This window comes from Marinoscillum sp., assembly GCF_965229915.1.
Taxonomy (GTDB): Bacteria; Bacteroidota; Bacteroidia; order Cytophagales; family Cyclobacteriaceae; genus Marinoscillum.
In genome coordinates, this window is record NZ_CBDDJZ010000002.1 from 287951 (window position 1) to 344574 (window position 56624).

The window sequence follows — 56624 nt, forward strand, 5'->3', positions numbered from 1 at the left end:
TTTTGTTGCATGGCTGATTGGTACCAGCGAGAATTAACACCATTGTAAGCCCGCACAAATAGACGTCCGTCCACTGTTACTGACCAGATCCAGGTAGGCGTCCCAAAGGTCTCACCATCCGCACGATATGGTGCGATGTGAAAGTCGTCCTTGCTCGCTATCTCCTCTATTTCTTCCCTGCTAAGTGTATTGGATAATTCTGCCATTACTTTTTGTATTGTTCGTCAGTTACTTGTTCCATCCAGGTTACTGCACTTCCATCCACCGATTCTTGAATAGCAATATGACTCATCGCTTTTTCGGCTGAAGCTCCATGCCAGTGTTTCTCATCCGGCTCAAACCAAACAACATCACCCGGGTGTATCTCCTCAATTGGGCCACCTTCACGCTGTACCCAGCCAAGCCCGGTAGTTACGATCAATGTCTGTCCAGCTGGATGTGTATGCCAGGCTGTTCTCGCGCCGGGCTCAAAAGTGACCAGAGCACCTGAGGCACGAGTTGACTCAGTGTTTTGGAATAACCCATCTAGTCTGACTGATCCGGTGAACCAGTCTTCTGGTCCCTTCATAGAAGGAACTTGTCCGTTTTTAATGATTTTCATATTGATTTATTTTAAAAAAGAAAGCTCTAGCAGGAATTACCCCACTAAAGCTCCTCAGCATGTTCTATCTGTGCTTATTGGTAAACAGGGAACATACTTGCCTCTCCATAATCTTTTATTTGCTCCATGTTCTTCAAGGTCTCTAGATCTTCATTAGAGATCTCAAAATCCAAGTCAGCATTGTTATGCATGTGGTCCAGGTTGGCTGTTTTTGGCAATGGTAACAGACCAAGTTCCAGACAGTATCTGATAGACAGCTGAGGAACAGAAACCTCGTATTTCTCTGCCATACTCGCTATTTGCTCGTTTTTGAATAGCTCTCCGTGACCTATCGGTGAGTAAGCCTCCACCAGAATATCATTCTTCTCGCAGAACTCAATCAAGTCAAAAGGGGTGTTACTAATGTGAGCCAACACCTGGTTGATCATTGGTTTTACTGTACATGATTCCAGGATGTTTTCCAGATCTTCTTTTTCAAAGTTGGATACACCAATCGCTTTTAGTTTACCAGCTTTGTAAGCATCTTCCAGCGCTCTCCACGCCTCTTTGTTACCTTCAAAGTAACGGTCTTCGTCCTGCCATTCTTGCCAAGGTTTCGGGCTGTGGATGATCATCAGGTCCAGGTAATCCAATCCCATAGTTGCTAAAGACTGATCAATAGATGCTACCGCTTCGTCGTAAGACTTTACTTCTGCAGCCAGCTTGGTGGTGATGAAAAGGCCTTCTCGGTTAACACCAGATGCTTTGATTCCTTCACCTACACCAGCTTCGTTTTGGTAAGCCTGGGCCGTATCTATGTGTTTGTAACCAAGTTTTATGGCTTCTTGGACAGCACCTACTGAATCTTCATTGCTAATGAACCAGGTACCTAGTCCTAGTTTTGGAATTTCTACTCCGTTGTTCAGTGTATACGTTTCTTGTAAAATCATTTGTTTGTTTTTTCCTTCTTTAAAATCGGTTTTGATTGCCTCCTACTTTCCCCAGGTAGACACACTTTATTAATCGATTTTAATTGAGTGAAGTTCTAATGAAATCAAATCTATGATTAAGAATTTCAAACCTTTCTTCAATCTCCCTGAAGCTCCAGTATCACTTCCGTACTTCCCACAGTCATTAATTGCTCAATGCCGTTATTATCAATCACGCCAAGACTGATAAGTCCCTTAGCATAGCCAAAGTCTTTGTAAAAAATGGCCACATCACCCCAGGGAGCATAGTAAGTAATATCCCCTTTTGATGGTGTATATCCATCAGGTGCACTTTCCCTGGTCAGCTTCTGCTTCGGATAAAAAATCTTCTCAGTGCCGGCGTAATCTTCCAGCTTGGTGGTAATAGGCAGTTGCTTAATCAAATCCAGGGTGGTCGGATTGTCATATAGAGTGGCGGTTAGTTCTGTATCGCCAAAGGTGATTTTTAGCTTCATATTATTGAGTATTAAAGGCTCAGTGGATAGTTGCTCCTGTGCACTACACATCAAGTGAAGCATGCTCAGTAGACAAATTGCAAAACCGTATTTCATCGCATCAGGTGTTTAAACCAGGGATTTGATCAACTTTGCTGGAACTCCACCAACAAGCACATTATCTGGTACATCTTTGGTTACAACTGCCCCAGCCGCTATTACAGAGTTCTCTCCTATGGTTACACCGGGTAAAATGGTTGCCCCGGCACCAATCCAGGCATTTCGTTTGATGAGCACCTTGGCCGGAACCATGGTTTTTCTAGTAGCGATCTCTGTGGGGTGATTTTCAGAACTGATATTGACTCGCGGGCCTACCATCACCTCATCTTCTATGGTGATCCCTCCAATATCCAAAAAGCTGCATTCATGATTGATGAAGACGTTTTTACCCAGACGGATATTGATGCCTACATTGGTATGAAAAGGAATAAATACTACTGTACTCTTATCGATCTGTTGGCCGGTGATTGCGCTCAGATGCCTTCTTACCTCATCGACATCTTCAGAGCAATTAAGCTTTTGAGATAGCTTCATCGTACGATTGACTACTTCCCGGATAGCACCATAATCCGGATCATCCATAGGTATGGACTCACCGGATCTAAGTCTTTCGAAAATGTCGTTTTTAGGAGGTTGTTGATTAGAAATAGAGACCATATTGGACAATTAGTTTATTCTGCAAAAATTGTTATTCTGCTCTAGCTACCTATTATACTTATCAATCCAACTAGTAAGGATTTCAAACTGCTGTAGCTCTTATAGCTTTGGGTGTACTGCCCGTCTGCTTTTTAAAGAAATTGTTGAAGTATGTGGAATAATCAAACCCAAGTGAGTGAGCGATCTCACTGACATTCCAATCAGTGTGCTGTAGCAGTGCCTTTGCTTCTGTTACAATTCGTTCGCTAATATGACTGGTCGTGGATTTACCAGTAATCTCCTTGACCGATCTGTTCAGGTAATTCACGTGAACGGCCAAGTTATCGGCATAATCCTGAGCAGTTCGCAATCGCAAAGGTTTGTCCGCTGTTTCTATGGGAAACTGTCGCTCCAATAATTCTAAAAACACCGAAGTGAGCCTGGAGGCAGCATTTTTCTGCTGCTTGTTTCTCTCTGCTGGCTGAAGCTTCATGGACTCATGAAGAATCAAATGAATGTAATTACGAATCAGATCGTCTTTGTGAGCATAGTCAGATTGTTGCTCCTCGATCATCTTGTTGAAAATGCGCTCTAGAAACAGTCGCTTCTCTTCATCAATCTCCAACACCGGAGTCCCTCCAATTTTGAACAATGGAGACTGCTGCAGGCTATCCGCTCGTTCAGAAGTTTGCCAAAACTCTTCGGAAAACAAAATGGTATAGCCTTGATAGACGCTTGAAATGGTCTCCCATGAATACGGAATGTGTGGATTGCCAAAAAACAAGATCGTTCCTTCATGATCAAAACTGCGGTCAGAATAGTGGATCTTACTTCGACCTGTAGTCATGCAGATCTTGTAGAAATCCTTGCGACTATAGGTTTTAGTAGCAGCGCCATCTTTTTCTATCTGAAATACATTGAAGCCCCTAAGCTTTAATTCACTGTTGAACTCTGATACCTGACGTTTTTCCATTGCTACTATGGTCTAATACTATATAATCAAATCAATAAAAACATGCATTTGCCATTCCTCCCCGATTCGAATCAGTTATCTCTTACACCAAATACAATTGGATCCAGATCAATTAGTTCAAGTGAGTTAACCATCTCTCTGGTTCCGTTTTTGTACTTCAGAAAGTGTGGCGTATTCAAATGTGCCTGATAAGCAGAGTCATTCGCATATATCTCCATGATAGTCACATGATGTGGTTTGGTTTGATCCTGAACGGCATACATCGTCAATACTCCGGGTTCTTTGGCCACAGCCTCTTTAATCTCTTCAGTAAGGAATGATTCGTATTCAGTAAGTCTCGTGGAGTCTATCTCCAGTTTGGCCAACCGAACAACCAGGTCTTCATGATCCTGGAATTCTCGCAAGATTTCAAGCGGACTCATAGAATGCTGAGACTCGCAAGCCATCCATGCCAAGGGTAATAACACCCAAATAAGATAAGGTAACCTGGACACAGGTCACTCCTTTTTAGAATATACCTGATCCGTCACCGCTTCCATCCAGTTGACCACCCCATTTTCTGTGTTTGGCACAATATAGATCTGCTGCAACCCTACATCTTCACTGGCTCCGTGCCAGTGCTTGGTGTTTGGTGGGCACTTGACTACATCTCCTTTTTTGATCACTCGCTTAGGCTGACCTTCTATCTGGTGATAGCCTACACCATCGGTAATGATTAGAATCTGACCAGCTGGATGCGTATGCCAGTTGCTTCTAGCACCTGGCTCAAAGTAAACATTACCAACCAGTGTAGTGTAAGTAGAATCGATTCCAACAAGGCTATAATTAAAGGCATTGCCGGTAAACAAATTCTCAGGTCCTCTATTTCCTTTTGGAAAGATGAAGTCCACTTTGGCAGATTGTTCTTCCTGACCTATAGCGGACAAAAGTCCGAATGTGCTGATGAACACAAATACAATCAATGATTTCATAAAACTTAGTTTAAGGAATTCAATCTATAAAAGATACAAAACTTAAAATTGAATTGCTCAGAGCACTTCCAATTAATGGATTCAAACCAATGCTTATGAAAATCAAACAACTAGCTAACCTTCCAAAATCTCGCAGAAGTAACCTGCCTCCATAAGTATGGACTCCGTTAAAGCCGAATTGATTTGCACATCTTCTATTCGTAGGATATGATCGCAATCCTGCAAGTCAAAATTAATCCGGGCACTGGGAAACTGCTGTCGAAGCAGCCCTACAAGATAGTCTCCATCGCTCGCATGGGTTACTGATGTTTTAAATACCTCCACCATCTTAATAGGCGATTACAGGCTTCTGATGCACCATTTCATCACTAGATAATTGCTTGACAATAAAATCCGCTAAATCGGCTCTACTAATCTTACGACCACCTTCCGGGCAGTGCTTTAATTTCACCCGGTAATGTCCAGTAAAAGGCTTGTTGGTGAGTAAAGTAGGCCGCACACATACCCAGTCAATGTCAGCTGTTTCGTCCAGGATGGTTTCCCAGCGGGTTTGATCGTAATATACTTTATTGTAATTGGGACGAATGATACGGTTCAAGAAGAAATTGTCTGTGGCTGGATCACTCAAGTCAATGAGGCCCGCAGTAATGGTGACCAATTTCTTGACCTGATGGTGTCTCATGGCAGCCAAAATGTATCTACCACCCTGTGAATAGATTTCGGTGTAGTGATTTTTGGTACCGGTACCCAATGCCGAAATCACGGCATCACAATCCGCCATTGCCTGATTTAAAACTTTTGGATCCAAGGAATTGCCCTCTGTGATGTGTATTAACTGCCGTTCAGAATCGGTAAACTCTTCCAGGCTCAACCGTTCGAGGTTTCGGACCAACCCATTCACACGAAAGCCATCTTTTATTAATCGTTTTAACACTTCGTACCCTGTGCTTCCCGTTGCACCCAGTAAGAATATCGTCTTGCTCATAATGCTTTTGTTTTTACTAATCCAGTAGCAAAAATCGACACCCGGCAGCAAAAAAACTGTCAATATTCAAACGATAGCTAAGACAAACCGTGCATCAAGGACTCTCTGAACTGTGTAGGTGTCTGATCAGTGACCTTCTTAAAAACCCTGGAGAAATAGGAAGGACTTTCAAAACCCATGAGATAAGAAATCTCGCTGATATCTTTTCGGGATTCAAACATCAAAACCTGGCTTTGTAAGATGGCTGTCTCTTGTATCACTTGTTTGCAGCTCCTGTCGTACGTGGCCTTGACGCAGCGATTAAGATAGTTTTCTGACACATGAAGCTTCTTTGCATAAAATGCAACAACCTTCTCCTGTCGGACATATTCATTGAGCAGCTGTTTGAATTGACTTGCTACCTGATAGCTCCTGGACAAAGTCTCCCTGGTGTCCTCGCTCAAGGTAATGAGTCGATGTAACAATGCTTGAAATAGCCCATTACCCACCCCTCTACTGGGAGAACTGGATGCCAACTCCTGATGCAGCAATTCGAGAAGACGATGAACCCAGTTGGCATGGCCTTCTGTCAATCTGGTGATGTGCTGTACTTTGAGCAGTTTGTCAAGGTCAATACTATTTAATGCTCCCTGAACCACACGCTTGTCCATAAGCACTACAAATCCCTTAACCTGCTCTAATACCTGCTTTAAAGCGAAGGGTTCTCCTTCCGCAATAAACATCATTGCCGGAGCTTTTATAGTGTATTGCTCGATACCAATCTGTTGTAAAAAACTCCCTTTATTTAAATAAACTAAGTGATAGTAATCAGCTTTAAGTAAAGGCGTAGGAAGAACCAGATGCTCACTCATTCGCTCCAATACATAAACCTGCAATGGTGTTGTTTGCCAGTTAACATCCGAAGGTATATATCGAATGTATCGCTGTATGAACTGATGGTATGTGGTATTCTCTGCCAAAGTGATTTTTAGTTACCTCTCTGGTATAGATACTAATTTCCATTGAAAAAGATATTAATTCTTATGCAGCAGTTCTGAATACGACTATTCTGACTAAGTCCAATCTAAAGGTCTCTAGTGGATTTGGTTTAAGGGTATTGTAAGTTCATGACCCATTCCGAAATTAGCTCTTCAAAATTACAGCACTTCAAAACAATCTGCTGATTTTCAAAAGTGGTGACATAGGGTTGACACTCATACGGATTTCTTTGCTAAAAAAAGAACAATACTATGAAAGACACTATGACTATTGCCAATGAACTAGTGGCCCTTTGCCGTGAGGGTAAATTTGATCAGGTCTATAATGAGTTATACGATGCTGAGAAGATCGAGAGTCTGGAGCCAAAAGGTGCCACATTTGAAACTGTGACAGGAATGGAGGCGTTGATGAAGAAGGGAGAAGCCTGGAATGCTTCTGTGGAGGCGGTGCTTTCTTCAGAAGTATCCGATCCTATAGTAGCGGAGAACTTCTTTGCCATTACCATGAAAATGAAAGCCAAACTAAAGGATGTACCCGAACCCATTCAAATGGATGAGGTCTGTGTCTATCATGTTGACAATGGGAAGATTGTATTGGAGCAATTTTTTTACACTCCAGAAGCTGATGAGGTCAAGGTTTAGTCATCGAGCCTCAAAACCTGGTTACAAGTGTCTAAGTCTAGGCACTTGTAGTCAGTCTATCAGTGCATGATGCCTTTGTCTTTGAGGTACTTGTACTTATCGGCACAAGACATGTTGGCCAACCCGTTGATGGGTCCGGAATTACCCTGACTTCTATCCAGATCTGCTGCATTGGCAGCCACAAACATCTCAAAGTAAGCATTTGCTTCCTCACGAAAGATACTGATCACTCGTCCATCTACCTCCTGATCATGTGCATCATTATCCGGGTATTTTGAAATAAGCGCAGTAAGTTCCGTTTGCATTTGCTGATGATTATCCACGTCCAGCTCACCATGATTGAACCGAGGAACCCCAAGAGTATATTTGATAACATATTGGGCCGTGTAGATGTCGCTGGGTGGCAGATCGATGCCTAAGTGCTGTAATTCATGCAGCATTGGTTGCGCAAAGCTCTCTGCTATGAAGGAACGCTCGGTTCCATCGGTCTGTTCTGCTTCTTCCAAGTCTTCCCGAAGGCTTTCAGTCCTTTTATTCGGATCCTTGCGTTTCTGCTTGTTTTTCAAAATTTTATCACTCAGCTCTTCCTGGATGGGTTTAGCCAGATCTGCAGAAGGATTCCATGTTCGCAAAAACTCGTAGGCTCGCTGCTTGATCAAACTGCGCTCCTGGTAGTCAAGTGTTTCTGCTTTTTCGGTGAGGGAAATCTCCGCTTCTGCCGACAGGGTGGTTTGAGCCTGACTGGCAAAGGTGAACAGACCTGCAGTCAGCAAGGTGTTGACAATACGTTTCATTGTGATCAAGGTTTGGTACAGGTAAGTTATAAAACCTGTAGAAAAGCCTCAAATGAGTTTCGATCAGCAGCAATCAGCAATCGATGATTTAAGTAATTCTACATTAACTTCATGTTTGAGGATATGAAAGCTATTTCACCCGCAAATAGAATATGCTCTCCACACTGAGGAATTGCGGCCTACTTTATGGTTTTTTTGATAAGCTTCAGCGCCCAATCATAATGGCTAGAAGTAGCTGAAATCAGGTAAGCTCCAAGAGACGTGGTGCCAGTCCACTTATATCTTTTCTTCTCAAAAAGCTCATGGTCGGTATGTTTTTCTATCAGTCCTCTTACTTCCTGATGGCTAATATCTAAACTCTCTCTGGCTTCTTGCAGTGGTGTATTGGAGTACTTTTCCCAAATCCATCGATTGAGCTCAGGGGAAGTTTTCCAGGTATATCCCTTTGCCAGAATTTCAGGCTTTTCACCCCGCATACCTACTTCATACCATTCCAGCATCATCAAGTGTCAATGATGCAGGTGCATAAGTACATCTCGGATATTTCGATTCATCGTACCTTTTGGAAACTGTGCTTCCTGATCCGCAGGAGACAGTTCATCGATGAAATTCATTAGAGATTCGTAATTCTTCTGACTGAAATCCAACAGCTCTGTTTTATTCTTTGGACGTGCCATGGTGTAACCTATTTTAGTTATATGTTGCTGTTGGTTCTAATTAACTGAATTACAGCTAATTTAGCACAGCTTGCTAAGGTTTGCAATACACGCCCATGGTCTCAATTCCACTCAAGAATTACTGTAATGAAAGAAAGCTATGATTTATGTGTTGACTAAAATAGTCATCGATGATGTGCATCACAAACCATCACGAGCTTCAACCGGAGAGACATCTTACAATGTCTCTACGAGTTGGATATTGTTGCCACACGTGTCATTAAACACGGCCACTTTCACCGTGCCCATAGCCGTAGGCTTCATACTGAATTCTACACCCAATCCAATCAATCGGTCGTATTCTTCCTGCACATTGTCTACATCAAATTGTGTATAGGGAATACCTGCTTCCATCAAAGCATTCTGGTAGGTTTTAGATGGCTCAAAATGATTGGGAGCAGGTTCAAGCAATAGCTCTGGTCCATCTTGCCATTCTGGAGAAACCTCCGTCAGCCATCTGTTGCCACCCTCCAATGGAGAGTCGAGCTTTTTGATGAATCCGAGCTTTTCAGTGTAAAAACTAAGTGCTTTTTCCTGATCCCTGACCGGGATGCTTATCAATGTTACTTTCATCTTAGATTCGTAGTTAAGTTAAAGGCCCAAAGGTGACGCATCAGTCATTAATTAACTTCTCGAAAATTGCTCTTTTTGATATGCTGCCGGACTTTTTCCTATCTTGGTTTTGAATAGTACACTGAATGATCCTAAACTATTAAATCCGACAGCATAACATGTTTCTGTCACGGACATACCCTCTTTCAGGTGCCGTTTGGATTGTTCGATTCGCTTATTGATTAAATACTGTCGTGGTGTAATCCCATAATACCTCCTGAACAGTCGGATTAAGTGATACTTGGAGATCAGCTGAATCTTGCACAGTAAGTCCATGTTCAGATCACTTTCATAGTTGGAATCTACATAGTTTTTAACAGATATCTACATAGTTTTTAACAGATATCTACATAGTTTTTAACAGATACTATTGCGTTGATCTGATGTTGATTTTTGTAAATGGTCTGCCGAAGACCCTTCAACTTTTGTTCGTAAAATGTCATTCACAATAGGTATTTATCCCAGTGCTTCCCAAGCACCGGACTAATCCACGGATCGTAAATTTTGGGAGTTGGTGTCTGCATCGAAGGCAACTATTCTTCATTTTATAGTCTTGTAACAAATTGCGAGCGAGCATTGCCATCTATTGGCAACCCCTTTTGAAAGCAAAACCTGATAAGTTCGTCCAGATCCACTTCATACTCCTGAACGATCAAACCACTTTGAGAAAGCCGTCTCTTCACACTCAGAAATTCCTGATGCCATTCGTGCCAGCTATTATGCATTTTTTCCCTATCACTTACAATTGACAGCAATCGACTGTAATCTTGTTCCCGATAATAAGCCATGTTAACGTGCTTTTTCATAGCAAATGCTCTTGAGTTGAAAAAAATGGTATCGATCAACTCGTTTACCGAAATCTAAAATAGTAAAATCAAAAACAGCTATCAAGAGAATCTAAGAAGTAGTATTCTACATTACAGCTGATGTAATTGCTTATTGGTTTTGAGGTCAAAAATCAGAATTTGGTTTTCATCCTTTGGGTCCTGCCTATTATTGTTGTTACTATCCAAATATCCAGTGATGACCAGCGTACCTGTGTGCTCATTGATTGCCCATTCCCGGGTGAAAAATCCATTTTCAGTTAGCTGTTTTTTGTCCTTTCCGTCGGTTGATAGGATGAATACTTGCTCTGGATCTTCCCAACTAATGTCTGATTTACCGGCTAGACTTAGTGTTCTTGCTGAGAGAATTAGTTTATTAATATTGAGTGCAGGTAGGTGTACTTGTTCGATTTTCCCAATTCGGGCTTGTGCAGGTAAATCTACCTGAGCAGTCTCACCAGTCTGGGTATTGATGAATAGAAGGTATTTGCTATTAACCTCCATTTTGCCTCGATCGTCTATACTAGCCATGACAAACGATGTTCCAGTGATTGGTGTCAGCTTATTGAAGTGAATATGGCTATACTTATTCTGTCCATAGGAACTGAATGCGGCCAGAACCAAGAGTAAAAGAATGAACTGTTTCATAAGTCAAATATTCGAGTCAACGTTTAAAGCTAGTTGGCACTTACCAGTTAGCTACGAATACGCTAATTGATCTGAATTAGTTGTGGTTAAAAGCTACTATGATCCAGTTGGTTACCAAATTGTTTTGTTAAGCTCAAAGAGGTAAGATACTTCGCTGCTGTCTGGGGCGATTAGCTCTCTATCGGTCTGCAAGAGCTATTTCTCTTTTGATCTGTGTGACATTTCGATCCATAAGTGCCGGAGGTGGTAGCTGTGGATTATGCCTAAGATTAACATAATGACCGGTCATGATACCTTGATCATGATGCACTGCTCGGTATGGGGAAATGGCAATTCGTTTTTCACTAGTCATGTGTATGATTTGAAAGTATCAATAAAATTATTTGGTGCATCTAATAATGATTTTTCCGCGCACATGACCCTCTTCCAGATACTGCATGGCTTCTGCTGTTTCTTCCAGAGGATACATTCGATCAATAACGGGTTTGACCTTCCGTTGCTCAACCAAATCTGTGACGTACTTAAGATCTTCTTTGGAGCTTTTCGCAATCAGTGGACTCATTTGTTGGCCGTTTTTAGAGGTGTACATCCACCCAAAAAACAATACTTCAAAGATCTGTCTATTGCTTCCACCACACATCACATAGCGACCCTTTGGGGTTAATACCTTCTTATAATCAGTCAGTGACCGAGAGCCATTCACTGCAAAAACGAAATCATATTTTTCCGGTAACAAAGTGAAGTCATGTTGTTTGTAGTCGATCACCTCATCAGCACCAAGCGACCTCACTAGGTCCACCTTGGCTGTACTACACACAGCTGTGACATGCGCTCCTATGGCTTTGGCTAGTTGAACCGCATAGGTCCCTACTCCTCCTGATGCGCCTACAATCAGTATTCGTTCACCGGGTTTGAGCTGACCTTTTCGCAAACCTTGCAGAGCGGATACAGCAGCAAGTGGAACTGCAGCAGCCTCTTCAAAAGTCATACTCTCTGGTTTCCGAACCAGCGCATTTTGGTTGACACACAGATATTCACTGCATGCTCCAAACCCCTGAAAACCACCAGTTACATCCGCCAGTACAGCATCACCCACTTCAAAATCAGTCACCTTCTTCCCCACAGCCTCTATTTCTCCAGCCAGATCACAGCCGAAGCGATTGTATTTGGGTTTAAACAGTCCAAAAGTGAGACGCATGAAATATGGCTTACCGCGCATGATGTGCCAGTCAGCTGCATTGAGTGAAGCAGCATGGATCTTCACCAGTACTTCATCCGATTTGGGTGCCGGCTTGGTTAGATCGGTGTACTCCAGTACTTCTGGCCCTCCGTAGTTTTTAAATAGGATTGCTTTCATGAGTATAGGTTTATAGGTTTTATGTTTTAGGTTCTGGGTTTTGGGTTTCAGGTTCTAGGTTTTAAGTTCCGAGGTTTTTAAGTCTCTCCTTCGATCAACTTTCCATTCGTTAGGCAGACTCAGGATGATACTTTTTAACTCTTACTGAGACATTATTACACCACTACTTACATCTAGCATTTCACATCTGACATCTAACTCTTTAAGTCTTCACAGTGAAAACCAATCGGTAAGATCAACCGCTGCACGTCTCGCTCAGTAAGCTTGCGTGCCAGCTCGATACGAAGCACTTTGTCACAGTCATCAAGATCCACAGTCCAGCGGGTTATTCCTGGATGTGGGTCGAGTACTCTAGAGAGCTTCCGAACTCCTTTTGGCGTGTTGACATCCGACTTCAAGATGAGTAAGTCCATCATAGTTCTTTGTTTAAATCCAAAAGATGACTGTCGCCATAAAAATGCCCATACCCATCGCAATAGTCAGCAGTATGAGACCAGTGCTCATTGATTGTTTTATTCTCTGTCTAGAGGACTCCTGGGCCCTGAAATACAGTTCTAAAATCAATAGCGGGATGGTAGTATGCCCAATGGCCAGGGAAATGTCAAACGCTCCGTCGAAGGCATCTGTATGTCCAGGAGCACCCTGGTTAATGAAAATCCAAAATCCAAACGCAATCCGAAAGAACCAGACTCCACTAGCTAGTACAAACAGTCTCAAGGCCCATTTTCGATGACTTGTCATACGTCTATTCACCGCAAAGTACCAAGCCATGGTTGCCGACAGAATAATGCCAGTGGCGTTGATGAGATTTCCAGCACCAATATATACTCCGCCAACCACCCCTTTAAATAAAATGATGTAGGTGCCTGCCAGACTAATCAGAATCGCCGTAACCATGTATACTTTTCCGTTCCATCGATGAAAAGTCTTCAAACGATTTTGCGTATAGGGCAATAGTTGTAGCGGACCACCTATGGTAATCAAACCAGCGAGCAATATATGAGCGGCAATGACCACATTACCCATGGGATCACCATTGGTTATACCGTGCTCAAGAACCTCTGCCCATTTGGCATAATCTCCATCAATGGCGGAGCCCCAATAGAAGTTGATAATATGAAAGGCAAAGAGTCCCTGCCCAATGATCATCACCAAAAACCAGAACCGAGCCGATAAGTCCAGCATTCTAGTGCCACGATCGTTGATCGCTGAATCTGACGATAAGACAATCATACTCCTAAGCTTTTGAATGCCTCGAAAACAAGAAAAGCCGGCCAGACCAGAGCTTTCAGAAAGCCGAGTACTCCTGCCCAAAAACCTGTAGCATTGGAGATGAAATAGATCGAAGCGCCGATCATTCCCAAGAGATAAACACAGCTAGCTGAGCTTCCGCTTGATTTGTGTGTAGTTGAATTGGTGGTATTCATGATTAAAAAGATTTAGTTTGATTTTGATACTTAATGAAGTGAAGCCATGAGTATTTCCATGGAATAAGTAGCAAGTTGAGTAGTACTCCTGCCAGGCAAATCCAGAAAAACTCTTCCTGGTCTGGGGTTAACTCACCAGACAAATTGGCCGGTCGATAGTTACCAATCAGCCAGGCGGATTTATACAATAGCTGCAGCATTAAAATTGGAATAAACCGCAGTGGATTCCATACTCCTACCAGGTTGAGCAACGAAAACGCCGCCCAAAAGCTAACTGCCACAGAAGGGTAAATATCCACTTCCAGTGTTCCTGCCAATACATCAGACCAACTGTTAACAAACAGGCTGATGAAGTTGAGCAGGTACAAACCGCGCAAAGTGTGTTGACGCCACTGAGGTACTGTTGATGTGCTCATAGCTTTACCTGGTAAATTCAATGACATTGGCACTCACAGTGATCGTTCGTTTGTAAAAAAATGGTGGTACTCCACCCAAATGCTCCTCGGTCACGATGTTGGTAAGCGCTTTTGCCCCAGAGTTTAGGTTTGCATTCTTAACCATTTCTGCATAGGCATTTTCATACAAGCGCGTCTTACTAGCCCCACCAAAGATGAGTACATAAGACACCTCCGCTTCACCAACAGTTTTGCCAATGACCTGGTAATTATTTTGGCTTAGCTGAACTTGTGTGCTGTTCAGGTTATGATTGAGAACAAAGGCATTACTTACTCCACATGAGGAAATAGCCAAACCTGAAATAATGATTCCGACAATAATTACTAACTGTTTCATTTTGTGCTGTTTATGTTTTATTGATTGAAGTATTTAGTTTTTACCTCATGGGCAATTTCCTCCGTCAGTTTACGACCCGAAGCACTCACTGCAGACATGCTGAAGAAGCCTGCTACATTGATGGAGGATGTCGGATTCATATTTCGAATATTGGTAGAAACATTACTCAATGGTGAAGAAAAAATTTCCCCAAAACCTCCTGGCCGGTTAATCTGAAAATAGAGTGCATATAGGAAATCAAATGCAGCCCGATCAATCGAATGAATCTCCACGTAAAGTGAATCTCCCACTTCGTAAGGAGGGACCATATCAGTAGACTCGGGATCGTCATCATTTCCGTAAGGATTGATGAATCCAGCTCGCACGGGAAACACGAATAGCTGACCATCAATAGGCTGCCCTGGACTGACACTGGCATCATAGGCCATATTGAGCTCCTCGGGTTTGTTGAAATAAATACCATTCTTCCAGCCTTTGATCCAGTAGCAATCGCCAACACCTTTAGGGTCCACTGCATAAAACTGGGCGGTGAAGTGGTTTTGATCGACCAGGAAGTTTGGCTCATTGTATTCAAAGCCTATGGAATCGATCGGAGGTACTCGCTTCATGGTAGCAAAAGCCTCAAAAGATGCTTCATCACCTTCCACCTCCAGTCGATACGTATGCCCAACAATGGCTATGGGTGATGTCACCTCCAGATAGTAGTGCTCCTCACCTTCCAAAAAGGTATAGGCATTTCCCGAAGTAAGGTCCTCCAACCGTACAGTTAGACCTGTAACTTTCTCTGGCCTGGTCGTTTCGAAATAAGGCTGTGATCTGGTGATATTGATCGTCTGAGTTTCTTGCTTATCAGTCAGAAAAGCATCGATCACCAGAACTTCCTCAGGTGCCGCTAGTTCGGGGTGAATTTCAAACTCGCAGGCACTGAATAACATGATGAGGATGAGATATATAAAGTATTTCATGGGTGTTTGGATTTAGAATTTGAAATTGTAGGAGATAGCAGGTACCACCGTACCTATAATCGATACCTGATTGGCGTTGGTGGTCACTGGAGTAGCGGGTGACGGACGCCCTTTCTCTTGTGAGAAATAGATGCTAAATGGATTTTGTCTTGCGTAGGCATTGTAGACTGAGATGGCAATGTTGTCCTCTCCGCTCCTACCTTTTTTGCCACGCCAAACGTTGTTGATCGTCATACCCAAATCCAATCTGTGATAGTCGGGTATGCGGTAGTTGTTTCGTCCGTTGTTGTTGACGTATGGGATCACATAGCCTCCTACTGTGATTCTATCCGTTGGGAAGGTAGTAGGCGTCCCAGAGATATAGGCAAAGTTGGCCGAGAAGGTGATCCGTTCGTTGAGTTCGTAAAAAGCGGTCAGCTTTACATTGTGACGCTGATCATAACGAGTTGGATACCAACGGCCCTTACGAGTTTCCAAATCTGAACCATAGTTGATTCCATCTACCTTCATTTCTGTCCAGCCGAGCGTGTAACTGATCCATCCGTTGAGTTTTCCTGTATTTCGCTTGGCATAGAGCTCTAACCCGTAGGCTCTGCCCCGTCCACTAAGGAGCTGGGACTCCAGGTATTTGTTAACAAACACGTCAGCACCATCGATATAATCCACCTGGTTGTACATCCATTTGTGATATGCTTCAGCCGATAACTCGTATTGGTTGTTAGCCAGGTTTTGAAAGTATCCTAATGCCACTTGATCGGCACTTTGAGGGGCCACATTATTCGTAGATGGCTGCCACACGTCTATTGGTGTGGTGGCTGTGGTGTTGCTGATCAAGTGAATGTATTGATTCATTCGATTGTAGCTTCCCTTGATTGAGGCAGCAGGCGTCAGTTGATAGACGAAGGATAGACGAGGTGCTGGATTCCAGAAGTCAGCAATGGCTCCCCACTTTCGATATTTGTATTCGTTCAGTATTGGTTTGGTTGCTCCTGGTATGGTATCACCATATTGGTAGACCGTGCCGCCCAGGTAGCCGAAGTAGCTCAAGCGGAGGCCATACTGAAGTCTCAATCGCTCAGTGACTTTCTGATCATTGCTTACATAAATGCCAGACTCTAGTGCTCTGCGTTTTTCCAGGCTGGAATTGGTCTCATCGCCAGCACTTACATCGATGAGTGTCCCTGGTTTGAAGAGGTATAAAATGGCTTCCCCACCAAAGGTGATTTCATTGTTCGTATTGACAAACCAATTAAACTCCGGCTTGATGTTGACCGTGCTTACTTCTGATCCTACCTGAAACAAATCGTCCTTATCACCAAATTTGAAGCCATAGTCATAATTGCTGTAAAACATGGTCAGGTTAGAAAAGAGCTTTTCGCTGAAGAGGTGGTTCCATCTAAAGGAAGCTGTTCGGTTGCCCCAGTCAAAACCTTGATTCTCAGCAAACCCCAACACATCTCTCCCCCAATAGCCTGAAAGGTAAATGCGGTTGTTTTCGTTGATGTTGAAATTGGTTTTAGCTGTGAGGTCATAGAAGTAAAGCGAAGTATTGTCATCCAGCGCATCAGTGAACAACTTGGCAATGACATCTGCATAGGACCTTCGGCCTGCTACTATAAATGAGGCCTTGTCTTTCTTAATAGGTCCCTCTACCGCAAATCGACTAAATACGGTACCGATTCCGCCAGATATGTCGTATTCTTTGCTGTTACCCTCCTTCATGCGGATATCCAGAATGGAAGACAAGCGACCGCCATATTTGGCAGGAATTCCTCCCTTGTAAAGCTTCACATCCTTCACAGCATCCGGATTGAATACAGAGAAAAATCCCATTAGATGCGAAGACTGATACACTGGAGCCTCGTCCAGCAACACCAGATTCTGCCCAACACTTCCACCACGGACATTAAAGCCAGCAGCTCCTTCACCCACAGTGGATACCCCGGGCAGTAACTGAATACTGCGAATCACATCTACCTCACCTGCAAATGCAGGCATCTTCTGAATTGATTTAATTTCCAGCTCCTCTGTGCTCATCTCTATATTGGATACGTGATCATTGGCCGCTTTGCCAGATATTACCACCTCCTGAAGTTGCTGCTCTGAAGTCTTTAGCTCCACATTAAAACGTACATTTTCAGTGAGGGTCACCTGTCTGGTCGTTGGTTGATAACCAACATACCGGTAGTCAATTTCATAGTTACCTTTAGGCAGTGTTATAGAGTAGAATCCATAGACATTGGAGACATTTCCAGTATTCAGATCCTTTACCTTGATGGTAGCACCTATGAGCGCTTCCCCGTTGGTGGCGTCTTTTAGGTACCCACTTAGGGTAAATTGATCCTGTCCTTTAAGAGGAATGGTGTGCAATAGACAGACCATTCCTATGATCGATAAGAGTCGATTTATTTTCATCTTGAGTGTAAGTGATTGATCTCAGGAACTGAACTAACCTACAGGTGTCGGTTAAAAATTGGACATACTTTACCCATTCGGTTCGTTCAGTCCGTTGATCTGGTGGTTATTAGTTTATGTTTGATTATGTGTGGTTTGGTTTACATACCATCTTCCTTTTGAGTTGATACAATGGTGAGTCCTTCTGCTGTTTCCAGCTTCATATGAGATATTTTATTACTGTTCAACTCGAGTAACTTCATATCCTTCAACTTAACGCTCAGTGAGTCCGTTTCCACATCTGCAATTTGCAACGCAGTATTACCCACTGATGTAATGCTTTTAATGTCTTGTACCCGCACGGTTAACCCTACCAGATCGTCCATTATGGTAGTATCTGTCACATTAAAGTGCAGTATGCCATCCACATTGGTCATTGTTGGTTTGGCTGGATGGTTGGTTTCCATAGATACAGATCGCTCCAGCCATCCCACCACCAGCACATCAAAACCAGGCCCTACCACCATCGAATGGAACTCCCCAGTTTCCAACCGCTCATAGTCGGAATTGGCCGCATAGCGTGCCACTACTTCTTTTGCTTCTTGCTTGAGCAGTACGATAGCTACTAGAAACAGCACCACTAATGTGCCTCCCGTAATGATCAATAATTTCTTGCTCTGTTTCATCAGGTTCCACCGTTTCGGTATTTCTTATAATATTTTTCAAGATCCTCTATAGAGAGATTGAGTAGGTCCATCGTTTTGAAAAACTCAGGCAACTCATGATCTATAAAATCCTCTTTCTTCAGGTTCTTAGTCTTTTCAAATCCATCATCTGCCACGAAGTAGCCAATACCGCGCTTGTTATAAATAATGCCTTGCTCCTGTAAGTAGGAAAAGGTACGCATCACCGTATTGGGGTTTACCTCCACCGTCACAGCCATCTCTCTGACTGATGGTATGCGATCTCCTGGCCGCCACTTATCTGTCAGAATGTTCTCACAGAACAAGTCAGCAATCTGGAGATATATCGCCTGGTTGTCCTTAAACTCCATTAGGCCCCCTGATCTTTTAGTCCCCAATAAGCCAGCACCCACGTCAATGGTGCAAGCACATACCAAAACAACCCTTTAGCTACCAACCAAACCGGATGTACAGCAAAAGCATCTACCAGCTCACACTCACCGTCAGTTGTACAGTAATGATCGGCCAGAAACTGTGCTTTCAAAGAGAAGAACACAACCACTCCCACTACGATAAGGATGGAGAAAATGACCACTGCTGTTTTGGGAAAAACATAACCTCTAAAGTAGGCTGCTCCCAATAAAAATATCCCTTGCAAAACCATGTACACACGCATAGTGGTCCATGCAATGCCTCCAAAAGGACTAAATGATTTGAAAGAAGTCTCTGGAAACACCATCTGTCCAATTGGGTTAGCGATCATCACGTAGATAGTGAAACTGATGGTAAAAACGATCAACCAGCCAATGCCTGTCAGCAACCACATGCAAATGAAGCGCTCTAATGTGGATACAGGCATCATCAGGTAATGAATGCGTTTGAGCTGACGGTCTATATCGGCAAATGCCAGGCTACTGACGATGAATCCACCGATCAAAAGAGCCGAGACGTAACTGTCTATATGGTCATAAACGGCTGGTCCTTCTATGTATAAGCTCAGTAAAAACCCAACGAAGAATAACATGCCAAAAAGGATCACCATGATCATCAAAACACCCTTACGGCTTTTGAAGAGCTCCAGCTTCAGCAAGTTCCAAAAACGAGATATGTCAAAATGATTACTCATCTGCTTTGAATAGTTCGTGGATTTGTTCTTTACTATGAATGACGGTGTTGAACAGCGTCTCCAGTGGCATGTTCGTTTCCGAATGGTCATCATTTACTGACACGATGGTATAATTTCCAAACCCACCTTCGCTATAGATCAATGATGTTTCGTCTTCAATTGAGTTTCTTCTAGACACCTTTAGTTTGGTAGCTACGGTCTCAGCTGACTCGTTGAACACCACCTCTCCTTCATCCAATATAATAACGGGATCAATCAACCCCTCCATGTCTCTTACCTGGTGGGTGGAAATGACGAACGTACGCTCCTCCGTCAGGGCATTAGCTACTAGTTTTCTAAACTGGCTTTTGGAAGGTATATCCAGTCCATTTGTAGGCTCATCCAGCAACAGTAGCTTACAGTCAGTAGCCAGGCCGAAGGACAACAGGAACTTCTTCTTTTGTCCATAAGACAGACTTTGGATTTTTGTAGCTGTAACCAACTTAAACTCATCCATATAGGCCTGGAACAACCCTACACTAAATCGAGGATAAAAACAGGAGTAGAATTGGACGTACTGTTGGATGCTCATGCTAGGCAGATCAAACTCTTCATTCAGTAAAAAAACCTCCTGAAGGAAGGAAGGATGACGCTGAGATGGCCGGTATCCCATCACATCGATAGATCCTGAACGAGGAAATAAAAGTCCGGCAATGATTTTCATTAAACTGGATTTCCCGGCTCCATTCTTACCTAATAGGCCATAGATGTTGCCTGGCTCCAGGGAGAGATGCAAACGGTCAAAAAGAGGCTTCTGATTACCGTAGGCGTATAATAGGTCGTTAATTTCGATGACTTTCATTAATGTTTACCAGTGTACTATGTTACTAATACACCACAACACTACAAAAAGTTGCACTATTTTCAAAAATAATTTGCTTAATGATTGCGAGCATCCAACCCAAATGACTAACAGATTTAGATATGATTAGGGTTAATCGGAGGATACTAACTGAGATTCATTTGATTTCCTACAAAGTACAGACTTGCCTTGCATTAGAAAGTAGGGTTCTTTCTAACATATTAAGGCAAGCTGCTTAATATCCGGTGAATTACCCACCCATAACCGCTGCATACAGTGCGAGAGCGATTCTGATGCCGATAGCAATGGAAGCACTGGTAAATGCAATGATGAATCCAGTGATCACCCAATCCATCAATGTGATTTTATTGGTCAACATGATTACCTCCTTTTCTTTAAGAAAAGATACTCATTCCAGCCTGGCTTAATGGAGCAAATGTCAGGCTTCTGACTGATTCTAATCAACTATTCAGAGAACCAAAAAGGGATGTAAGCATACTGCTCCAAGCTTGTCTCCCCGACCTGATTGATGATGAGTTTGTTTTCACCTGGTTGAAAGGTGTCAGTAGGGATCATGGTGTAAAGTCCTTTCTGATTTTTACTAGGGTGTCTGTAGAAATGAAAATTGAGATCGCCATAAACCTGACCGTTAATAGCAACCTGGTACACCTGACTTAAGCATCGGAGCAGCTGCTCGCTGTTTTCGTTGGCAAAATCGGGTCGGGTGATCAAGAAATTTCCTTCCCCGGTAACAACGCGCAAGTTCCAATTCAACCCATCATCCATCAGGGGCTCAAAGTCCGGACAGTGTGTCCGAGCTAAGGCATTATCCGCTGGGTTATACCGAATATACAAGGGCATAAATGGTCCCTTAATTATGTTAGAAGGGATACTTGCTGCAATCACATAATCATCCTCTCTTTGGTCATCATAGGCATTGGCACTCATCTGATAAGCACTCAGTTTCTGCGGGAAGTACTGGTATTGATCGTACTGAAACATGAATGATGCCATGACAATCGCGCCGATGATTAGGTAGAGTACACGAATTCTTCGTTTCGAAAACTTACCAATCATGTAGTAATAGATGCTTTTACTCAAAGCAGCTAAAGTCACATAATGATACAGCTTATACATCGGATAATAGATTTTAGAAATACGCCTGTACTTCTTAAAGAATCCAAGAGTGAAGTAATCAATCATATAGATCAATCCACTCAAAATAAGAACAGCAATTAGAAGCGCTACAGCTATGTTATGTGCCAAGTGCAGAGAGTCCGGTAAAACGGTCTTGACGGAACCGAGAAGCACACCAGTAAGCGCTATAAAGCAAAAGAAAAGTCCAAAGGAAATCAGAATGGATATAACCAAAAACGCGAAGGAAAAAATGACTGAACATATCTCATCCAGGCGGATGACCATTTGGTCCAGGCTGATCATTTTGTCCTCCAGTTTCTTAGTGAAGAACTCGCTGTAATTAAACTTCTTTAAATCAATAGAAGACTGAACCGATCGCAACCCAATGGTCCCTATCCAGAATCCACGCATCATTAAGTGCACAATGAGAAAAATAGTCAGTGCTTTGAGAGAGTTTTGGATGATCAAAAGCATGATATAACCCACAGCCATGAATGGTGCGTTGAGATTGTAGCGCACCTGTACATCGGTGATGAACTCATCGTATGCAATAGCACCCTGTATCAGCAAGAATATCGTAAAGGCCGAAACCAGGAGTTCTAGTTGCCAACTCTCCCGCTCGAGTTTCTTGAGCCAATCCTGGATTTGATTGTCCGTTTCTTTCATAGAGCAAAAAATAGGTGATTAACTAAATTAATTCATTTCTCACCGGTTTTTAAGGATCACCTCATAATTGAAAAGGCCGCTGAACGGCTGTCCATCTTCTGTGAGACCTTTGACCTGAATAACAACCGGACCCAGATCATCAGAATTCTTATACTCAATAGAAGCTTGACCATTTCGTACCGCTACATTAGCCTGGTAGTGAACACATGCCCTAAAATCAGGACGAATTGGGTTACCCATCTCTTCTTCTTGCTGGGAAGGAACAATGGGACGGTTTAGTCCGGTTAACAATTTGTTTTGGTCAATAGGTGGCTTTTCCTCACCATACCGAGTTTTCACGATGACAATGCCATTTTTACCCAATAGTCCAAACCGAACAAGTTTGCGGTAATCCATCACAACATTTAACTCTTCAATGTCATCCTGATCCAGGCTTAAAAAATACTCAGTATCAAGGGTTACAACCCCGTTTATTACGTATAGAGGACTGGCTGTGGCAGGATATGGTTTCAAAAAACGCACTCTCATGACACCTCCTTCTTCAGTCTCCTTGAAATACAAAGGGTCGACTATGTTTTGTATGAATTTGCCCAGATTATCAAACAGCACATAGTCTCTAGGTTTGACGCGATAATCTGGTTCTATTACATCCAGTCGGGAACCTGTTGACGTTTTGATCAGAAACGAATCCCGTTTGATATAAAATCCATAGGATTCATCGATCAGTCGCTTTTTCTGGATGAAATCAGCGTATTTAAAATCATTAGCACCAATTGTTTGCGGCTTAGAAGATGGAGTTGGCAATCCATTTTCCCATACTACCTCCAGATCAGAAACGATGCTGCCGTCAGGGGTTTCAGCGATTAGAAATAACTCATCTTCTCCATAGTAATCCAGAATTTCAGACCTGAAATAGCCATTTGTCCGAACACTGGTTAAGTATCTTAGCCTGGATTTCTGGAAATACAGCATCATTTGGGTACTATCCGGCAGTGGTCTTTGTGATCTCCTGTCAATCAACTGACCCTCCAGGATCATGCGATTAGGAATGCTTACCTCCTTCTGAACATTCACACTTAGCAGCTCTCCTTGGAGCACTGAGGCATTCATTACACTGATGGTCAACTCGCCGTTCAAGGGTTTTCCATTATCATCTACCAAGGAAAAATCAACCTTTGAGGAAGAACGAGTGGTCTGTAGCTTCTCTGTGTTAATCTCGATTTGGAGTTGGCTCTGGTCTTCGTTTTGCAGAGGTCCTCCTACCGCAAACCCTGTTTGAAGCAGTGTGGTGGTCTGGCCCTGATTAAAAATAAGGATCTGATACCCTCCAGATTTCAAATTTTTCGGAACTACAAACTGATTTTGACCAATGCCATTATTCACCTTGAACCGAATGCTTAATAGATGATTGGTCACATCATATAAACTCATGCTTAAGACGCCATTACTACTAGCCGGGTTATCATTCTGAGTTCTTAGGCTGAAATATGCAGTATCCCCCGGAGCATAATAGGGCTGATTAAATACCAGTTGATAGGTTTGTTGGGAGACTGCCACAATGCTTACTAGCATCAGCCAAGCAATGATATTCGCTCTTTTCATCATTCCCATAGCTCTGGCAGTTCATAAGTGGCACGATCAAAGACTTCTGCACACGGCAGGGTGATAAAGGTCGGTTCTGGAATTGGGTATGGAACATCGGTACTATCCACAAACCGTACAGCAGTCTGAATAGAAGTGGCGTAGAAGATACCAATGACCCGATCATTGGACAGTTCAGATACTAGATTGCCCGTTAGTTCACCATTGGCTGGCTGAAAGATGCTCTGTGCATTTTCCTTCTGCGACTTGATGAGGTTAAAAAAGTCAAAGGTGGCTCTCGAAATACTCATTTGCTCCACTTTTAGCATTACCTTGTCGTAAAACACAAATGGTTTTATCGGCACCTCTCCCACTCTGATATTGCGAAACTGGCCATCCTTGACTAGCTCAGTGTCTGAGAGCGTGGGTGAAGCTTCTGGAATGTACCCCCAGCATTCACAGCACTCACATGGTCCGACCTGCAGGAGTAAACCACCACTACCTAAAGGTCCCTCTGTAACAATGTATCCAGAGCAAGGAAATGGGTCTTTGTATGGAGAATACGGCACTACTTCGGTCATATGTAGCATCGGAAAGGTTTCTGCCCGATAGATGCCTGTATATCTCCATCGAATGAGTGGACTGTCGACTGGTCCTGCCTTCGCATCCACAAACACGTTCAGCACATTGGCATCTACTTCACCAAAAGGTGTTAGTTGTGTTCTTGCTTCATATTCAATCTTGATGGAATCTATACTACCTACTTCCTGAAGTTGATCAGGTAGTGACCGGTAACGACCTCCAGCAGCAGTTCTGATTTCCACATGATAAGAAGAGCCTGGCTGACCAGAAATGAATCCGATAGGAATCTCATAATTGCCATCTCCCACCTCCACAAAGTCAGCTACTTTGACCCGGTCCTCAAACAACTCGATGGCTGCTCCTTCTTCAGGAATCACAATCGTGGTATCAGACTGAATGCTCGCAGCTCGTGTAAGCTTGATTTGATGGGGACCTTCTGAGTTGGATACGTAGCCTTCAACTACCAGCAGTGACTCAGCATTGGGCACTTCAAAGACGATTGGCTCAACACAGCCAACCAGTACTGCTAGCACCAATAGGATGATGATATGTAATTGGCCCTTCATTTGATTTTTAGATTATAGCTGATTGACGGAAGTACCGTACCAATGATAGCCAGCTGATAAGGCTGCAAAACCCCGTCAGAGTTCTGGCTAAAGAAAATTGAATATGGGTTTTTCCTCGCATACACATTGTACAACGAGAAAACCCAGGTGCCTTGCCACTTTTGATCGCGTTTGTAATTTCCCTCGATGACCAAAGCTAAATCCAGTCGGTGATAATCGGGAATCCGATACTGATTTCTCCCTGAGAAGTAAGCTAATGGTTGTCCCTCTACTTGGATAGCAGCCAGGGGAATAGTCACCGGACGACCAGTGTGGTAAGTAAAGTTGCCAGAAACAGATACCCTACGAGAAATGATCCATTGTAGATCCACGTTGGCAATATGCGGCTGGTCAAAGTTTGAAGGATACCGCTCACCGCTATTGATCGTCTCTGATCTGAAATCGCCATCAATTTTTCGAAAAGATCTGGAAAAGGTGTAGTTCACTCCACCGGAGAGAATTCCAGTGTTTTTACTTATGCTTACCTCTGCTCCATAGGCGTATCCTTTTCCTTGTAGCAAGTCCGTTTCCAGTGTTTCATTTAGCACCAGTTTTGCTCCATCTTTAAAGTCTAGCAAATTGGCGATATTCTTATAAAACACTTCGGAGGATAGACTGTACATTCCAGAAGGCTGATCCCAACCCATTCCCAATGATAGTTGATCGGCACGCTGTGGTTTGAAATGCCGCCCACTAGGCTGCCAGATATCCACAGGCGTCACGGCAGTACTGTTGCTCACCAGATGCAGGTATTGGAAGATGGTGTTATAGCCTAACTTCAAAGAAGTATTGGCATTGAGCTGATAGATCAATGAAGCTCTGGGTTCAAGCCCAATGTAGGTCTTGCTTGGCTGCCATGATCCATAGCTTAGCGTATCTGAAATGGAGTTCGTTTCCTTTGGCTGTCCACTTGTATATTTATAGATGGTAGATTTCCCAAAACTGGTAAATACCGGCAATCGAACACCGTATTCCAAACGTGTCTTTGCATTGAGCTTCCATAGATCACTTGCATAAAAAGCATTTTCTAACGCTACCTGCCTATCTAATGCAAACGGGTCTACATTGCTTTGGGCACTGTTGGGGCTTACGGCTCCTGGCTGAATGTGATAAAGTTGCCAGTTCCAGCCAAAACTGTAGGTATGCGCACCGTTGTTCAATAGGAATCCAGCTTTAAGCGTATTGGTAAGAATTCGAAAGGAAAGTTTGGATGCTGTTTCCGAATCGTCATTGAACACATCATATCCATAAGAACTGGTACCTGCCACAAACTCCCCACTAAACTGAGGGGAAAACTGACGATTGTATTTGGCTGAGAGTTGATAGTTGTTCCACTGATAGGTGGTATCACCTACCAACCTAAAAGCATCGTTGCTCGCATAGGCTGTCACCGAAAGCTTGGCATCAGTGTTAAATAGATGGGACACTTTTGCACTAGCATCATAAAATTGAACTGTGCTATTGGTAAGATCAGCATAGTCCGTTCTGATGGAATGCACCAACCAATCCGAATACGTAGACCGTACAGACGTACTCAAGGAGGTTTTACTTTTTACCAGTGGTCCATTAACGTGGAGGTTACTAGTGATCAAGCCTATTCCTCCTTTGAAGTGCCAGTCCTCAAAATCACCGTCTTTGCTTCTTATATTGAGCACAGACGAAGATCGGCCTCCATATTCAGCAGGAATACCTCCCCTGTAAAAATTGACATCAGATATCCCATCAGGGTTGAATGCTGAGAAAAAACCGAATACATGGGCACTGTTGAATACCGGGATTCCATCATAAAGAATCAGGTTTTGATCCACACTGCCACCACGCACATTAAAACCCGAGGCGGCCTCTCCCACAGTGGTCACACCCGGCAACCGCTGGATGGACTTGACCAGGTCTGGCTCTCCCAGGAATGACGGGGTTTTCTTAATGTTAGATACTGAAATGGTGGAAACACCTATTCTGGTTTTGGATTGTTCTGAACTACTTTTATCCTGAATGACCACTTCGTTGAGCATAATGGACTCTTTTTCCATCCCCACGGTAATCGTGGCATCTTCATACACTTCCACATCTACTATGCTGTTTTCATATTCTAGAAACCGGAAGGTAAGTACATTGGGACCAGGCGCCAGAGCAATACTGAATTGGCCATTTTCATCTGTGTTGAAGGTTTTGGAGTCATTTCCCGGCTGTATGGAGACATATGGGATGGGGTCTTCGGTTTTCAAATCGACCACTGTTCCACTCAGTGTTACCTGCTTCACGTCTAGATTGCCTTGACTACCAAATTGATAGGTCTCCACTTTTTGATTCCGGTCCAGGGCTTCTTCTACCAGCTTTTCGCGAGCTATTGCTCGAGTAGGATCTTTCACCAGCACCAACGACAAACTGTCCATGGCAAAGAAATTGTATTCACTCCCCTCAAAAGTGCGCTCCAACAACTGCTGAATACTCATAGACTTTTCGACTGTCACTGAAATCGGGTCTGTCCACTCGGCCAGATAATAGACTCGAAAAGAACGATCTTTCAATTGCTCCAACACATGAGTTAGCGATGTGGGACCGTCTGTTGTTTGGACCTTTTCCAGCAATATGGTTTGAGCTCCAAGATTCAGGGAACAAAAGAAAATGAGCATGGCGGTCAACCTGATCAATCGCATACTTGTAAACTAGTCAAAAAATGACATTCGCGGTTACCGCTTACATAAAACCTAATTGCGTCGCAATCTGCTGGTAGCATCAAGGATGGCTTTCTCTATCTCTACCGCATCAAATGGCTTGGTAAAGTAATCTTCAATGATTCGTGATTCCAAAGCCGCCTCTATTTCTTCATTGTGACCATAACCGGTCAGGATGTAATAACAAATGTTGTTGTACTTGGCTTTGGCTTTTTTGATAAACTCCACTCCGTTCATGACAGGCATACGCATATCGCTGATCACTACGATGATCTCATCATGATGAAGCTCTAATTGCTCCAAGGCATCCAGAGGTGACAAGGTGGTGATCACTTCAAACTTTCGATTGAAGTTTGCCTTGAAGACAAAAAGGTTATCTTTCTCGTCATCAACGTAAAGCACGGTGATATCTGGATGCTGAGTCATTTAAACTTAAAACTACGAATTTGGCAATTCAATCCTAATTTTTGTCCCTTTTTTTAACTCTGAGAAGACCTGTACTTTACCTTCATGCTCGTCGATAATGGAGTAAGTGATGAACAGGCCAAGGCCTGTACCCACGCCTGGCGGTTTAGTGGTAAAAAAAGGATCACTGATTTTGGACAAGTGCTCTGGAGGTATGCCAGCGCCATCATCTTCTATTTCTACCACCGCCAGCGTTCCCGACTTAAACAAATGAATGGAGATGGTGCCTTCCTGATCAATCGCTTGTTCAGCATTGGAAAGTATGTTCAGAATAGCCTGATGAAGCTTGCCCTCATTTCCAATTACAATTAGATCTTCATTCAGGTTTTTATCTACGTGAATTCGGTCTTTTAGTTTGTTTTGAAGGATAACAAGGCAGTTTTCAATGATCTCAGAAAGATTGCAGTTTTCCTCCATAGACTTCACCTGCCGACTAAAATGGCTAAGACTTCTAATGATATTGGCCACACGCTCCACACCCTCGCTGATCAACTCGAAGTATGGCTCAAAAAGCTCCTTGTTATAACCCTGCATGGATCTGATGTGGTCAAAAAGGGCCACCGATCCATTCTTGACAAAATTGAGCGGGTTGTTGATTTCATGAGCTATACCCGAAGACAATACACCTAATGATGCCATTTTCTCCGCATGGATTAACTGATTTTGTGCAGACTGCAACTCATTCAGTGCGGCTTCTAGTTGCTCATTACCTTTTATGAGTTCTTCGTTTTTCGTTTCCAGTTCCACGGTGCGTTCCTTTACCAGGAGTTCTAGTTTTTCGGCATAGCTTTCCAGCTGCTTCTGAGATTCGGTAAGCTCTGTAATGTCCTGTATGAATACGGATACTCCAGTAATTCGCTTGTTGGTGTAGATTGGGTTGTAATTGACAAGGAAAAACAATTCTGCATAAGGGGTAATGTAATTAGTCGTAACGGAGAACTTCTCTCCTTTCAATGCCCGATCCTGGTAAGCTTTGAATTCTTTTGCCTTTTCCTGATCAATATTATCCCAGAAACTCGGCCCTGGTAATAATTCAAAATTCTCACCAGCAGATACATACTCTCTAAAAGAACTATTGAATTCGACCAGGTTCTTAACTTCATCGAAGAGTGCAATTATTGACGTGGTAGATTCAAAGATGGATTTAAGATTGGCCTCACTTTGCTCGAGGCGTTTTTGATCTTCTATCTTTTGGGTGATATTTAGTAATACACCTTCTATTGTAACTAGTTGATCCTCCTCAAAAATGCCGTGTCCGTATTCCTCTACCCACACATACCCTTCTTTCTGAATGTTTTTTAAGCGATAAGTAATTCTAAAATGTTTTCGACCTTCTAACGCCTGATCGACTCGCTTAAAAATTCGTTCCTTATCATCAGGATGATACAAGTCCACAAAGCTGACATCCCCGTTCAAAAACGCCTCTTTGGGATATCCTGTGAGCTCTTCCACGGCATCATTCAAATAGATCATGCTGTAGTTGGCATCATTATGACAGAGATAAATGACGCCTGGCAGGTTATCAGCTATACCTCTAAATCGTTCCTCACTCTTTCTGAGTTCTATCTCGATTTTTTTGATAGCAGTAATTTCCCGAGAAGCGGTAGTTAGGGACACAATATGGCCCTGCTGATCTCTTACTATGTCAGTATATGAGTCCATCCAGATGTATTTACCGTCTTTCTTTCTAGCTCGGTACTGAATGTTTTCTGGATGCTCCCCACGCATTAGTCGAACCCAGGCCCCTTCCCTTAAGATGTCTTTGTCTTTAGGGTGAGTAAAATCATATGGATGCTTACCGATCATCTCCTGAGGATCGTAGCCTAAGATTCGCGTCACCGAAGGAGAAACCATCTTGTAGTTACCACGCATATCATGGGTACAAACCACTTCCTGCGAGTTGTTCAGAAAGTATCTGTTGCGTTCTTCACTTTCCATTAAGGCGGTCTCCACTTCATGCTTATCAGTAACATCCTGAGATCGAAGTAAAAAATACCTGGTTTCTGAATCAACCAACATACAGATACTGGTAAGATAGTACCTGTCACTAAATTCTGATTCATATTCGATGATTCCTCCCTTCCGTGCTTTTTCAGCTGCGTCAAGAAACTTGACATAAATATCTTCTAATAAAATTTCGCGGATATTGATTCCGGACATAGTTTTCGGGTCCATATCATACTCAGAATACCCAGTGCCAGAGGTGTAAAGAATGGTATAGTCTTCGGCCAATAAGGTAATGGAACCTTGTGGATAGTTTCGTAGGATAATGTCCGCTAATTCGTCAGACGATTTCCCTGAAGCAATGACAATGGATCTGCCATCATAAGTAAACGTTTCATTTTGATGAATTAGCGTAATGCTATTAGGAAGTATTTCACCAGATGTTCTTCGAATCTGAATTTCTGGTTGATCATTGGAATGAACAATTTTCGATAGTACCTCGTCACTCAATCCATAAACAATTAGACTACTTTCGGTGCCTGGATTAAAGTCCAAATCTAAAGTGTCTTCTGACCAATCAGAGCCGTCAACTAAAGTAGTATTCATTAAACCGGTGATGAGTTCGCTTAGGAAAAGATAATCGAATCAACGAACATTCAATGAAATAACACCTAAGACTATTGAACATTAAGAGATTTACCTATATGGTAGATTCATTCCACAATGGTTCTGAAAGTAAGGTTTACCCTGGGTGAATGAACTTTCTTGGTAGGTGGTAAACGATGCAGCCAATGTGTTTGTGTAGTACCTCGCATAACGAGAAGACTGCCGTGTTCGAGAAATACATTGACCGTTTCTTTTGTTTGGCGATGTTTGAATGCAAATTTTCGTTCAGCACCAAATGAAATGGATGCAATCGCCCCGTCTTTCTTTAGATCCTCCTCTTCATCTCGGTGCCAGGCCATTCCCTCTGATCCGTCATGGTATAGGTTCAGCAAACATGAATTATAGGATTCACCTGTAAGCTCTTCAGTCTTAAGCTTAAGATTGTTCAGTTCTTGTGTCCATGGTAATGCAGTTTTTGTGTTGTTAGAATAAGTATACTCAAAAGCCTTGTCACCATACCATGCTACTTTTCTTTTGGTTTCAATTCGTTTGCCAAATATGATGGCCACATCCCTTTCCCATTGTACGGTATCAAGGAGTAATTCATAATACTCGTCAGCCGCTTGGGAGCCGAACACCTTGCCATAGTAGTTAACGATTCCTTCGTAGGGCAATAGGTTAGATGTTTTATTTACTGGTCGATCGAAGAGTTCCATAGTTCATAGGCGGTTTTCATGCAGTGTCCGCAAGGTCTATAACCCTGGTCTACTGCTTCTGTTTCATTCGTGAAAAATACGCGGTTTGCTTTATACATACGGCGTCCACTTTTGCATGCTAGCATACCGTAGATTTTCAAGTTAGAGTTTCCAGCCAAGGTAATTGCCCTATTTTTTAGCAATACCAATAGCTCCTGGGAATCCAGGTTTTCATGCATCCACATGATCTCGGTATTTTGCAGCTTCCCAACCCAGCAGTATTTGCTTCCGCTCTGGCCCCCACATGTATCCTCCAAACTGACCTGTCGCCTGGATCACTCGATGACAGGGAATTAAAAAAGCAACAGGGTTAGCACCAATGGCTGTTCCTACTGCTCGTGATGCCGATGGTTTATCCACTGCCGTAGCAATGGTCTTGTAGGTAGCCAGATTGCCGGCTGGAATTCTCAACAAGGCCTCCCATACCTTCAACTGAAAAGGAGTTCCTGACAGGTGCAGGTGTATGGGTTGATGTAACTTTAGGCCCTCTTGAAAGAACTTACTTACTGACTGCTGATGTGCAGTGTTTGTTTGAATCAACTGAGCACGAGGAAACCTATCCATGAGTCCACGAACTCCTTCCTCTTCATTCTGGATGAATGCCACATAACATATTCCTTTGGACGTACTGGCTATGATCACTTCACCAAACTGACTGGTCGCAAAATCATACGAAATTTCTAACCCCACACCTTCCCGCTTGAACTCCCCTGGAGTCATGGCTTCTATACTTAGAAACAAATCATGAAGGCGTCCGGTGCCAGAGAGACCCATTTCGTGTGCGGTCTGAAATAGTGTTGCCTCAGAAGACCTTAACACTTTCCTGGCATGGCTAATACTTATGAACTGCATGAACTTCTTAGGGCTTACACCTACCCACTCTGTAAAAAGCCTCTGGTAATGGTAAGGACTAAGATGAGACAGCTCGGCTATTTCCCCGAGTTTAGGTTGTTGGGTGTGATTAGCTGCAATGTACCTAATAGCCTCAGCGATTCGCTGGTAGTTAATGTGATGTTCATCTGTAGGAGTCATGAGATCAAAAGTAGCTTATCTAAACCTGGTGTAAAACCCGAATCTTGCGGTTATTCCATGCAGCAACGCTTGTATTTTAGGCCACTTCCGCATGGACAGGCAGCATTTCTTGGTATTCTTGTTGGTACACCGTAGGTATCCTTACTCACGATTCTCGACGGATCTTGTTTAAAGACTTCACACAAAGTATCATACAATTCTGGCTCTTTCTTTTTTAGCAAATGCGGCCTTTCGAAAAAGTACTCACTTGCAACAGCCAGAAATTCCTGCTGATTGTATCCTGCGTAGGAATCGATGGTACTTTTGCTTTTCATGATTTGATTGGTCTCTTTCCTGATCAATTCCAACCAAGGACCGGTATGCGCCTGGTCCACAAAAGATGGAGGAATGCCATCAATCAGTCCGTCTTCCTTGTCAAAAAGATGTACAAACTCATGTATCCCCACATTTCGTTTATCGTTGTTGATGTCAAATCCTCTATGCAGAGCTGGTTTGGAGAATATCACTTTGCCCTCCATGGGTCCATTTCCCACCATTCCGGATATTCTTGCATTGGGTCCACCAATGTTATATCTCTCATCAAACGAATCGGGATAGAGAAGCACCTCATCCAAATGACTGTATGTCCATGCTGGAAATCCAAACAATGGAATGACCGCACTACTTGCTATCAACAACCTGTCAAGCAGGGTTACTTCTGTCTGTACGCCTGATATAGTAACTTCAGTGAGAAAGTGTTGCACATCTGATTCAAACTGAGTCTTTTGAGTGGTGTCCAGGTTTTGATAAAAGTGGACGTGATCTTCAAGAATAACTTTCCATTTATAAGGAACAGTCAAAACCTCCGCTTGCCGTGGATTTAACACGCGCCAGATGTACAAGCCCAGGCCTGTCATCACCATCAAGAGGAGGAATAGATGCATCATGAGGTTAAGGCATATGGATCACAATCTTTCCCACACTCTTTCGAGACTCCATGAAGGCATGAGCTTGTGGTAGCTCCTCAAAGCTGAAGGTTTGACCTACGACTGGTTTGATCTCGTGTTTCTGAACAAAGAGAAGAAGCTCCTGGTAAACAGATTGTGCTATTTCTGGCTTCTCTGTCAGATAGCCAACGTGAGTTGCGGCCATCGCATAGGATCCTTTTGCCATTTCCATTACATTGACTTTAGGTGCATCACGCCAGGCTGGCCACCAGGTCCATGGTTTCCATTTATGCAAAGGTATACTGGCATAACCCGCCACCACCAATCGTCCAAATGGGGCCATCAACGCTTTACTCTTCTTGAAGACACCACCACCCACTACTTCCAGACATACATCTACCCCTTTCCACTCCTTTTGAATCACTTCTTGTAAGTCTTCAGTAGTGTAGTTAATTGCCAAATCTGCTCCGAGTTTTTTGATGAGTTCTAACTTCTCAGGTTTACTGGCAGTACCGGCCACCTGAGCTCCGGCCTTTGATGCTAGCTGCACCGCTGCAGTACCAACTCCACCAGCTGCAGCTTGAATCAGCACCCTTTCTCCACCTGAAAGTTTTCCAAGCTTGAACAGTGCCACCCAGGCAGTGATGAAGTTCACCAGAAAAGCCGCTGAATCTTGCCAACTCCATCCGTCAGGTACTTTGTAGACCAGGTGTGCCTTGCTCTTCATGCACTCGGCATAGGCTCCGTATTGAGCTCCCATGATGACCCTATCTCCTATTGCAATACCTGACACCTCCGTTCCGACCTGCATTACTTCACCAGCGGCCTCCATTCCCGGAATATACGGTCTTGGTGGGGCCCAACTGTATTGACCTTTTCTAGATAGTACCTCAGCATAGTTGATGCCAATGGCCCTCACACGGATAAGTACTTCATTACTGGCGATATCAGCTTCAGATACTTCAGATAATTGAAGGCGATCAATTCCTCCGGGAGACTTAAAAAGGTAGGCTTTCATTCTCTGTTGGTAACCCAGTAAGATTCTGACTCCTCCACAGACTGAGCACCTTCTGCATTCACAAACCAACGAAGAATATCCTGGTAGTCCGTATCATGCTTCAAGTGACGAAATTGGGTTTGAAAAAACTTGAGGTTACCCCTGTTTCCCAAAAATGGTAGCTCCGATATTAGCTTTGATGGAAATTCAGGAACCTGGATGGAAGTGTTTGCAGGATTAAAAATCATCCAGGAAAGCTGGGAGCCGTCTCCCGTGTTATACCGAAATAAACTCCATTGATACGTATATTCCTGGTCTATGGTCGCAGTAAAACCTCCAATGGATGGATCAATAATCTCCACAATAACCGACGGAGCAACTATCTGCTCGGGAACAGACGGTGAACTGAAGTTGAATACATTCCAATAGTTATATGATTCATCAAATTCGGCATATGACACGGAATACTCATAATAATCATAACCCTCCAGATAGCCAAATTGATTGAACTCCCCAGACCTGGAAGACAATGAATTATTCCACAAATCATAATTCGATTGAATTTCATGTAGTTGGTCGTCCGAGCCGTATACACCTCGCATATAACCAAACGTCTGCTCATGCTCAGTTTGTATGTGAGCGGTTCGCATGGGTGAGAAATCAGCAAAGTCTATAACAATCTCATCGTCCACACTTACTTCCCCGATCCTGTAATACATGGGGTTGTTTTCATAATAGGTAGTTACAAGTAAACCACTGACTCCCTCCCTCAGATGAACTTTAGCATGATAACTGTTCCCTTCGTAGTAAACATCATCCAAATAAGAATATAGAAAATTATATCCGTCACTGATCGCAAATGACAGGAATGGGGTGTCCCCATCATTATAGTTGTTAATCGTTAAATCAAATGTACCGACGCTCTCCGGGGTGCCAACAATGGGTGGAAATGAGGTTCTGTCCAGCCAAGATGTTCCTACTTGCACGTGCTGATAAGTGGTCAAACTGCCCGCACTCTCCTGTCTGGCATCAATCACCGTAACCGAAATGGTGCTTGATTTGGTACTGCCATAAAATTCGAGGATCTCCTCAGGATCAGTAACCTGATGGTAATCGAGTACCTTTCCATCATCATTGGAAACCATCACCCAGAAACCCTCATGAAAGACACTAGCAGAAAATAGTAACTCATCCTCAGTATCTGTATTACAACTTTGGAATAATAGGATTGTAAGCACCAAAACGACTAACTTCTTCATACTTCGTCATATTTTACCAAAAGCCAATTGAATCGTAACAGCTACTTCTTCTTTTTACTTTTGAAAGCTCCCGCAATCAGATCCTGATCAAAATCAGCAGCAACGATTTTCTCATTAGCATAAACAAACAACGCCGTGGTAAATACTGTGCCCGCTACTTTGAATAGTAAGCCAGTAAACAGCAACAAACACCCTCCTATCACAAGACCTGCGATCATCCCTGCAGCATCAAACTGCTGAGCGAGTAAGATGGTCAGTCCCACACCACCAGCTATTACAAGCACATAGGCGAAAAAAGTCATCAAGCCCAAACCAATGCTTTTGACAATGTTTTCTCCCCAGGTTTCTCTAACGGCTTTGAGTGACTTCTTAACTGCGTCTATAGGACCCAATCCATCATAAACCAGGATTGGCACTACAAAAATCGTAGCAATACTCCACGCAGCTCCCATAAGCCCGATGACTATCCGACCGATAATCTCCCCAACCTTACCAAAGCTAGACACGAGACGTTCCAGTAAATGAGCAGCAGACCAACGGTAGCAGAGAGTAAGCTCCACTGAACAATAAGACCCATTCGGGAGGTAGCAAATCGAATACTCTCCCCAAAAGTGGCATTACCACCTTCAAAGCGAATTTTGGCCGTATAGGTCACGCACACATTGAAAAACGTAGCAATAAAAGCCAATCCAAAGTAGGTAGTAAAAATGAGGACATACTGGTAGACTTCTAATTCCTTCACTGACCGGCCTCCGTCAATAATGTCAGGTAACACGGAGGGCACAATCATCGCCACGGAAAATAAAGCACTAAAGACGAATGATAACAAGGCAAAAGCAAGCAACTCCCTGTCCTTGTTGATGACACTGAAGGATAGTTTAGTGATCTGCCAACTGCGTGAGAATACGTTCATGAGATTGAGGTTAGGATATTCAGATGATCAATAATAGACAAAATCACGCCTAAGCCCAAAAACACCTTCCACCGTATGTTTAGTCATAACTGTAGTCCAACACTCTGTGATATCCTAAAAGATTGACGCTCACTCGAGAAGATTCTGGGTGCTGGAGAGCTAATAGGTTGAATTTTACCTTTTCAATGATCATGGCTCTTCTTAAATCCAGATCCTTAAAGGAGATGGCGACATCCACGGTTAGGCCATGCTCACCATAGTAGTACTCTCCATTCCAAATCAGGCCCATTTCAATCAATTGATCTTCACCTGCTCCTCCACCATAGCCAATTCTGCACTTCAAATATCCATTTTCAATAAACACGGCTTCAAGCAAAGAATTGGGAGATCTACGTAGCAGCTTGCCAGATTGGAGCGTTCCATATCCATAAATGGAATATTCGGACTGAAATGATTGCTTCATTAACTCTGGTTGGATTCTTAAAGGATGCTCGGCCATCTCAATAATTGACCTTTCCTGATACTCCGGTTTCAAAACTTGTTCAAACATGGACGGGTTGACCATCAATGGCTTATTGTACCAGACGTCCTCGTATTGCTGCTGTGCATACTGCTGATCTAAAGGAACACAAGAGGCAATCGTCATTGCACTCAAGACCAGGTACAGCATTCTTCTCATTTTCCTTGCAGTCCTTTTCCTTCAAAAACAAGTGGCATGCATTTTTCAATTCTTGAAGATCGAGTTTCAGACTTTTTCGGTTGGGTGAAATGGAGAATAAATCCGCGCTGACGACCAGGAGTTAATGCCTCGAATGCCTCTTCAAAATCTGGTCTTTCCTTAAAGAAAGCCAACAACTCCTCTGGATAAACCAATTCTTCCCTGGCTTTAAAATCTACCTTCAGTCCCTGATTTTCCACCTCAATAGCTTCAAACAAATACGCTCGCAAATCTTCTTCCATTTCCAATACCTGAGTGGATGAGGTGACCTTGATGATCCTTGCAGACTGAGAGTTTTCACCTGGCTTGTCTAATATTTTTTGAGTGTCTGCCAAAAGTGACCCTTTAAAAAAACTGAGACAAGCATAATCTTTGAACGCACTTACTGTACAAACATTGGCTCCATTGTGGGTATAAACGGGTACACCCCATTTGACTTCTTCATTCAGACCACATGCTAAAACGATCCGACGCAATTCTCTAAGCTCCCCGGGCCACTTATGTACTTTGCACTCTGGGGTTCCTCCAAATTTGCATCGGCCACACCCCTCTAGCAAATAAGTATCTACACTGTCTCTGGTCATTTCCATCATCTAAAATAGTTACAATGCATCAATTCTATATTCATACGCCTAGAGTCTGAAGTCTAATCATTTATTCCCTTACCCTCCAGCATCCGATCCCAGTGCTTCTCTATCCTAGCCATTCGGGTTTTGGACTGTTTGGCTTGGGCGAAATGTAGTAAGTATCCACGTTGCCTGCCTGGTGTAAGTCGCTCAAAAGCCGCTTTCAACTCAGGATTGTCATCCAATGTCTGCTTGAATTCATCCACCAACTCAAATTCAGCAGTCTCTTTCATATCCACTTTCAGGCCTTTCTTTTCAACCTCAATGGCACAGTTGACACAATGCTCAATATACCTCTGGCGTGACAAAACATCTTCTACATTTACAAAACGTAATTGCCTGGCAGCTTGAACATTGGCTGTTTGTTGCACCAATTGATTTTTCGGATCGTCGATCAAAGCTCCTTTGTGAAAAAGCAACGCACAATACTCCTTAAATCCATGTATGAGCACTACATTCTGACCGTTGAGCGTGTAGCATGGCTTGCCCCACTTCACTTCTTCGCTTAACTCGAATGGAAGGATGATCCTTCTTAGCTCTAAATAAGCTTCTTGCCATTTCGTATTCTTCTCGAAAAAGATCTCTGGACTACTAGGATTGAACATCATCAAGAGGATTTAGCAAAAACCAATCGTCTACTAGCCGGTCGGTAGTACCAAGATAGACATGTTAGCATCAGCAGCAATACAGAAGGAAATATTTCACTAAAAGGATCCTGGACGATAAGATGTGAAGCCAGTGCGCCAGTCATTGCAAAGAAAAACCCTGCATACGCCCACTCCTTTAGCAGGGGTAGTCCAGGCACTAATGCAACAATGACTCCCAGTATCTTCCAAACTCCCAAAATGGATAACAAATAAACTGGGTAGCCTAGATGAGCTACCGTACGTTCTACTTCTTCTTCTAACCGAATGAGCTGAACGATTCCGGTGGATACCATACCTAGCGACATCCATAATGTCACAATCCAATAAATGATCTTGTTACGCTTTGACATAAGTTTAAGAGTTCTTTTTCATAATTTCTTCTATCCTATTGTGGGCCATATTGATGCCCTGAACAAATGGTAATTGCAATATCTGATCCCTTACGGCCACTGATCGATAGATGACATGCATGGTCAGTTTACTGCTTTCATTTCCGACTGATTCAAACTCCAGAAACTCCAACTGTGGAGGAAACGGAGCATTGGCCATTTCGAAGGTTCTTGTAATCCTCTGGTTGTCCTGAAAGGAATGTATCGTGCCATGAAAACCAAATTTGTTTCCTTTAGGATCTGTAGTCTCAAACTGGTAACTCCCATGTTGTTTGTTTTCCAGTTTCACCACCTTGGTCCCCATCCATTGCTCCACCATCTCGGGAATCACATACGCTTTGAATAGCAACGCTACTGGCAAATCGAATGAACGTGTGATCGTTAGCTGCTGCTCACCATCTACGGCATGCACTTGGGTTTTAAGTTCCTTATTCATTTGGATTGGTAGTTTTTCATGACTGCCTCCAGCTTATTGAACCGATCATCCCAGAGTTGACGGAAGGGCTCTACGAAATCAGCAATCTCCTTTACTTTAATTGGATTGAGTTGATAGAGTACTTCCCTTCCATTCTGTTCTTGATGGAGCAGTTCACACTCTGTGAGTATGGAAAGGTGCTTTGACACTGTAGGTCTGGCTGAATCAAAATTCGCAGCAATGGCTCCTGCAGTCATAGACTGAGTAGCTACAAGCAGCAAAATGGCTCTCCTGGTGGGATCGGCAATTGCCTGGAATACATCTCTTCTTAGTTTCATTATGTAGTTATTTGACTACAAATATACGTGTAGCTAATTAGCTACACAAATAAACTTTTTATGTGTCCTTTAGACACTTTGATAAAATCGTATATTTGACATCTAAACCCCACATGTATGAAGAAGTATATTAAAATCGTTTTAATTACCCTGTTGAGCTTGGTAGCTCTCTTGGTCATCGTAGGTTTTGGTGGATGGATGTACCTCAAAAATAGTTTCCTGGAATTTGAAGAGGATTATAGCCAGAGTATACAAGTCCAGCAGAAAACGACAGATGGATACACCTATACAGATCGCAATGGTAATGGCACTCTGGACCCGTATGAAGATGCACGAAAATCTATCGACGAACGCTCCTCGGATTTGTTAGCGCAAATGACTATTGATGAAAAGATCCATCTACTCAAAGGGTCTGGAATTGCATCCGCTATGGGACGCGTCGAACCAGGTACTGGTATTCCGGGAGCTGTGGGGACCATTGTTCCCACTCCGCGCCTTGGGATACCCACCACTTACCTGTCTGACGGTCCGGCTGGTTTGAGAATAGCTCCTAAACGACCAAATGAGGATCGAACGTATTACTGCACCGCATTCCCGATTGCTACACTGCTAGCTTCTACATGGAACACTGACCTGGTGCAAGAAGTAGGTTCAGCGATGGGAAATGAAGCCGTTGAATACGGAATTGACGTCATTTTAGGACCTGGAGTCAATATTCATAGGCACCCTCTTTGTGGGCGTAATTTTGAGTACTATTCGGAAGACCCTCTATTAACTGGTTTCATGGGTGCAGCTATGGTCAACGGCATTGAATCTCACGAAGTAGGGACTTCTGTCAAACACTATGTGGCCAATAACCAGGAAACAAATAGAAATAACAACAACACAATCGTTTCTGAACGCGCTTTGAGAGAACTCTACCTCAAAGGTTTTGAAATTGTCGTCAAAAAGTCTCAGCCATGGACCATCATGTCTTCCTACAATAAGGTAAACGGCACCTACACATCTGAGAGTCCTTATCTTTTAACTGAGGTTCTTCGTAATGATTGGGGGTTCGAAGGTCTGGTGATGTCAGACTGGTTTGGTGGCAATGATGCTGTTGCTCAGATCAATGCAGGTAATGACTTATTAGAACCCGGCACTAAATTGCAATGGGACGATTTAATAGAAGGATATGAAAACGGAACCTTAAGTGAAGAATCGATCAATAGATCAGTAAAAAGAATCCTGGAGTTGATCATCAAATCTGGCAAACTGGATGGAGAAACATTTGGGAACAATCCCGACTTGAAAGCACATGCCCAAACAACGCGTCAATCTGCAGCCGAAGGAATGGTCCTGCTTAAGAACGAATCAACTCTCCCTCTCGCTAGCAGCAAGAACATAGCACTTTTTGGAGTGACCTCTTACGACTTCATTGCAGGTGGTACAGGCTCTGGTGATGTAAACGAAGCATACACAGTATCCCTGGAAGAAGGCCTTACCAATGCTGGATTTTCCATTAATCAACAAGCCAAAGAGATTTACGAGGCTCACAAAGCTGCTAATCCTGAGGCATTCGTTAAGCCTGAAGGCATGAATGCGATGTTTCAGCCCTACAACCCACCACAAATACCTTATACAAAAGAGCAGATAGAGCAGGTCTCCACCGGATCGGATGTAGCCATTATCACTATAGGTAGAAATGCTGGCGAAGGTGGTGATCGGGTAGAAAAAGATGACTTCTTGTTGACAGCCGTAGAACAAGAGATGATCAAGAACATTACTGACACTTATCATCAAGCAAATAAAAAAGTAGTGGTTGTTCTCAATATTGGTGGAGTGATCGAAACAGCTTCCTGGAAAAACATCCCAGATGCTATCCTGCTGGCGTGGCAAGGCGGACAAGAAGGCGGAAACTCAGTCGCCGATATCCTCAGTGGTAAAGTAAACCCAAGTGGAAAACTTCCCATGACCTTCCCTATCAACCTGAATGATCATGCCGCTAATGCCAACTTCCCGCTGGATGGAAAGCCAATGGGAATGTTTGATATGGTGGCTGGGAAAGAAGTACCAGAAAATGAACAAGTCGCCAATGTAGATTATACCAACTATGAGGAAGGGATTTATGTCGGATATCGCCATTTTGACAAAGCGGGTATAGAGGTTTCATATCCTTTTGGCTTTGGGATGTCTTATTCCTCGTTTAGCATAGATACCTTGATAACCAAGCTCAAAAATGACACTATTTATGCCTCTACTCGTGTGACCAACACGGGAGACATTGCTGGAAAAGAAGTCGTTCAGCTGTACTTCTCAAAGGTCAATTCATCTATTGACAGACCTGTACAGGAGTTAAAAGAGTTCGCAAAAACCGACATTTTAGAACCTGGTGAATCAGAGGAGTTGACATTCCGTATCCCGGTTTCAGAACTGAGCTATTGGAACGAATCATCTGACGAATGGTCACTGGAAAATGGTGTGTACGAAGTTCGTGCAGGTGCATCTTCCAGAGATATCAAGAAAATATCCATGGTGGAACTATAATTCAACCAAAACCTTTTGTTAAAAACCTCTTCAGAAATCGTGAAGAGGTTTTTTTTAGTTCATGGCAATGCAAAAGCCACATATAAATTACCACTTGGCGTGCTTAATTTGGTTCCTCCACATGCTAGTGCAATGTATTGCTTGCCGTTAACCATGTAAGTGGCTGGGGTAGCAAAGGAAGCAGCAGGCAGTTTTGTTTCCCAAAGTAGCTTTCCGGTGTATTTATCAAAAGCTCTGAAATAACCATCTTTGGTGGCCGCTATGAATAGTAATCCGTTTGAAGTCACGATCGGTCCTCCATAGTTCTCCACTCCGGTAGCATCAATCCCTTGCTTCTTCAACTCCGGTTCATGACCAAGAGGAATCCGCCACTTGTACGCTCCAGTGTTTAGATCAATGGCGCTCAAAGTACCCCATGGTGGTGATATGGCTGGCAAGCCCTTCATATCCAAAAACTTGTTGTACCCGACACTGCGATATGGTAATGAGACCTTATCCGACGCTTCTATGTGAGCTATTTCATTTTTCTCTTCATCGTACAAATAAGCCATTAAGGCCTGAATTTCAGAGCTGGATAAGGTCGGGAAACCCGTCATCATTCCTTTTCCATTCCTAACAATGTTCATGACGAACTCTTTATCTCTTCTACCTGCCAAATCTATCAGCGATGGGTAGTTAGGATTACCCTCACGATCTGCACCATGACAACCCATACAGTATGAGGTATACAGTCGATGGCCCGTCGTGAGACTTGTAAGCTCTTCCTCTCTTGGTGTGGGAATCATACGGTGAATCCATGCCATTTCATTTGCATTCACATATAGCACTCCTTCTGGATCTGCAGCAGCTCCACCCCATTCAGCTCCACCATCATATCCAGGCAATAATACTGCGCCCCGCAAGCTTCCCGGTGCATATTGAGCCTTATCGTAGGACTCCAACTCTTCCAGTAATTCTGTACGATTAGCAGCATATGGACTAATATCATCAGGCGTCAAATCGCTTGACTGTCGAGCAAATGGAGCTGGTTTGGTAGGGAAAGGTTGAGTTGGCCAGGTCTCCTCTCCCTCTAAATCACTTAACGGCACTGGTCGCTCTTCGATTGGAAAGATGGGTTGTCCGGTAAGCCGATCAAAAACAAAGACATAACCTTGTTTGGTCACCTGGGCTACCACATCGATCACTTTCCCATCTCGTGTGATGGTCATCAGGTTTGGCGGTGCTGGCAGATCTCTGTCCCAAATGTCATGATGTGTCGTTTGATAATGCCAGATACGCTCACCAGTGTTGGCATCAAGTGCCAGCAAGCAATTGGCAAAAAGGTTTTGGCCCTTTCTATTCCCTCCATAAAAATCGTAGGACACTGACCCTGTGGGCACGAAGACCATGCCGTTCTCATAATCTATCGCCATGCCCGCCCAGTTATTGGCAGCTCCAACTGATTCATTTTGATAAGCACCAGGTGGAAATGTTTCTGCACCAAACTCCCCGGGATATGGAATAGTGTGAAAAATCCATTCCAGTTCACCAGTCCTTACATTGAATGCTCGAATATCTCCAGGAGCCGCATCAGCGTCTTCAGAAACCCTTACAGGCATGATAATCAGATCCTTATAAATTGCTCCAGGTGTATTGGAATTGATGAACTTATCCTTTGCTGCTTCCGGTAATCCAAGATGCAAATCAACTTTTCCTTGATCACCAAATTTCTGGATTGGAGTTCCACTCTCTGCATCCAGGCACCAAAGGTCTGACCCTATTGTATAAAAGATTCTGCTTTCTGTGCCATCAGTCCAGTAAGAAACGCCACGACTGGTGCTTGCCCAATGCTTCAGCGTATCTCCAAACAGCCATAACTCTTGACCTGTAGCGGCATCTAGTGCAAAAGCCTGCAATGTTGGTGTCACGCCAAATAAAACACCTTCTATGATTAACGGATTGGTTTGCATCTGACCGGCACTGGGTGTTTCATACGTCCAGGCTATTTGTAAATCACCAACATTATCAGGAGTGATCTGATCGAGTGTAGTATAGTGATTACGATCAGGTCCACCGAGATACTCAGACCAATTGTTGGTGCTAAGGCTTGCTGGCCGGTCACATGCAGACAATGCAACAAATAAGACTATGAACGTCAAAAACTTGATCGGGTGCGGCATTAGGTTCATCAATTGATTTAATGATTACCCTTCTAAGATAGCAAATACTCACTCGGTGTTCTGTAACTGATAGTGGAGATATAATGCCAAAAGCCCCGTTCTCAAGGAGAGACCGGGGCTTTTCATTGATAACTAGCCAACTAAACGCTATTCATATCTCAAAGATTGGACTGGATTAACAACTGCTGCTTTGAGTGTGCGCAAGCTCGCTATTGCCAGGGATACCAGGATAATAGTAACCATCGGTATGGCAAAAGTGAAAAAATCCATGTCCTTGTGGTTATTGAAAATATCAGATATCAACGCATTGATCAGGTAATAGCCAGCCGTTACACCTATTGCCGAAGAGATGAATAGTAAGAAGAAATAGCCTTTGCTAATCAAGTAGACAATATGGCTTACCTCTCCACCGAGCACTTTCCGCACCCCAATTTCTTTGGTCTTTCTGATCAGGTTGATTGACACTAGTGTAAATAAACCCAAACAAGAAAGTATGAAAGCCACCACTCCTAAAAAGGTGAATATGGTCAAAATATTATTGTTCACACGCTTGGCTTCACTAAGCAGTTCATCCTGGTAAAAACCAGCAAATACTTTATTCGGAATTTTGCCATTCCATTCACTCTCGAGGTAGTCATAAACTTCCGTCACATGCCCAATATCCGTTCGGCAAGCGATGAAACTATAGGTGCCGTCATCTTCAAATTTCAGGCTTTTTAAACGGAAGCCTACAGGCTGCAATGGTGCCCAAAAACCATAGAGGTAAAAGTCTTTCACTACTCCAACAACAGTCAGTGTAGTGGTATCATTGATCACCACCCGTTTTCCTAGTGGCTCCTTCCAACCATAAGACTCAACCAGCTTCTCATTAACGATAATCGAGCTCTTACTATCCGAAGCTTCCAGTTCTCTGGAAAAGGATCTTCCCTGGATCACATCCAATCCCATGGTCTCGATGTAATCGATCCCCACATCCAGCATGCTCGTATTCACCTCTTCACCATCATGCTTCAAAGCCACACCATAGTTACCACGCCCGATGTGGTTCTTTGCACTGGCAAATAGTTCGATATTCGGATTGGCCAGCATGGACGCTTTCATCTTCTGGTACTGGGTCTCATTGAGCAGATTAATAGCAATTATCTGATCGCGCTCATACCCCAGATCCAATGTATCCTGATAAATCGCATTTTGGATGAAGGCTACACTAGCAAAAATGGCGATTACAGTGAAGGTGTATTGTGCTGCCAGTAAGAATTTAGTCAGACGACTGCTTCCTCCAATGCTGAGACCACCTCTCAAGATGTTTACTGGTTTATACCTACTGATATACAATGATGGATAAAGGCCTGCAAGGACTGTTGTAAACACCAGTAACAGTGCCAAAAACAAATAAAATCCGATATCACTTGACAGGTCAAGTTCTAACTCCATTCCCTCCCACATCGCAGCGTATGCCGGCACGAGATAGGTAGCAATACCAATAGAAATCAACAATGCCAGGAAACACACCGTCAAGTTTTCGGTCATGAACTGCTTAATCAGCTGCTTTCTGCTACCACCCAGTACTTTTCGAACACCAATTTCCTTTAACCGACGGTTAGAGTTTGCTATCGCCGTGTTAGTAAAGTTGAAACAGGCCACCAATAAAATCAACAGAGCCATGATCTGCGGAGTAAGCACAGCGGCAGGATCCATGGCTTTTGTCAAATTATCCGACCATATTTCTTTGGATGTATGTGCATGGGTGCTCATGGGACTCAGCAGAAAACGCGCCATGATAAAGTCTTCTCTGGCTTCTTGCTGGATGGGAATGTACTGCTGAAGTTGCTTCTCCAAACCTTTAGCCTGAGTTGGATCGTTGAGATAGACAAACGTATTTTGGGCAAAAGTTCCCCAATTGTTCTTCACATTGTCGTCATACATTCGAAACCGATTCTCAAAGTTGGTCAGTATTTCAAAATGCACGGATGAATTCTGAGGTGCTTTTTCGACTACACCGGCGATCACAAAATTGAAGCTCATTCCTGTATCATCAAATACGGTCAGCACATTGCCAAGCGGATCAGCATCTCCGTAGAATTTCTGAGCATACTCATCAGTGATCACCGCTCTTTCCAAATCGTGATAGGCGCTGAGATCTCCGGCAATCACAGGAAAAGTGAACGACTCCAGAAAGCCTGGTTCGGCATAGCATACTGATGTATTAAAGACCTTGTCAGGCATGGTTTCATCCCGAACGGTAAACACGTGGCTTTCAAAGCGAAATACACGATCGACACCAGAGAGGTCCTCTCTCATGGCCTCCGCCATCGGCATAGGAATGCGGCCGAACTCATGCAGATCACCCTGACGCTCGTGTATGCCATGCACCTTATAAATGTGGTTGATCTGTGTGTGATTGGTATCGAAATCCCAGTTATACTTCGAGTTGAGGTAGGCAACAATGCAGCAGGCCAATGCCAGTCCAAGTCCAACGATGTTTATAGCTACATAAACCTTGTTGCGAGAAAGGTTTCGGATGGCAACTTTCAAAAAATTCTTGAGCATGATCTTCAGGTTTGCAGGTATGCACCTTGAAAATCAATCATCATGCCACGAGGATTATCACTCTGATTATCAATAGATTACATACATCATCAGTAGAAGATAATGTTCAATACCGAACAAAAAACAACTTCAAAATGGACAAATAACCTTTTTCTTAGAATGCCGTATCCTATCCGCTAATTGAGTGGATTTATCACTCTTCCAACTTCAAATCCTGGATCAACAACGAATAATCCACATCCGCTGCTGGTTTCAAAATGGGCATGCCAAAACCCTCCAATTCCGGATGAAGAATGGGCATGATCATTTGTTTTGTCATAGGTAGCTGGATAGTCACCTGATCTTTAGCAAACGGGTTGTCCTCCAAAATACCTTTAGGAGCCTTAATAATCGGAGGTAAATCCAATTCCAAACCCTGATCAAGCTGAAATGAGTATTCTTTCTGAAAGTCAAACTTTGGCTGAGGTTGCTCTTTTAATTGTGCCATGCCTACCATTGGTAGTACCATGATCAAAATATATAGACTAGAAACTTTCATCGTTTAAAGATAACGTGTTTTGAATCATTTTTTGCATCCATTTAAGCACTTATCAATGCTTATTGAATGGTTACTATAACCGCCTGATACGGTTCCAGGCTCAATTTTCCTCCCTCCGCATTAAACTCCTTGCTGTAGTTATTGATTAGCGTCCCAGTAATACTCATAGTATTCGACAACTCTGCAGTAGCCACCTCAACGGAAAAATTGAGTAAAACCAACACTCTCTCATCATTGAGCGTGCGCGTAAATCCGTATATCTGATCGTGATCAGGCCACAATAATTCATAATCACCATAAACCAGCACCAAGTTATCGTTTCGAAGTGCAGTCATTTTGCGGAAATGATTGAGAACACTGTTTGGATTGTCGTTCTGCTCTGCTACATTAATTTCAACGTAATTTGGATTAATACGCTTCCAGGGCTTACCCGAAGTAAATCCAGCGTTCTCAGAAGCATCCCATTGCATTGGAGTTCTTCCATTTTCACGAGAGTTGTAGTTCAGCTCTTTCATAAACGCATCAAGATCGGCTCCTTTAGCTTTGGCTGTTTGATATTTTCCCAGCGCTTCTATATCCACATATTCATCAATGTTCGGCATATCGATATTGGTCATACCCAACTCATCTCCGTAGTAGGTATACGGTGTTCCCCTCATGCTTAGCAAAAATGTATTCAACATTTGTGTGGACACCGTTCTGAACTCTGGTCTCGGATCACCAAACCGATTCACCATTCTGGAGTTGTCATGATTGGAAAGAAAAATGGCCATCCACCCAGCTTCAGCAAATGCACTATCCCATTTGGAAAAAACCTCTTTGAACTCTGCTAACGTATATCTGTCAGGCGTCCGTGACATGCTCACATAATCAAAATGATAGGCTACTTGAAGTTCCTTGCGATCAGCATCCACCAGGTCATGAGCATCTTGGAATGTGCTACCGGAACCTTCAGCCACAGCATAAACATTGTAAGGCTCCAATACCTCCAGATACATTTCCTTAAGGTATTCATGCAGCTGAGGTCGCAAGCCATGGTACTTAATGAAGTCTGACTCATACCCCTCTGGGAATTCAGGATAGGTAATGTCCTTACTGGCAAACTGAAAGGCATCCATGCGAAATCCATCTACACCTTTTTCCGCCCAAAACTTCATAATGTCATATACCTCTTGTCGCAGTTTTGGATTTTCCCAGTTCAGATCTGGTTGAGCCTCAGCAAATGTGTGGAGGTAATACGAATCGGTTTCTTCTACATAGTCCCAACCGCCTTCTGGATCAAATAAGCTGTATCGATACGGTGGTTCTCCTTTTTCTGCTGGCCACCAGTGATAATACTCTCGATATTCACTGTCCCTTGACTTCTTTGCTGCCTGAAACCATTCGTGTTGATCGCTGCTGTGGTTGACCACCACATCCAGCACAAATCGGATTCCACGCTGCTGCATTCCCGTCATCATTTCTTCAAAATCCTCCATGGTTCCATACCTGGGATTAATAGCACGGTAGTCAGCCACATCATAGCCATTATCCACCATTGGCGACTCAAAAAATGGATTCATCCATACGGCGGTTATGCCCAAACTCTCCAGATAATCGAGCTCTTCTATGATCCCACGAAAATCTCCATACCCATCACCATCGGAATCTTTAAAGCTCTGCGGGTAGATTTGGTATAGTGTCCCTTCTTTCCACCATTGCCGGTCTATTTCAGTCATTTCTTCTTGTTCATCAGTTTCCTCTGAGGATTGGTTGGAGGTATTACAGCTCCAAGTAACTAGAGCGATCATCGAGATTAGGGAAAGTCGGTACATCATTTTTGGTTTTAGTCGAACCTGAATATACTAAAATATCATTCATCGAATCTTTAATACTTTCATCTTAACCTCTGAAGTCAGGTAATTCATCCTGCAAAAGCATGCGATTAGGAGGGTTAATCTTTCTAATTTTGCAACCTCAATAAAACCAATCAAATTGTCTTTCAACCCATTTGACATTGACTTACCAATTGTTGACGTGATCGACGAGGTAAAATCGCATCTGCAAAAGGAAAACACGCTCATCGTCAATGCACCTCCCGGTGCGGGTAAGAGCACCCTACTTCCCCTGGCTCTACTGAACGAACCCTGGCTGAAAGATCAGAAAATATTGATGCTGGAGCCAAGGCGGTTGGCGGCAAGAAGTATTGCCAGCCGGATGTCAGAGCTCTTAAATGACTCGGTTGGTAAGACAGTTGGTTATCGCGTTCGGTTTGACAACAAAGTTTCCTCAGACACCAAAATAGAAGTTCTTACTGAGGGTATTCTCACTCGCATGATCCATTCAGACAATGCTTTGGAGGGAGTTGGGATGGTCATTTTTGATGAGTTTCATGAGCGGAGCATCCATGCAGATGTCGCGTTAGCGCTTTGTCGTGAAGCACAGCAAGTCTTAAGACCTGATTTGAAGATTGTGGTGATGTCGGCCACATTGGATATGCCACAGCTAACCCAATTGTTATCATCCAAAGCAGTCATAAGTGAAGGTCGCCAGTACCCAGTGGAGATTAAATATGTTGGAGATCAGGACCTGATGATGCTACCCGAGATGGCTGCAAGAACCATTTTGCAAGCTTCCAGAGAACAATCAGGAGACATACTGGCCTTTTTTCCAGGAGAGGGCGAGATTCGCAAGACAGAAGAACTACTCAGAAAGGAACTCAAAGAGTTTGCCATTCACCCGCTTTATGGCATGTTGCCACAAGGCAAGCAGTTTGCCGCAATTATGCCAAATAAGTCAGGAAAGCGAAAGGTGGTTTTGGCTACTTCCATCGCTGAAACGAGTTTAACCATTGAAGGAATCACTGCCGTGGTGGATACTGGTTTTGGTCGGAAGCAAAAGTTCGACGCTAAATCTGGTCTTTCAAGACTGGAAACAGTCCAGATTTCTCAAGACTCAGCAGATCAGCGGGCTGGACGGGCTGGACGCTTAGGCCCAGGCGTTTGTTACCGGATGTGGACTACAGCTACTCAACATCAGCTAGAACCACACCGCACACCTGAAATCTTAGAGGCTGACCTTACTTCATTGGTACTCGACCTGGCTAAATGGGGCATTTCCAATCCTAACCAATTGACCTGGCTCAACCCACCAAATCGTGCATCCGTAGCATTGGCCAGTGAAACACTCCACCAGCTCAATGCGCTGGAGAATGGACGGATCACAGAACATGGAGAGCGCATTCACCAACTCCCCTGTCACCCACGAATAGCACACATGCTGATCGAAGCTGAGGACCATGAGTTACTAGATTTGGCCACAGATGTTGCTGCCCTTCTGGAAGAAAGAGATCCCCTTCCACGCGATTCAGGTATTGATGTCAATTTGCGCCTGGAAACGCTAAGACGATTCAGAGAAGAGAACCGGTTAGGTAAAAAATGGTCCCGAATAGAAAAGATTGCCGATCAGTACCGAAGAATGTTCGACATTGAACCCGACAATGGCCCTGTAGATCCATTCGAAACTGGTTTAGTCTTGTCATTTGCTTACCCAGAACGAATTGCTTCGTCACGACCGGGAAATAATGCACAGTTTCAGCTCGCCAACGGCAAGTATGCCGTAGCAGGTCATCGCGATGACCTGGCCCACGAACCGTGGCTGGCGATCGCGCATATGGATGCTCGAGATGGGTTAGGAAAAATATTTCTCGCCTCACCTCTCAACCCTCGAGACCTGGCTCCAATGGTGAAGGAACGAGAAGTGATTACCTGGGATACCAAACATGGCGGATTGATTGCCAGTAAAGATTTGCGCATAGGGAGCATTGTCTTACAATCCAAACCACTCCCCGACCCTGATGAGACACAGTTGGTACAAGCGATTTGCGAAGCAATCAAAAAGGAAGGTGCCAATTTGCTGGACTTCAACGAGCAAGTGGAACAATGGCAAAACAGGGTTCTCTCCCTCAAGAAATGGAATCCTGAGCAAAACTGGCCGGATGTTTCAACACAAACTTTGCTCATTACAAATGAAGAGTGGCTGGCACCATACCTGGATAAGGTAAAGAAACCAGAGGATCTCAAGAAGATTGATCTGGTGGAAGTATTGACCTATAGCCTGGAATTTGAACAACAGCAACTTCTCAATGAACTAGCACCGACAAAGATAGAAGTGCCAAGTGGTTCGCACATCAAATTGCTTTATCGTGACAATGGCGAACCACCTTTCCTAAGTGTTCGCCTACAGGAATGCTTTGGACTGGATGATACTCCTAAAATCAACCTGGGAAAAACGGCTGTACTAATGCAACTCCTATCACCTGGTTTTAAATCCGTACAGATTACAGGTGACTTAAAAAGCTTTTGGAACAACGCCTATTTTGAGGTCAAGAAAGACCTGAAGAGGCGTTACCCAAAACATCACTGGCCTGACAATCCCTGGACCGCTGAGGCTGTGAGAGGTGTAAAGAGGAAGAACTAATCAGTTTGGAAAATTCTTTTTAATTCGGATGATCAACTTTCAATGGTAATCGTATAAGCTCGCATTACAATTACCATGAAAGCAAAAACAAAGTACACCGTGACAGTAGAGTCACTAAAAAAAATCTACGAACTTCCTACTGGCTGGACTGCAGAGTCTTACAGAAATCTGCTGCAGAGAATAGATTTTGATGATATTGATCAAATCGAAGAGGCCGAACTCAAAGACTATGCAGTGATGGCACTACAGGATTATGATCCAGACGAAGCTGCTGAGATTGTGCTGGCCCATCTATGTGAAGGAAAATTGAAACCCGGTCAGATTCAGAACCTTGCCCATGACCTGATGGCTGAGAAGCAGTGGGAAGAATACCAGGACATCAGACTCCACTTAGATCTTTACAATGCCACAGTATTATTAAAAGCGGCGTTTCCAAAGAAATTTCCAGAAACAAATGCCATAAAATGTGTCCTTAGCATTCAACCAGAATTTCCCATCGATAAGTCTTTCCTTTCTCGATTACTTGCTCATGGTATGAACGAGCATGCGGTGATTAATCGCTTGTTTGATGAGCAGGTTGCAGGCACATCATTTCCAGAATCCGAAGGGATCATTTGGAAGTACGAGGTACAACCGGGTGAACCAATGACAGTGACCATTTATTCATCTAATTATTGGCTACATCAAATGAGTAATGTGAGTGAATACGAGTCTTTCGCGTATTCAGATCATTAAATGTTGGTGGTCCTTACTCACTGGCGTAAATTGGTTTACCATTTAAAAAATTGCTAGATATGAGAAAGGTTCTTTTAAGTATTGTTTTCATTCTCACAAGCTATATTGGTTTTTCACAATCTGTCAAAATCAGTGCAGATCGCCTTTTCGATGGTTCGGAAATGCACCAAAACTGGAGCCTGATCATAGAAGGTAATGTGATTGTAGCCGTAGGGCCAAGTGCTAAACTCTCTGCTGATTCTACAATCGATCTGGGAAATGCTACGTTGATGCCTGGCATGATCGAAGGACACTCTCATGTGCTGCTGTACCCTTATAACCAAACCGATTGGAATGACCAGGTACTGAAAGAGTCTCCGGCCCTTCGTGCCATTCGAGGGTCCAAGGCTGCTGAAGCCAATCTGCGTGCTGGATTTACGACCATCAGAGATTTGGGCTCAGAGGGTGCAGGCTATGCCGATGTTGCCGTCAAACAGAGTATAGAGCTCGGTATCAACATCGGTCCTCGCATGTTGGTGGCTGGACCAGCAATAGTGGCCACAGGCAGCTATGGACCAAAAGGATTTCATGATGGCGTGGATGTACCACTTGGAGCGCAAGAAGCAGATGGCGATCGCGTGATTCAAGTGGTAAGAGAACAAATCGGGAAAGGAGCAGATTTCATCAAAGTTTACGCAGATTACCGCTGGGGACCAGAGGGTCAGGCCATGCCCACTTTCTCACTAGAAGAATTGGAACTGATGGTGAAAACTGCTGCCAGTAGTGATCGAGATGTGGTAGCCCATGCTAGCACAGATGAAGGTATTAGACGGGCCGTAATGGCTGGAGTAAAAACCATTGAGCATGGTACAGCTGGCACATTGGAAACCTTTCAGCTCATGAAAGAAAAGGGAGTCGGATTATGCCCTACGCTGGCTGCTACTTATACCATTACGCAATACCGTACCGAATGGGACGGTTCTGAAATGAATGAACCCGAAGCAATTAAAGAAAAGCGAGACATGTTTCGAAGAGCTTTAGAATCGGGAGTTCGAATTGTGGCCGGAGGTGATGTAGGTGTGTTTCCACACGGTCAAAATGCACTAGAACTGGAGCTAATGGTGCAATATGGTATGAAACCGCTGCAGGTATTGCAATCAGTAACTTCAGTCAATGCAGCCATATTTGGTCTTCATCAACTTGGACAACTCAAGGAAGGATACTTAGCTGATGTGATCGCTGTTAATGGAAACCCAACAGAAGACATTAAAAGTCTATACCACCCTGTAATGATAATCAAAGATGGAAAAGCAATTGATTAAACGACTTCTGAAGGTTGCTTGATTTCTGGAAAACGCTCTCGCATGAGAATTGGCAAAGTAAAGCCCTGAAATAACATAGAGCAAACCACCACTACATAGGTCATGGTGATCAGTAAATCCTTACCTGGGAAGGTCTCCAACGCCAGAATGAGCACAATCGGCAATCCACCTCTAAAAGCACTCCAGGTCATCACTGGTACAGTGTTTTTATCAAACTCATAGGATGTTGACAAGATTTTGATAGGAATAAAAACACCCATCCATCTACCAAGAAGCACCACATTCACTGCAAAGAAGCCAGCCATGAAATACTCTAAACGCCATTCGATTGCGAGCATTTCCATACCCATCAACACAAACAGCATGACCGCCATACTCTGCTCCACCAAAAACCAGAATTTGTAAACATACGTGCCTACCGTCCCTTCTCCGGCTTTATCGCGACCGAGATTACCAATCAGAAGTCCCATCACCAATGAAACCGTTTTTGAATAGATAGTGAAATATCCAGAAATGAACGAACCAACAAGCACTAATGCTATAGTAATAAGGACCTCTATATGTACCTCGTCATTATCAATGAACCGGAGTAAATAATGACCCAGAAAACCCAGTGCCAATCCGATCGCCACACCTCCTACTAACTCTAGGATCAGAATCTCGGAAATAGCAAAAAACGTAATTTCCTCGGCCTCCGCAACAATTTCCAGGTGGTAAAGAACAAATGCAAGCACGACGGAAAATGCTCCATTAAACAGTGATTCACCTTCAACTTTTACTAACAGAATCTTTGGCAATGCAAATCGTTTGGTTGTGTTGGTGGCAGAAATCGGATCTGTGGAAGAGATTACCGCCCCAAATATCAAACTGTACATATAGTTGATTTCGATCCCCAAAGCATTGAGCAAATAGTACAGTATGGTACCGATAACCATAGTAGAGATCACGGCACCTGCAATGGATACAATGATAATGGCCGCTTTTTGCTTACCTAGCTTATTGATGTCCATACTCAGTCCCCCGGCAAACAAAATGAAGCTAATCACAAACTGATTGAGTACCTGGTTGAAATCAAAGCCCCGAATTTCCTCTATGATATTCCAGCTAGGAAACAGATTGCTGAATAATCCCAAAATGAAAGACAGGATAATGGTCAGGATCATCAATCCCAGCGACGAAGGAAGCTTCAAAAAGAAGGTGTTGATGAAAATGAACAGCCCTGAAATGAATATTATAGAGGCGATTAGGTCAAATACGTGCATGGCAGTGATATCCTTTAAATCACAATTTTAATGTATAATCACCAATTAAACATACGGTTTTCCAACGAAATATGTATCCGTATAAATACCTGTTACACAAGCCCATGTGTTACCTGTATTCATGATACGGTTCAATCAGTTCTTTTCAAATCAAATTGAAACCCATTCTTTGGATTGGTCAATCTGAGTTCATCTCCATAAAACCAGGCCCTCCACTCAGTATCTTCATACTCAAAAATGAGTTTGTGATGGCGAGTATTCACTCGTGCCATTCCCTTTTCTACTAACTGTCCGTTGACCTTTATGGTGTACTCTCCCGCCGATCAATCATTAGGTAGGTATCTTCTACTCGCTGCACTTTGTTGAGCTGACGCGATTTGTATATCTGCCATCTCCCAATGACCTGATCTTCAAAATCATCAAATCGAGGCACTTTTTTAATAGGATCAAAAGTCATTCGGGTGACGGTGTAGCCTTCATCCAATCCCTGCAGTTGGAGTCTTGTCTGGACCAGTTGTAGCTGCCACCGTGCATTGAAGCGATCACCTGCTTCCGATACAAACTTGATTTTTGTCCCCTTTAGTTGATAAAAACCTACATGATCTCCCGTTACTCTCGAAATAGCAAATGTACCATCTGACTTGAGGTCGAGCAGTTCTGGACCGATAGGTCTATTCATACCATCTACATTCAATTCGGTAAGTTGATACAACCCTACAAGCTCCTTTTCCTTTGGCTGATGACAACTGCTGCAAAATAGGACAAAACCTAGAATCAGACAAACTGATTTCGAATGACGTGAAGATGTCAAGTTGTGTTTTTTCATTCCTCAAGATGGAGCTTTAAGCTCGGGTTGAAAATTATTTTGAATTTTTTTTTCTAAAGTGATTGAATGAATGCTTTCATCTTCTCCTTTACTCCAAATCTATTGAACTAACGGAATTTTACAGGTTGTATTTCAATGATTTATAAAATCAAGCACAATATCCATCAGTGAAATAAATTCTCTTTCCAACAATAATCCGAGTGATGATCGGTTGAAATGTAGAACTGAAAATCAGTTGGTATTGGACAAATATTCTGTTAAATTCTTTGAGACAATTTGGTGGTGCCCTTCATCAAAATTGTCTTTAGGAAAGAAGCAAGTAAAACTTAAACCGCCAAACAATGAATTACTACACTTCAAGCCAAAGTCTGAGTCACATTGCTGACGAACTAACACGCTTGCAACACGAAATGCTAGAAAAACGTCGGGAACGCAAATACGATGAAGTGGAGAATTTGGAATACCTCATTGATCAACTTCATGTAAAGTTTCACCACCTCAAAAACCAAGTACAGGCAGGATAAATACCGCATGACCAGCAACAATTGTAAGGATTGTGAGTATCTA

At 43.3% G+C, this 56624-nt stretch carries 62 protein-coding genes and 1 pseudogene (1 of these 63 cut by a window edge); 6 read left to right on the forward strand and 57 right to left on the reverse strand.

Annotation, left to right across the window (positions count from 1 at the left end; translation table 11 throughout):
• From ACO067_RS23280 to ACO067_RS23330, 11 genes are all read right to left on the reverse strand, one after another.
• A protein-coding gene (locus ACO067_RS23280; protein WP_421879102.1) for a DUF2255 family protein crosses the window boundary here: on the reverse strand, positions 1-206 show its 5' portion. The gene continues 181 nt to the left of window position 1, outside the view; the window shows 206 of its 387 coding nt (coding positions 1-206); its start codon is at positions 204-206; the stop codon falls past the left edge of the window.
• Positions 206-601 carry a (R)-mandelonitrile lyase gene (locus ACO067_RS23285; protein ID WP_421879104.1) on the reverse strand — a complete coding sequence of 132 codons (396 nt, stop codon included), beginning with the start codon at positions 599-601 and terminating at the stop codon, positions 206-208. The genes ACO067_RS23280 and ACO067_RS23285 overlap by 1 nt, the downstream gene beginning before the upstream one ends.
• A 74-nt stretch (positions 602-675) precedes the next feature.
• Complete coding sequence (locus tag ACO067_RS23290) at positions 676-1530, reverse strand: aldo/keto reductase (protein WP_421879106.1); 855 nt, start codon at positions 1528-1530, stop codon at positions 676-678.
• 137 nt (positions 1531-1667) lie between these two features.
• On the reverse strand, positions 1668-2120 hold the full coding sequence (locus tag ACO067_RS23295; protein ID WP_421879109.1) for a cyclophilin-like fold protein: 453 nt from the start codon (positions 2118-2120) through the stop codon (positions 1668-1670).
• 12 nt (positions 2121-2132) lie between these two features.
• Positions 2133-2720 carry a DapH/DapD/GlmU-related protein gene (locus tag ACO067_RS23300; RefSeq protein WP_421879112.1) on the reverse strand — a complete coding sequence of 196 codons (588 nt, stop codon included), beginning with the start codon at positions 2718-2720 and terminating at the stop codon, positions 2133-2135.
• Between the two features lie 82 nt (positions 2721-2802).
• The gene (locus ACO067_RS23305) at positions 2803-3672 is read right to left on the reverse strand and encodes a helix-turn-helix domain-containing protein (protein WP_421879115.1); all 870 of its coding nucleotides are present in this window, start codon (positions 3670-3672) and stop codon (positions 2803-2805) included.
• A gap of 71 nt (positions 3673-3743) precedes the next feature.
• On the reverse strand, positions 3744-4094 hold the full coding sequence (locus tag ACO067_RS23310) for a putative quinol monooxygenase (RefSeq protein ID WP_421879118.1): 351 nt from the start codon (positions 4092-4094) through the stop codon (positions 3744-3746).
• Positions 4095-4169: 75 nt separating this feature from the next.
• Positions 4170-4643 (reverse strand): cupin domain-containing protein, encoded by a 474-nt coding sequence (locus tag ACO067_RS23315; RefSeq protein ID WP_421879121.1) that lies wholly within the window; start codon positions 4641-4643, stop codon positions 4170-4172.
• A gap of 114 nt (positions 4644-4757) precedes the next feature.
• The gene (locus ACO067_RS23320) at positions 4758-4970 is read right to left on the reverse strand and encodes a hypothetical protein (RefSeq protein ID WP_421879124.1); all 213 of its coding nucleotides are present in this window, start codon (positions 4968-4970) and stop codon (positions 4758-4760) included.
• Between the two features lies 1 nt (position 4971).
• A complete protein-coding gene (locus tag ACO067_RS23325) occupies positions 4972-5628 on the reverse strand; it encodes an NAD(P)-dependent oxidoreductase (protein WP_421879127.1) in 657 nt (218 codons plus the stop codon).
• A gap of 77 nt (positions 5629-5705) precedes the next feature.
• Positions 5706-6587: a helix-turn-helix domain-containing protein gene (locus ACO067_RS23330; RefSeq protein WP_421879131.1), complete on the reverse strand. Its 882-nt coding sequence runs from the start codon at positions 6585-6587 to the stop codon at positions 5706-5708.
• 270 nt (positions 6588-6857) lie between these two features.
• Between ACO067_RS23330 and ACO067_RS23335 the strand changes: the two genes are divergently transcribed.
• Positions 6858-7247 (forward strand): SnoaL-like domain-containing protein, encoded by a 390-nt coding sequence (locus ACO067_RS23335; RefSeq protein WP_421879134.1) that lies wholly within the window; start codon positions 6858-6860, stop codon positions 7245-7247.
• Between the two features lie 59 nt (positions 7248-7306).
• Here the strand turns inward: ACO067_RS23335 and ACO067_RS23340 are convergent, their stop codons facing one another.
• From ACO067_RS23340 to ACO067_RS23535, 40 genes and pseudogenes are all read right to left on the reverse strand, one after another.
• On the reverse strand, positions 7307-8041 hold the full coding sequence (locus ACO067_RS23340) for a hypothetical protein (protein ID WP_421879137.1): 735 nt from the start codon (positions 8039-8041) through the stop codon (positions 7307-7309).
• 179 nt (positions 8042-8220) lie between these two features.
• Positions 8221-8718, reverse strand: a pseudogene (locus ACO067_RS23345) (ClbS/DfsB family four-helix bundle protein).
• Between the two features lie 216 nt (positions 8719-8934).
• Entirely contained in the window at positions 8935-9330 is a 396-nt protein-coding gene (locus tag ACO067_RS23350; RefSeq protein WP_421879141.1) for a VOC family protein, read from the reverse strand.
• Between the two features lie 51 nt (positions 9331-9381).
• The gene (locus tag ACO067_RS23355; RefSeq protein WP_421879144.1) at positions 9382-9645 is read right to left on the reverse strand and encodes a helix-turn-helix domain-containing protein; all 264 of its coding nucleotides are present in this window, start codon (positions 9643-9645) and stop codon (positions 9382-9384) included.
• 269 nt (positions 9646-9914) lie between these two features.
• Entirely contained in the window at positions 9915-10175 is a 261-nt protein-coding gene (locus tag ACO067_RS23360) for a hypothetical protein (protein ID WP_421879147.1), read from the reverse strand.
• A gap of 111 nt (positions 10176-10286) precedes the next feature.
• Positions 10287-10841, reverse strand: a complete 555-nt coding sequence (locus tag ACO067_RS23365) for a hypothetical protein (RefSeq protein ID WP_421879150.1) — start codon at positions 10839-10841, stop codon at positions 10287-10289.
• Positions 10842-11019: 178 nt separating this feature from the next.
• Positions 11020-11193, reverse strand: a complete 174-nt coding sequence (locus tag ACO067_RS23370; RefSeq protein ID WP_421879153.1) for a hypothetical protein — start codon at positions 11191-11193, stop codon at positions 11020-11022.
• 27 nt (positions 11194-11220) lie between these two features.
• Entirely contained in the window at positions 11221-12198 is a 978-nt protein-coding gene (locus ACO067_RS23375) for an NAD(P)-dependent alcohol dehydrogenase (protein ID WP_421879156.1), read from the reverse strand.
• A gap of 194 nt (positions 12199-12392) precedes the next feature.
• Positions 12393-12614 (reverse strand): hypothetical protein, encoded by a 222-nt coding sequence (locus tag ACO067_RS23380; protein ID WP_421879158.1) that lies wholly within the window; start codon positions 12612-12614, stop codon positions 12393-12395.
• Between the two features lie 10 nt (positions 12615-12624).
• A complete protein-coding gene (locus ACO067_RS23385; protein ID WP_421879161.1) occupies positions 12625-13431 on the reverse strand; it encodes a DUF2306 domain-containing protein in 807 nt (268 codons plus the stop codon).
• Positions 13428-13625 (reverse strand): hypothetical protein, encoded by a 198-nt coding sequence (locus ACO067_RS23390; RefSeq protein WP_421879164.1) that lies wholly within the window; start codon positions 13623-13625, stop codon positions 13428-13430. Before ACO067_RS23390 ends, ACO067_RS23385 begins: the two co-directional genes overlap by 4 nt.
• Before the next feature lie 2 nt (positions 13626-13627).
• Positions 13628-14041, reverse strand: a complete 414-nt coding sequence (locus ACO067_RS23395) for a hypothetical protein (RefSeq protein ID WP_421879166.1) — start codon at positions 14039-14041, stop codon at positions 13628-13630.
• A gap of 4 nt (positions 14042-14045) precedes the next feature.
• Positions 14046-14417: a DUF6567 family protein gene (locus ACO067_RS23400; protein WP_421879169.1), complete on the reverse strand. Its 372-nt coding sequence runs from the start codon at positions 14415-14417 to the stop codon at positions 14046-14048.
• Positions 14418-14434: 17 nt separating this feature from the next.
• The gene (locus ACO067_RS23405) at positions 14435-15382 is read right to left on the reverse strand and encodes a DUF4249 domain-containing protein (protein ID WP_421879171.1); all 948 of its coding nucleotides are present in this window, start codon (positions 15380-15382) and stop codon (positions 14435-14437) included.
• A gap of 12 nt (positions 15383-15394) precedes the next feature.
• Positions 15395-17797, reverse strand: coding sequence for a TonB-dependent receptor (locus ACO067_RS23410; protein ID WP_421879174.1), 2403 nt, complete (start codon positions 17795-17797; stop codon positions 15395-15397).
• 140 nt (positions 17798-17937) lie between these two features.
• Positions 17938-18462, reverse strand: coding sequence for a hypothetical protein (locus ACO067_RS23415; protein WP_421879177.1), 525 nt, complete (start codon positions 18460-18462; stop codon positions 17938-17940).
• A complete protein-coding gene (locus ACO067_RS23420) occupies positions 18462-18830 on the reverse strand; it encodes a GntR family transcriptional regulator (RefSeq protein ID WP_421879179.1) in 369 nt (122 codons plus the stop codon). The genes ACO067_RS23415 and ACO067_RS23420 overlap by 1 nt, the downstream gene beginning before the upstream one ends.
• Positions 18830-19585, reverse strand: a complete 756-nt coding sequence (locus ACO067_RS23425; RefSeq protein WP_421879182.1) for a hypothetical protein — start codon at positions 19583-19585, stop codon at positions 18830-18832. Before ACO067_RS23425 ends, ACO067_RS23420 begins: the two co-directional genes overlap by 1 nt.
• Positions 19578-20426 (reverse strand): ATP-binding cassette domain-containing protein, encoded by an 849-nt coding sequence (locus ACO067_RS23430; RefSeq protein ID WP_421879186.1) that lies wholly within the window; start codon positions 20424-20426, stop codon positions 19578-19580. The genes ACO067_RS23425 and ACO067_RS23430 overlap by 8 nt, the downstream gene beginning before the upstream one ends.
• Before the next feature lie 250 nt (positions 20427-20676).
• Positions 20677-20805, reverse strand: a complete 129-nt coding sequence (locus ACO067_RS23435; RefSeq protein WP_421879189.1) for a hypothetical protein — start codon at positions 20803-20805, stop codon at positions 20677-20679.
• Positions 20806-20891: 86 nt separating this feature from the next.
• Entirely contained in the window at positions 20892-22229 is a 1338-nt protein-coding gene (locus ACO067_RS23440; RefSeq protein ID WP_421879192.1) for a hypothetical protein, read from the reverse strand.
• Positions 22230-22268: 39 nt separating this feature from the next.
• Positions 22269-23834 (reverse strand): hypothetical protein, encoded by a 1566-nt coding sequence (locus tag ACO067_RS23445; RefSeq protein WP_421879195.1) that lies wholly within the window; start codon positions 23832-23834, stop codon positions 22269-22271.
• Complete coding sequence (locus tag ACO067_RS23450; RefSeq protein ID WP_421879198.1) at positions 23831-24958, reverse strand: DUF4249 family protein; 1128 nt, start codon at positions 24956-24958, stop codon at positions 23831-23833. Before ACO067_RS23450 ends, ACO067_RS23445 begins: the two co-directional genes overlap by 4 nt.
• On the reverse strand, positions 24955-27654 hold the full coding sequence (locus tag ACO067_RS23455; RefSeq protein ID WP_421879201.1) for a TonB-dependent receptor: 2700 nt from the start codon (positions 27652-27654) through the stop codon (positions 24955-24957). Before ACO067_RS23455 ends, ACO067_RS23450 begins: the two co-directional genes overlap by 4 nt.
• Before the next feature lie 51 nt (positions 27655-27705).
• The gene (locus ACO067_RS23460; RefSeq protein WP_421879204.1) at positions 27706-28098 is read right to left on the reverse strand and encodes a response regulator; all 393 of its coding nucleotides are present in this window, start codon (positions 28096-28098) and stop codon (positions 27706-27708) included.
• 12 nt (positions 28099-28110) lie between these two features.
• Positions 28111-30687 carry a PAS domain S-box protein gene (locus tag ACO067_RS23465; protein WP_421879206.1) on the reverse strand — a complete coding sequence of 859 codons (2577 nt, stop codon included), beginning with the start codon at positions 30685-30687 and terminating at the stop codon, positions 28111-28113.
• A gap of 107 nt (positions 30688-30794) precedes the next feature.
• On the reverse strand, positions 30795-31403 hold the full coding sequence (locus ACO067_RS23470; RefSeq protein WP_421879209.1) for an alpha-ketoglutarate-dependent dioxygenase AlkB family protein: 609 nt from the start codon (positions 31401-31403) through the stop codon (positions 30795-30797).
• Positions 31379-31627 (reverse strand): Ada metal-binding domain-containing protein, encoded by a 249-nt coding sequence (locus ACO067_RS23475; protein WP_421879212.1) that lies wholly within the window; start codon positions 31625-31627, stop codon positions 31379-31381. Before ACO067_RS23475 ends, ACO067_RS23470 begins: the two co-directional genes overlap by 25 nt.
• On the reverse strand, positions 31614-32474 hold the full coding sequence (locus ACO067_RS23480) for a methylated-DNA--[protein]-cysteine S-methyltransferase (protein ID WP_421879215.1): 861 nt from the start codon (positions 32472-32474) through the stop codon (positions 31614-31616). Before ACO067_RS23480 ends, ACO067_RS23475 begins: the two co-directional genes overlap by 14 nt.
• 50 nt (positions 32475-32524) lie before the next feature.
• Positions 32525-33400, reverse strand: a complete 876-nt coding sequence (locus ACO067_RS23485) for a zinc-dependent peptidase (protein ID WP_421879218.1) — start codon at positions 33398-33400, stop codon at positions 32525-32527.
• Positions 33401-33404: 4 nt separating this feature from the next.
• On the reverse strand, positions 33405-34418 hold the full coding sequence (locus ACO067_RS23490) for a quinone oxidoreductase family protein (RefSeq protein ID WP_421879220.1): 1014 nt from the start codon (positions 34416-34418) through the stop codon (positions 33405-33407).
• Positions 34415-35656, reverse strand: a complete 1242-nt coding sequence (locus ACO067_RS23495) for a hypothetical protein (RefSeq protein WP_421879222.1) — start codon at positions 35654-35656, stop codon at positions 34415-34417. Before ACO067_RS23495 ends, ACO067_RS23490 begins: the two co-directional genes overlap by 4 nt.
• Positions 35657-35697: 41 nt before the next feature.
• Complete coding sequence (locus ACO067_RS23500) at positions 35698-36162, reverse strand: DUF6159 family protein (protein WP_421879225.1); 465 nt, start codon at positions 36160-36162, stop codon at positions 35698-35700.
• On the reverse strand, positions 36120-36569 hold the full coding sequence (locus ACO067_RS23505; protein WP_421879228.1) for a DUF6159 family protein: 450 nt from the start codon (positions 36567-36569) through the stop codon (positions 36120-36122). The genes ACO067_RS23500 and ACO067_RS23505 overlap by 43 nt, the downstream gene beginning before the upstream one ends.
• A gap of 79 nt (positions 36570-36648) precedes the next feature.
• The gene (locus tag ACO067_RS23510; RefSeq protein ID WP_421879231.1) at positions 36649-37248 is read right to left on the reverse strand and encodes a hypothetical protein; all 600 of its coding nucleotides are present in this window, start codon (positions 37246-37248) and stop codon (positions 36649-36651) included.
• Entirely contained in the window at positions 37245-37871 is a 627-nt protein-coding gene (locus ACO067_RS23515) for a YdeI/OmpD-associated family protein (RefSeq protein ID WP_421879234.1), read from the reverse strand. Before ACO067_RS23515 ends, ACO067_RS23510 begins: the two co-directional genes overlap by 4 nt.
• A gap of 62 nt (positions 37872-37933) precedes the next feature.
• Positions 37934-38521 (reverse strand): YdeI/OmpD-associated family protein, encoded by a 588-nt coding sequence (locus ACO067_RS23520; RefSeq protein ID WP_421879237.1) that lies wholly within the window; start codon positions 38519-38521, stop codon positions 37934-37936.
• On the reverse strand, positions 38521-38910 hold the full coding sequence (locus tag ACO067_RS23525; RefSeq protein ID WP_421879240.1) for a DoxX family protein: 390 nt from the start codon (positions 38908-38910) through the stop codon (positions 38521-38523). Before ACO067_RS23525 ends, ACO067_RS23520 begins: the two co-directional genes overlap by 1 nt.
• 4 nt (positions 38911-38914) lie before the next feature.
• A complete protein-coding gene (locus ACO067_RS23530; protein ID WP_421879242.1) occupies positions 38915-39385 on the reverse strand; it encodes an SRPBCC domain-containing protein in 471 nt (156 codons plus the stop codon).
• Positions 39382-39702, reverse strand: coding sequence for an ArsR/SmtB family transcription factor (locus tag ACO067_RS23535; protein ID WP_421879245.1), 321 nt, complete (start codon positions 39700-39702; stop codon positions 39382-39384). Before ACO067_RS23535 ends, ACO067_RS23530 begins: the two co-directional genes overlap by 4 nt.
• 117 nt (positions 39703-39819) lie before the next feature.
• Here ACO067_RS23535 and ACO067_RS23540 point away from each other — a divergent pair, with 117 nt between their 5' ends.
• The gene (locus ACO067_RS23540; RefSeq protein ID WP_421879249.1) at positions 39820-42228 is read left to right on the forward strand and encodes a glycoside hydrolase family 3 C-terminal domain-containing protein; all 2409 of its coding nucleotides are present in this window, start codon (positions 39820-39822) and stop codon (positions 42226-42228) included.
• 59 nt (positions 42229-42287) lie between these two features.
• Here the strand turns inward: ACO067_RS23540 and ACO067_RS23545 are convergent, their stop codons facing one another.
• The 4 genes from ACO067_RS23545 to ACO067_RS23560 all read right to left on the reverse strand — a co-directional run bounded on the left by ACO067_RS23545 (position 42288) and on the right by ACO067_RS23560 (position 49292).
• On the reverse strand, positions 42288-44387 hold the full coding sequence (locus ACO067_RS23545; RefSeq protein WP_421879252.1) for a PQQ-binding-like beta-propeller repeat protein: 2100 nt from the start codon (positions 44385-44387) through the stop codon (positions 42288-42290).
• 147 nt (positions 44388-44534) lie between these two features.
• Positions 44535-46937, reverse strand: a complete 2403-nt coding sequence (locus ACO067_RS23550; RefSeq protein ID WP_421879255.1) for an FtsX-like permease family protein — start codon at positions 46935-46937, stop codon at positions 44535-44537.
• Between the two features lie 193 nt (positions 46938-47130).
• Entirely contained in the window at positions 47131-47424 is a 294-nt protein-coding gene (locus tag ACO067_RS23555; RefSeq protein ID WP_421879258.1) for a hypothetical protein, read from the reverse strand.
• A gap of 110 nt (positions 47425-47534) precedes the next feature.
• Positions 47535-49292: a glycoside hydrolase family 13 protein gene (locus ACO067_RS23560; RefSeq protein ID WP_421879261.1), complete on the reverse strand. Its 1758-nt coding sequence runs from the start codon at positions 49290-49292 to the stop codon at positions 47535-47537.
• A 157-nt stretch (positions 49293-49449) separates the two neighbouring features.
• Between ACO067_RS23560 and hrpB the strand changes: the two genes are divergently transcribed.
• The 3 genes from hrpB to ACO067_RS23575 all read left to right on the forward strand — a co-directional run bounded on the left by hrpB (position 49450) and on the right by ACO067_RS23575 (position 53969).
• Positions 49450-51933, forward strand: a complete 2484-nt coding sequence (gene hrpB / locus ACO067_RS23565) for an ATP-dependent helicase HrpB (protein WP_421879265.1) — start codon at positions 49450-49452, stop codon at positions 51931-51933.
• A 75-nt stretch (positions 51934-52008) separates the two neighbouring features.
• On the forward strand, positions 52009-52668 hold the full coding sequence (locus ACO067_RS23570) for a hypothetical protein (RefSeq protein WP_421879268.1): 660 nt from the start codon (positions 52009-52011) through the stop codon (positions 52666-52668).
• Positions 52669-52727: 59 nt separating this feature from the next.
• Positions 52728-53969 carry an amidohydrolase family protein gene (locus ACO067_RS23575; RefSeq protein ID WP_421879271.1) on the forward strand — a complete coding sequence of 414 codons (1242 nt, stop codon included), beginning with the start codon at positions 52728-52730 and terminating at the stop codon, positions 53967-53969.
• Here the strand turns inward: ACO067_RS23575 and ACO067_RS23580 are convergent.
• The gene (locus tag ACO067_RS23580; protein WP_421879274.1) at positions 53966-55231 is read right to left on the reverse strand and encodes a cation:proton antiporter; all 1266 of its coding nucleotides are present in this window, start codon (positions 55229-55231) and stop codon (positions 53966-53968) included. The genes ACO067_RS23575 and ACO067_RS23580 overlap by 4 nt on opposite strands.
• Before the next feature lie 301 nt (positions 55232-55532).
• Positions 55533-55910 carry a hypothetical protein gene (locus ACO067_RS23585; protein ID WP_421879277.1) on the reverse strand — a complete coding sequence of 126 codons (378 nt, stop codon included), beginning with the start codon at positions 55908-55910 and terminating at the stop codon, positions 55533-55535.
• A 488-nt stretch (positions 55911-56398) separates the two neighbouring features.
• On the opposite strand from ACO067_RS23585, the gene ACO067_RS23590 reads away from it, so the two are divergent.
• Positions 56399-56581, forward strand: coding sequence for a hypothetical protein (locus ACO067_RS23590; RefSeq protein ID WP_421879280.1), 183 nt, complete (start codon positions 56399-56401; stop codon positions 56579-56581).
• Positions 56582-56624 lie beyond the last annotated feature (43 nt).

What these genes read in the sequence shown, in the direction of transcription:
- ACO067_RS23285 (WP_421879104.1), bottom strand. Translation starts at nt 601, where the DNA reads ATGAAAATCATTAAAAACGGACAAGTTCCTTCTATGAAGGGACCAGAA.
- ACO067_RS23290 (WP_421879106.1), bottom strand. Translation starts at nt 1,530, where the DNA reads ATGATTTTACAAGAAACGTATACACTGAACAACGGAGTAGAAATTCCA.
- ACO067_RS23295 (WP_421879109.1), bottom strand. Translation starts at nt 2,120, where the DNA reads ATGAAATACGGTTTTGCAATTTGTCTACTGAGCATGCTTCACTTGATG.
- ACO067_RS23300 (WP_421879112.1), bottom strand. Translation starts at nt 2,720, where the DNA reads ATGGTCTCTATTTCTAATCAACAACCTCCTAAAAACGACATTTTCGAA.
- ACO067_RS23305 (WP_421879115.1), bottom strand. Translation starts at nt 3,672, where the DNA reads ATGGAAAAACGTCAGGTATCAGAGTTCAACAGTGAATTAAAGCTTAGG.
- ACO067_RS23310 (WP_421879118.1), bottom strand. Translation starts at nt 4,094, where the DNA reads ATGAGTCCGCTTGAAATCTTGCGAGAATTCCAGGATCATGAAGACCTG.
- ACO067_RS23315 (WP_421879121.1), bottom strand. Translation starts at nt 4,643, where the DNA reads ATGAAATCATTGATTGTATTTGTGTTCATCAGCACATTCGGACTTTTG.
- ACO067_RS23320 (WP_421879124.1), bottom strand. Translation starts at nt 4,970, where the DNA reads ATGGTGGAGGTATTTAAAACATCAGTAACCCATGCGAGCGATGGAGAC.
- ACO067_RS23325 (WP_421879127.1), bottom strand. Translation starts at nt 5,628, where the DNA reads ATGAGCAAGACGATATTCTTACTGGGTGCAACGGGAAGCACAGGGTAC.
- ACO067_RS23335 (WP_421879134.1), top strand. Translation starts at nt 6,858, where the DNA reads ATGAAAGACACTATGACTATTGCCAATGAACTAGTGGCCCTTTGCCGT.
- ACO067_RS23340 (WP_421879137.1), bottom strand. Translation starts at nt 8,041, where the DNA reads ATGAAACGTATTGTCAACACCTTGCTGACTGCAGGTCTGTTCACCTTT.
- ACO067_RS23350 (WP_421879141.1), bottom strand. Translation starts at nt 9,330, where the DNA reads ATGAAAGTAACATTGATAAGCATCCCGGTCAGGGATCAGGAAAAAGCA.
- ACO067_RS23355 (WP_421879144.1), bottom strand. Translation starts at nt 9,645, where the DNA reads ATGGACTTACTGTGCAAGATTCAGCTGATCTCCAAGTATCACTTAATC.
- ACO067_RS23360 (WP_421879147.1), bottom strand. Translation starts at nt 10,175, where the DNA reads ATGAAAAAGCACGTTAACATGGCTTATTATCGGGAACAAGATTACAGT.
- ACO067_RS23365 (WP_421879150.1), bottom strand. Translation starts at nt 10,841, where the DNA reads ATGAAACAGTTCATTCTTTTACTCTTGGTTCTGGCCGCATTCAGTTCC.
- ACO067_RS23370 (WP_421879153.1), bottom strand. Translation starts at nt 11,193, where the DNA reads ATGACTAGTGAAAAACGAATTGCCATTTCCCCATACCGAGCAGTGCAT.
- ACO067_RS23375 (WP_421879156.1), bottom strand. Translation starts at nt 12,198, where the DNA reads ATGAAAGCAATCCTATTTAAAAACTACGGAGGGCCAGAAGTACTGGAG.
- ACO067_RS23380 (WP_421879158.1), bottom strand. Translation starts at nt 12,614, where the DNA reads ATGATGGACTTACTCATCTTGAAGTCGGATGTCAACACGCCAAAAGGA.
- ACO067_RS23385 (WP_421879161.1), bottom strand. Translation starts at nt 13,431, where the DNA reads ATGATTGTCTTATCGTCAGATTCAGCGATCAACGATCGTGGCACTAGA.
- ACO067_RS23390 (WP_421879164.1), bottom strand. Translation starts at nt 13,625, where the DNA reads ATGAATACCACCAATTCAACTACACACAAATCAAGCGGAAGCTCAGCT.
- ACO067_RS23395 (WP_421879166.1), bottom strand. Translation starts at nt 14,041, where the DNA reads ATGAGCACATCAACAGTACCTCAGTGGCGTCAACACACTTTGCGCGGT.
- ACO067_RS23400 (WP_421879169.1), bottom strand. Translation starts at nt 14,417, where the DNA reads ATGAAACAGTTAGTAATTATTGTCGGAATCATTATTTCAGGTTTGGCT.
- ACO067_RS23405 (WP_421879171.1), bottom strand. Translation starts at nt 15,382, where the DNA reads ATGAAATACTTTATATATCTCATCCTCATCATGTTATTCAGTGCCTGC.
- ACO067_RS23410 (WP_421879174.1), bottom strand. Translation starts at nt 17,797, where the DNA reads ATGAAAATAAATCGACTCTTATCGATCATAGGAATGGTCTGTCTATTG.
- ACO067_RS23415 (WP_421879177.1), bottom strand. Translation starts at nt 18,462, where the DNA reads ATGAAACAGAGCAAGAAATTATTGATCATTACGGGAGGCACATTAGTG.
- ACO067_RS23420 (WP_421879179.1), bottom strand. Translation starts at nt 18,830, where the DNA reads ATGGAGTTTAAGGACAACCAGGCGATATATCTCCAGATTGCTGACTTG.
- ACO067_RS23425 (WP_421879182.1), bottom strand. Translation starts at nt 19,585, where the DNA reads ATGAGTAATCATTTTGACATATCTCGTTTTTGGAACTTGCTGAAGCTG.
- ACO067_RS23430 (WP_421879186.1), bottom strand. Translation starts at nt 20,426, where the DNA reads ATGAAAGTCATCGAAATTAACGACCTATTATACGCCTACGGTAATCAG.
- ACO067_RS23435 (WP_421879189.1), bottom strand. Translation starts at nt 20,805, where the DNA reads ATGTTGACCAATAAAATCACATTGATGGATTGGGTGATCACTGGATTC.
- ACO067_RS23440 (WP_421879192.1), bottom strand. Translation starts at nt 22,229, where the DNA reads ATGAAAGAAACGGACAATCAAATCCAGGATTGGCTCAAGAAACTCGAG.
- ACO067_RS23445 (WP_421879195.1), bottom strand. Translation starts at nt 23,834, where the DNA reads ATGATGAAAAGAGCGAATATCATTGCTTGGCTGATGCTAGTAAGCATT.
- ACO067_RS23450 (WP_421879198.1), bottom strand. Translation starts at nt 24,958, where the DNA reads ATGAAGGGCCAATTACATATCATCATCCTATTGGTGCTAGCAGTACTG.
- ACO067_RS23455 (WP_421879201.1), bottom strand. Translation starts at nt 27,654, where the DNA reads ATGCGATTGATCAGGTTGACCGCCATGCTCATTTTCTTTTGTTCCCTG.
- ACO067_RS23460 (WP_421879204.1), bottom strand. Translation starts at nt 28,098, where the DNA reads ATGACTCAGCATCCAGATATCACCGTGCTTTACGTTGATGACGAGAAA.
- ACO067_RS23465 (WP_421879206.1), bottom strand. Translation starts at nt 30,687, where the DNA reads ATGAATACTACTTTAGTTGACGGCTCTGATTGGTCAGAAGACACTTTA.
- ACO067_RS23470 (WP_421879209.1), bottom strand. Translation starts at nt 31,403, where the DNA reads ATGGAACTCTTCGATCGACCAGTAAATAAAACATCTAACCTATTGCCC.
- ACO067_RS23475 (WP_421879212.1), bottom strand. Translation starts at nt 31,627, where the DNA reads ATGTGGATGCATGAAAACCTGGATTCCCAGGAGCTATTGGTATTGCTA.
- ACO067_RS23480 (WP_421879215.1), bottom strand. Translation starts at nt 32,474, where the DNA reads ATGACTCCTACAGATGAACATCACATTAACTACCAGCGAATCGCTGAG.
- ACO067_RS23485 (WP_421879218.1), bottom strand. Translation starts at nt 33,400, where the DNA reads ATGATGCATCTATTCCTCCTCTTGATGGTGATGACAGGCCTGGGCTTG.
- ACO067_RS23490 (WP_421879220.1), bottom strand. Translation starts at nt 34,418, where the DNA reads ATGAAAGCCTACCTTTTTAAGTCTCCCGGAGGAATTGATCGCCTTCAA.
- ACO067_RS23495 (WP_421879222.1), bottom strand. Translation starts at nt 35,656, where the DNA reads ATGAAGAAGTTAGTCGTTTTGGTGCTTACAATCCTATTATTCCAAAGT.
- ACO067_RS23505 (WP_421879228.1), bottom strand. Translation starts at nt 36,569, where the DNA reads ATGAACGTATTCTCACGCAGTTGGCAGATCACTAAACTATCCTTCAGT.
- ACO067_RS23510 (WP_421879231.1), bottom strand. Translation starts at nt 37,248, where the DNA reads ATGAGAAGAATGCTGTACCTGGTCTTGAGTGCAATGACGATTGCCTCT.
- ACO067_RS23515 (WP_421879234.1), bottom strand. Translation starts at nt 37,871, where the DNA reads ATGACCAGAGACAGTGTAGATACTTATTTGCTAGAGGGGTGTGGCCGA.
- ACO067_RS23520 (WP_421879237.1), bottom strand. Translation starts at nt 38,521, where the DNA reads ATGATGTTCAATCCTAGTAGTCCAGAGATCTTTTTCGAGAAGAATACG.
- ACO067_RS23525 (WP_421879240.1), bottom strand. Translation starts at nt 38,910, where the DNA reads ATGTCAAAGCGTAACAAGATCATTTATTGGATTGTGACATTATGGATG.
- ACO067_RS23530 (WP_421879242.1), bottom strand. Translation starts at nt 39,385, where the DNA reads ATGAATAAGGAACTTAAAACCCAAGTGCATGCCGTAGATGGTGAGCAG.
- ACO067_RS23535 (WP_421879245.1), bottom strand. Translation starts at nt 39,702, where the DNA reads ATGAAACTAAGAAGAGATGTATTCCAGGCAATTGCCGATCCCACCAGG.
- ACO067_RS23540 (WP_421879249.1), top strand. Translation starts at nt 39,820, where the DNA reads ATGAAGAAGTATATTAAAATCGTTTTAATTACCCTGTTGAGCTTGGTA.
- ACO067_RS23545 (WP_421879252.1), bottom strand. Translation starts at nt 44,387, where the DNA reads ATGCCGCACCCGATCAAGTTTTTGACGTTCATAGTCTTATTTGTTGCA.
- ACO067_RS23550 (WP_421879255.1), bottom strand. Translation starts at nt 46,937, where the DNA reads ATGCTCAAGAATTTTTTGAAAGTTGCCATCCGAAACCTTTCTCGCAAC.
- ACO067_RS23555 (WP_421879258.1), bottom strand. Translation starts at nt 47,424, where the DNA reads ATGGCACAATTAAAAGAGCAACCTCAGCCAAAGTTTGACTTTCAGAAA.
- ACO067_RS23560 (WP_421879261.1), bottom strand. Translation starts at nt 49,292, where the DNA reads ATGATGTACCGACTTTCCCTAATCTCGATGATCGCTCTAGTTACTTGG.
- ACO067_RS23570 (WP_421879268.1), top strand. Translation starts at nt 52,009, where the DNA reads ATGAAAGCAAAAACAAAGTACACCGTGACAGTAGAGTCACTAAAAAAA.
- ACO067_RS23575 (WP_421879271.1), top strand. Translation starts at nt 52,728, where the DNA reads ATGAGAAAGGTTCTTTTAAGTATTGTTTTCATTCTCACAAGCTATATT.
- ACO067_RS23580 (WP_421879274.1), bottom strand. Translation starts at nt 55,231, where the DNA reads ATGCACGTATTTGACCTAATCGCCTCTATAATATTCATTTCAGGGCTG.
- ACO067_RS23585 (WP_421879277.1), bottom strand. Translation starts at nt 55,910, where the DNA reads ATGAATAGACCTATCGGTCCAGAACTGCTCGACCTCAAGTCAGATGGT.
- ACO067_RS23590 (WP_421879280.1), top strand. Translation starts at nt 56,399, where the DNA reads ATGAATTACTACACTTCAAGCCAAAGTCTGAGTCACATTGCTGACGAA.